This is a genomic window from Mesorhizobium sp. M0276, from assembly GCF_040321755.1.
Classification (GTDB): Bacteria; Pseudomonadota; Alphaproteobacteria; order Rhizobiales; family Rhizobiaceae; genus Mesorhizobium.
In genome coordinates this window covers 1-57,553 of sequence record NZ_JAMYSC010000006.1, presented here as the reverse complement: position 1 = coordinate 57,553, position 57,553 = coordinate 1, and the positions used below count along the sequence as shown (strand labels likewise).

The window sequence follows — 57,553 nt, the reverse complement described above, 5'->3', positions numbered from 1 at the left end:
AAGCCGTCGTCCGGCATGCTTTTGATGAAGAAGGATATGGGCGGTGCCGCCAACGTGCTTGGCCTGGCATCGATGATCATGGCTGCCGGGCTGGATGTGCGGCTGCGCGTGCTCATTCCCGCGGTCGAGAATTCGATTGCCGGCAACGCGTTCCGGCCCGGCGACGTGCTGTCGAGCCGCAAGGGCATGTCAGTCGAGATCGGCAACACGGACGCCGAGGGGCGGCTGGTGCTCGCCGATGCGCTGGCGCTGGCCGACGAGGAGGAGCCGCAGCTTCTGGTCGACATGGCGACGCTGACTGGGGCTGCCCGGGTCGCGCTCGGTCCCGACCTGCCACCATTCTACACCGGCGACGAAACCCTGGCATTCGACCTCGCGGCGGCTTCCGTTGCGGTCGAGGATCCGCTGTGGCGGATGCCATTGTGGCGGCCTTACGATTCAAAACTGGCGTCGAAGATCGCCGACATCAACAATGTCACCACGGACGGTTTTGCCGGCTCGATCACGGCGGCACTGTTCCTGAAGCGCTTTGTCGAAAAGACTGTGGCTTGGGCGCATTTCGACATCTTCGCCTGGAACCCTGCCGATCGCCCGCATGGTCCTGCAGGCGGCGAGGCACAAGGCATCCGAGCTCTGGAGTGGATCATCGCGAAACGTCTTGGCTAACGACGGTCCCGAAAAGTCGGAACCGGCTTTCTGCCAAAATCCTGATTCAGCAGGTTGGAAACTGAAACGGAACCGAAACAATTTGCCGTCATGCTGGCGCGATGTCGATTGCGATGCGCCCGAGCCAGGCCTTGCGACTGTGGCAGCAAGTGATGCTGTCGCAAGTGCGCAACGATGCACCCGATCTGACCATGCGCCAGACCGCGATCCTGTTCACAATCTATCTCGACCCGCCGCCACATACCGTGCGTGGGCTAGCTGCCCGCCTCAACGTCACCAAGCCGGTGATTACGCGCGCGCTTGACACGATGGGCGCATTGAAACTGGTATCGCGCCATCGCGACGAACTCGACAAGCGAAATGTGCTGATCAGACGCACGGTCGAGGGCGCTCTCTTTGTTGAGCGCTTCGGCGATGATATCATCGCCAAGGCCCATGAGTTACCCATCTAATTTCAGAGTTGCCGATTTGACTGCCAGGGATGCCCGCCTTCACGCTTTCCGTTCCGACCTCGCCGATGCACGGCTGAAGGGCGAAGTCGCCGCAGACCGCTTCGTTGCCGGTCGGCCGGCGCGGATCACTGCAGCCGTGGCCGATATCCGCAAGGCGCCGCGGCCGGATGCCGGCGTCAACACGCAAGCCCTGTTCGGCGACGATGTCCTGGTCTTCGAGGTCGCTGAGGGCTGGGCCTGGGTCCAGGCGGAACGTGACGGCTATGTCGGCTATGTCGCCGATACCATGCTGGGCGGGCGGGAACATGCGCCCACGCACATCGTCTCGGCACCACGCACTTTTCTCTATCCTGGACCCGATTTGCGGTTTCCGATCTCAGGACAATTGTCGATGGGATCGACGGTGACAGTGACGGATGCGGCCGAGACACGCGGCACCCACTATGCCGTTCTGCCCTCCGGCGAAGCGTTGATAGCAGGTCATCTGCGGCCTCTCGGTGAAGTGGCCACCGATTACGTTTCGGTGGCTGAGATGTTTCTCGGCACACCCTATTTGTGGGGCGGGGCTTCCGGCTTCGGCATCGATTGTTCGGGCCTGGTGCAACTGGCGATGCGCATGGCCGGCAGGAACGTGCTGCGCGATACCGACATGCAGGCGACGACGCTCGGCGAGCCGCTGGAACCGGGGCCCGCTTTCTCAGGGTTGCGGCGGGGCGACCTGGTGTTTTGGAAGGGCCATGTCGCCGTTATGACCGATGCCGACACCATGATCCACGCCAACGGCAACACCATGCTGGTGTCGCGCGAGGGACTGAAGGATGCCGTCGCCCGCATCGGCTACCTCTATGGCGGCCCGACGGGGTTTCGGCGGCCGTAGCAAAGAACGATCCCCTTTTGTTCCGATTCTTCTTGGCGATTGATTGCCGTCGCGCTAACTCTGGCACGTGACAGAGCAACCGCGCCTTGCCGAACAGAATGCCTCCGTAGTCCTGCCAGAACCATTCATCCGATGGTTTGGCGAGAAAGGTTGGTCGCCGCGCGCCCATCAGATTGAACTTCTGTCGAAGGCCCAGGCCGGACAGTCGGTCCTGCTGATCGCCCCGACTGGCGCCGGCAAGACGCTGGCTGGGTTCCTGCCCTCGCTGACTGAACTTGCGAACCGGCCAAGGCGAAAGCCGGGCCAGGCGCATCGCGGCATCCACACGCTCTATATCTCGCCACTGAAGGCGCTTGCCGTCGATATCGAGCGCAACCTCGGCAAGCCGGTGGAGGAGATCGGGCTGCCCGTCACCATCGAGACGCGCACCGGCGACACCCCCGGGCACAAGCGCCAGCGCCAGAAGCTGGTGCCCCCCGACATCCTGTTGACCACGCCCGAGCAGCTGGCGCTGCTGATTGCAGCCAGTGATGCGAAACGCTTTTTCGAGGACCTGCGCTACGTCGTGCTCGACGAATTGCATTCACTGGTGACGTCGAAACGCGGACATCTGCTGGCGCTCGGGCTGGCGCGGTTGCGCAGCTTTGTCCCTGGCCTGCAGACGATCGGGCTATCGGCGACGGTGGCCGAGCCAGACGAGTTGCGGCGCTGGCTGGTCAGCCAGAATCCACCCAAAGAGTCGACAAGCCCGGGGATGGCCGAATTGATCGTCGTTACGGGCGGTGCGAAGCCGGAGATCTCCATCCTCGATTCGGAAGAGCGCGTGCCGTGGGCGGGGCATTCGGCGCGCTACGCCACGCCGGAGATTTACCACGAGATCAAGCGCCACAAGACGACCCTGTTGTTCGTCAACACCCGCAGCCAGGCGGAGCTGCTGTTCCAGGAATTGTGGCGGGTCAATGAGGATACCTTGCCGATCGGGTTGCATCACGGCTCACTCGACGTTGCCCAGCGCCGGCGCGTCGAGAAGGCGATGGGCGAGAATGCGCTGCGTGCCATCGTCGCCACCTCGACGCTCGATCTCGGCATCGATTGGGGCGATGTCGACCTGGTCGTGCATGTCGGCGCGCCGAAAGGGGCGAGCCGGCTGGCGCAGCGCATCGGCCGTGCCAACCACCGCATGGACGAGCCGTCCAAGGCGATCCTGATCCCGGCCAATCGTTTCGAGGTGCTGGAGTGCCGGGCCGCCCTCGATGCCAATTATCTCGGCGCGCAGGACACGCCGCCGCTGATCGATGGCGGCCTCGATGTGCTGGCCCAGCATGTGCTGGGCTGCGCCTGCGGCGCGCCATTCCGTGCCGATGATCTGTTCGAGGAAGTGCGAACAGCCGCGCCCTATGTCAGCCTCGATCGGTCGACATTCGATCGTGTCGTAGATTTCGTCGCCACCGGCGGCTATGCGCTGAAGAATTATGAGCGCTATGCCCGCATCCGGCTGAACAAGGATGGGTTGTGGCGCGTGTCCAATCCGCGCGTTGCCCAGCAATACAGGCTGAATGTCGGCACCATCATCGAGGTGCCGGCCCTCAACGTGCGTTACATCAAGGCCGGCAGCAAAGGCGCGGCTTCGCGCGGCGGCCGGGTTCTCGGCAAGATCGAGGAAGCCTTCCTCGAAACGCTGACGCATGGCGACACGTTCATGTTTGCCGGCAAGGTGCTGCGCTTCGAAGGCATTCGCGAGAATGAATGCTTCGTGTCGAACGCGCCGGGCAGCGATGCCAAGGTGCCCTATTATGGCGGCGGCAAGTTCCCGCTTTCGACCTATCTCGCCGAACAGGTCCGCATCATGCTGGACGACCCGCAGCGCTGGAAGAAGCTGCCCGAGCAGGTCGCCGACTGGCTGCGGTTCCAGGCCGACAAATCGGTGCTGCCCAAACGCGATGACCTGCTGATCGAGACCTTTCCACGAGGCAATCGCCATTATCTCGTGGCCTACCCGTTCGAGGGCAGGCTAGCGCACCAGACGCTCGGCATGCTGCTCACCCGCCGCCTCGACAGGACGGGAGCCAGGCCGCTCGGCTTTGTCGCCACCGACTATGCACTGGCGATATGGTCACTGGGCGACATGGGCACGATGTTCAAAGCTCGGAAGCCTTCGCTCAGTGCAATTTTCGACCAGGACATGCTTGGCGACGACCTCGAAGCCTGGCTGGCCGACAGCTGGCTTCTCAAGCGCACCTTCCGCAACTGCGCGCTGATTTCGGGATTGATCGAAAAACGCCATCCGGGCCAGGAAAAGAGCGGCCGCCAGGTCACCGTGTCGACTGACCTCATTTACGATGTGCTGCGCAGCCATGAGCCGGACCACATCCTGCTGCAGGCGACACGTGCGGATGCGGCGACCGGTCTGCTCGATGTCAGCAGACTTGCCGACATGCTCTCGCGCATCCAGGGTCGAATCGTGCATAAGGCGCTTGAACAGATTTCGCCGCTTGCCGTGCCGATCATGCTTGAGATCGGCAAGATGCCGGTGAACGGCGAGGCTGATGAAACGCTGCTTATGGATGCGGCGACATTGGTCGAGGAGGCAATGGGGCCGGGGATGGTCGAGGAATGAATTTTTCGCTGGCGCGCACATCGCTGATCGGCGAGGCCGACCTTGTCGGCATCGCCGGCGAGCGCGCCGTCTGCGACCCGCGCGGTGTGCTCTATTTTCCCGAGTTCAGGCTTCTGGCCGTGTCCGACCTGCATCTGGAAAAGGGTTCGTCGCTGGCAAGGCGCGGCACGCTGATTCCGCCTTACGACACCGGTGCAACCTTGCTGAGACTGCAGGCCGTGATCGCTGACTACCAGCCATCCATCGTCATCAGCCTGGGCGACAGCTTCCATGACGGCGGCGGCGCCGAGCGCATGCATGCAAGTTTTCGCGCGCGGCTGGAAGCGTTGATGGCAGGCCGCGACTGGTTCTGGGTCGCTGGCAATCACGATCCGGAAGCACCCGCCGACCTGCCGGGCGAAACGGTGCGTGAACTCGCCATCGGCTCGCTGCTGTTCCGCCATGAGCCGTCGAAGGTACGCGTCGAGGGTGAAATAGCGGGACATCTGCATCCATGCGCCCGCATCGTCCAACGCGGCCGTTCGGTGCGGCGGCGCTGCTTTGCCGGCGATGGCGGCCGCATGATCATGCCGGCCTTCGGCGCCTATACCGGTTCGCTCAACGTGCTCGACCGCGCCTATGCCGGGCTGTTCCGCTTGGACACCCTGATGGCCTATATGCTTGGCGCGGACCGCATCTTCGCGATCTCCCGCTCGATGCTGCGACCGGGCTGAGGTCGCCGCTTAGTCTTGATGGAATTCAAGTTTTCTTCAATGCTGCCTGTATGCGGTCGAGCGCCTCTTCCGCACCATTATGCCCTTGCGCTGCGGAGCGTTTCAGCCATTGGACAGCAAGCTCGATATTCTTCTCGACACCAACGCCTTTCAAGTACATCACGCCCAAGTTGAACTGCGCTTTGCCGTTATTTTGCTGTGCGGCCTTCTCGTACCAATAAAAGGCCAGCTTGTCGTTTTTATCCACGGCCTCGCCGGTCAGGTAGGCGGCGGCCAAGTTTACCTGCGCGTCAACGTTGCCTTGTTCCGCTGCTTTGGTCGACCAAAGAACCCCATCGGCACCGCTTTGGGGTACTCCTTTGCCAAGAAAATACATGTATCCCAGATATTGCTGAGCCTCGGCCAAACCTTGAACAGCGGCACCGCGCCAAAGTTCCACCGCTTTCGCATCGTCTTGCTGAACGCCTTTTCCCCAAGAATACAAAAGACCAAGATTCAACTCGGCCACTGCCATATCCTGATCCGCCGCCTTACCCCACCATTCGGCAGCCTTGGAATAATCCAGAGGTACACCAAGCCCCCTGGAATACAGAAATCCGACATTAAACTGCGCAGTGATATCGCCCTCTAGGGCGAGGGCCGTCCATTCTTTGTACGCTTCTGTATAATTCTTCGCTTCAAAGGCGGCGTCGGCTTCGAGCGCGCCTGCTATTGAATCGTGGGAAGCAAAAACCAAAATACCCGCAACGCAAACCCCTCGTGCGAGATACGACGCTAAATTGAAGGGAGTGAGGATCATCGCCTGTTATGCCAATCCGGAAGATGCCGTTCCAAGAACTACGACACATTCTTCCGAGCCACAACTTACGACAACACTAACTGACATTCAGCAATTGCGATGGCATGTTGGCGTTCCCTACCTGCCGTAGTAGAGCGTGACGGTGTGCTTCGCTTCGGCGAAGAACAGCCAGCGTTCGACCAGCATGCCGGCGAACTGCACGATCACGGCGAGCACCGACATCGCCGCTGCGAAGGGCCAGGGCAGGGCGAAAGTAGCCGCGAGCAGCAGGACGGGTAAGGCAAAGGCCAGACCCTGTGCGATCTGGCGCAGACGCGCGCTGTGTTTGCGTGCGATGCGAAAACCCATTTCCTTGAGCAGGTAGTTTTCCTCGGTATGCGGCCATTCCAGCGACCGTACCGTGCCGCCGGCCAGTCCCGTCGCGGTGTTGGCGGTGGTCGAGATTTCCAGCCGGTCATTGTGGCGCCAGGTCGCCAGCTTCCAGCCCCAGCCGAGCAGGGTCAGCAGCATGGAAGCCACCAGGATCGCTTTCGAGCCGAGAGCAAATCCCTGTAGCAGCGCGTTCAGCAGCATGCTGCCGGTCATCGCCGAGAAGATGAGATAGGCCGGCAGCGTGAACCGGCTGTGCCATTGGGCGATCGGCTTCAGCGACGAATAGATCATGCCCGTGGTGCAGACGGTGACGATCGCGCCGCAGGCGGCCAGCAGTCCAGCAATGGCCACCCAGCCACTGGTGCGGCCAAAAAATACCCAACCGATGCCGAACAGTCCCGCCGGGATGAAGGTGATGACCGAGGCAACACCTTCGCGCGATAGCCATGAACTCCGCCACTGCGAGAATGCCCGCCAGGCGCGTTCGGGTCTGCCGAGGTGGCCGGTCGACGATAACAGGCCGGCCGCGATCAGGCCGAGTGCCAGCCCAAGGCCGATGAAGCCCAGCCAGAAATCGGGAGGGATGATCTGGAATCCTCCGAGCACGCCCAGCAGCGCGAGCAGCCCATAGCCGGCGCCCGTGGCGGTGGTGAAGAAGACGACGGAGAAGGCTGGATGCATGGCTAGTTCGAAAGCATGCGATCAACCCAGCCGAGGAAACCGCCTTCGGCCCGCACCGGTTCGAGGGCCGGCGCGGCCACCGATGCGGCGCGCTTGGTATGGGCGCGCGGCGGCAGGTATTTGTTGGTCGGGCGATAGCCGAGCTCCGGCATCAGATCGACGCCGCCGCGCTCCGCCACCAGTTGCGAGACAGCCGACAGGGGATCACCCAGGTCGCCAAAATGCCGAGCGCTGGTCGGGCAAGCTGCGACGCAGGCCGGCACGCGGTCTTCTTCGGCCAGATTGTCATTGTAGATGCGGTCGACGCACAGCGTGCACTTCTTCATCACCCCGACATCGGTGTCGAATTCGCGCGCCCCATAGGGGCAGGCCCAGCTGCACAATTTACAGCCGATGCACTTGTCCTCGTCGACCAGCACGATGCCGTCCGAGGCCCGCTTGTAGGAGGCGCCGGTCGGGCAGACGGTGACGCAGGCCGGCGTCTCGCAATGCAGGCAGGAGCGCGGGAAGTTGACCGTGCGCCCGCCCATCTCGGTGGTGTGCTCGTAGCTGTGAACACGGTTGAACCAGACGCCGTCGACATGGCCACCATAGGGATCGATGTCGGTCAGCGGCGCCATGTGGCCGCCGGTGTTCCACTCCTTGCAGGCGGTGACGCAGGCCTGGCAGCCGACGCAGGTGTCGAGATCGATGACTAGCCCTAGTTTCTTGCCGCTCTGACTTGGCAGACAGGTCATTCGGCCGCCTCTCTTGCCCTGCGGAACTCAGCGCCGAAGGTCAGCTTGTCGGGCGAGGGTTCGAAATGCGGTGGCTGCTGAAAACGCTCGAACTGCGGCTCGGTGAAGCCGGCTTCCTCGGCGGCGCATTTGACGACGCGCACGCGCAGATCGAACCACGCCGCCTGTCCGGTGACAGGATCGGAGTTCGAATAGCGTTTGCCCTGAGCATCGGCGGAAGTCTGGTCGCCGATGATATGGTTGAGCAGGAAGCCACGATTGGATTCGGCCGCGTCGTCCTTCAGCCCCCAGCTGCCGCGCCGCTTGCCGATGGCGTTCCAGGTCCAGACCGTGCTTTCGTTCACCCCGTCGATCAGCTTGATCTGCCCCTTCACTCTGCCATTGATGCTTTCGATCCACACCCAGTCGTCATCGACAAGGCCTAGATCTGCTGCCGTCCGCTGATGCACGAACAGCCGGTTCTGGCTGGTGATCTGTCTCAGCCACGCATTCTGCGACCCCCACGAGTGGTACATGTGCATGGGCCGCTGCGTCAGCGCGTGCAGCGGATATTTTTCGAGGTCGATGGCTGCTTCCTCGAAGGGCATGTACCAGAAGGGCAGCGGGTCCATGAAGGTCTCGATGCGCTGGCGATCGCCCTCCGGCGGCAAGACGCGGCCATGGCCGCGTGAGGCCAGGCGGAAGCGCTGCATCGGCTCGCAATAGAGCTGAAAGATGATCGGCTCCGCCTTGGGGATGAAGCCCATCTGCACGGCGAAGTCGAGATAGGAGCGATTGGCCATCTTGTAGTAGCGCTGGTCGTCAGCGAAATCGTGATGCCAGAAGCCGCCATTGTCGATGTAGCGCTGCAACTGGTCCGGGTTGGCCTCACCCCTGCCGACCGACGCCCCGTCCTTGCCGCGCCAGCCGGCGAGCGGGCCGATGCCTGATGTGCGCTCATGGTTGACGATGTAGTCGGCGTAGTCGCGGTATTTGGCCGTGCCATCCTCGTCGACGAAACCGGGCAGGTCAAGCCGCGCGCCGAGTTCGATCAGCACCGACTGGAACGGCCGGACATCACGGTCCGGTTCGACGACGGGATGGCGAATAGCGTCGCCCGGGCCATCGGCGTGGCTGATCGGCCGGTCAAGCAGGCTGATGCAGTCATGCCGCTCGAGATAGGTCGTATCCGGCAGCACGAGATCGGCGAACGGCACGGTCTCGGAATAATAGGCGTCGGAATAGATGATGAAGGGGATCTTGTAGTCGCCCGCGTCGTCATGGTCGGTCAGCATGGCGATGGTCTCGACGGTGTTCATCGAGGAATTCCACGCCATGTTGGACATGTACATCATCAGCGTGTCGATCGGGTAAGGGTCACCGGCCCAGGCGTTGCGGATGACGGTGTGCATCAGGCCGTGCGCGGCCAGCGGCGCGTCCCAGGAATAGGCCTTGTCGATGCGAAGAGGTGCGCCGGCCTCGTCGACCAGCAGGTCGTCCGGCCCACAGACGAAACCGAGCGGCATCCCTTCAAGCGGCGTCATCGGCTTGACGGCCTTGCCGGCCGGCTTCGGACCGGGCGGTACGGATCGGGGATAGGGTGGCTTGAAGCGGAAGCCGCCCGGCACATCCACCGTGCCCAGCAGCACCTGAAGCAAATGGAGGGCGCGGCAGGTATGAAAGCCGTTCGAATGGGCCGAGATGCCGCGCATGGCGTGCATCGAGACAGGCCGCCCCTTGATCGTCTCGTGCCGGCGCCCGGCCCAGTCGGTCCAGGCGATCGGCAGCTCGATCGTCTGTTCGAAGGCGACATGCGCGAGTTCGGCGGCGATCCTGCGGATCGTATCGGCGGCAATGCCGCAGCGCTCGGCGACCGCGTCCGGTGCATAACTCTCATCGAGGTAGCGGTCGGCGATCAACTGGAACACCGGAACGCAGTGGCGTCCGTCGATCGTGAAGCTGCCGGTCAGCGCCGGTCTCGCGCTGGCATCGGTGGCGCTGACCGGTGTCTTCGCCATCCTGTCCCAGGCCAGCGGATTGCCCTCGGCATCGCGGACGAACAGCCCGTCATCGGCCGCACCCGGCTCCTGGATGACGAGGACGTGAGCGTTGGTGTAGCGCAGCAAATAATCGAGATCGACGCGGCCCGCCCTGAGCAATTCATGGATAAGCGCGAACACGAACAGTCCGTCGGTGCCGGGCCGGATGCCGATCCAGTCGTCGGCGATCGCATTGTAGCCGGTCCGGCACGGATTGATCGAGACGACTTTGGCGCCGCGCGCCTTGAGCTTGCCGAGACCGATCTTGATCGGGTTGGAATCGTGATCCTCGGCGACCCCGAACAACATGAAGTACTTGGTGTTGTCCCAATCGGGCTCGCCGAATTCCCAGAACGAGCCGCCGATCGTGTAGAGGCCTCCCGCCGCCATGTTGACCGAACAGAAGCCGCCGTGGGCGGCGAAGTTCGGAGTGCCGAACTGGCTTGCCCACCAGCCGGTCAAGGATTGGGATTGGTCGCGGCCGGTGAAGAAGGCCAATTTCTTGGGGTCGGTCCGGCGGATGTTCGACAGCCGCTCCGTCGCGATCGAAAACGCCTCTTCCCACTCGATTTCCCGGAACTCGCCAGAGCCGCGCGGACCGGTGCGCAGCAATGGCTTCCTCAGCCTTGCTGGGCTGTAGTGCTGCATGATGCCGGAGCTACCCTTGCCGCAGATCACGCCGCGATTGACCGGATGGTCCTTGTTGCCGTTGATGTAGCGGACCTTGCCATCCTTGATGTGCACGTCGATGCCGCAGCGGCAGGCGCACATGTAGCAGGTCGTCTTGGCAATGCTGTCGGAAACGTCAGGCGAGGTGTCGACGCCGTCGCCTTCATCCGGTGCGCGCGTGTCGGCAAGCGGGCGTTGCGATGGTGCCGAATTCGCGCCACGCGGCGGTCCCTGCATCATGATCCCAGGGTGTCCGCGCGGCTTGCGGATTTGGCACGTGTCTTCGGTCCGGGGCCTCGCATGTAGTGCTCTTCCGGATGATAGCGATCGCCCGCCAACCGTCGCCTTATGCCGCGGGTCCAATGCGCAAACAGGGATCTGAACCGCCCGATCATTCTGCTCTCTGCGACATCTCGGCGAATTTGTTCTAATCTACCTAGAAAACTTAGAATAAAGACATCGATCTGTCTAATCAGTTGTTCTTGTAAATTCGATCGATATTGGTTCTTAATGCGCCCATGACCCTGGACCAGTTGCGGATTTTCGTCGCCGTCGCCGAGCGCGGCCATATGACCAAGGCGGCGGAACTGCTGGGCATTTCGCAGTCGGCAGCATCGGCCGCCATCCGGGCGCTTGAAGAACAGCACGGCGTCCATCTGTTCAACCGCGTCGGCCGCAACATCGAGCTTGCCCAGACCGGACACCGGTTCCTGCCCGAAGCCAAGGCAGTGCTCGAACGGGCGGCTGCCGCGCGCAATGTACTGGAGCATGTCTCGCAGACGGTCACCGGCAGCCTCTCGATCGCCGCCAGCCAGACCATCGCCAGCTACTGGCTGCCGCGCCGGCTGGCGTCCTTCCATGAAGCCTATCCGGCCGTCAGGCTGAGCGTCACCATCGGCAACACCAGGCAGGTCGAGGCCAATGTCCTTGATGGTGCGGCCGATCTCGGTCTGGTCGAGGGGCGCACCGAGTCCGACATATTGCGCCGCGCCAAGGTCGACGTCGACAGGCTCATGCTGGTGGTTGCCAGCTCGCATCCGGAGATCGCCGAGATTGCGCCCGGCCACCCCGACATCAAGGGCCTGCGCTGGATCATCCGCGAGGGCGGTTCGGGCACGCGCGAAGTGCTGGAGGATCTGGCGCGTCGCGAAGGAATTTCGCTCGCCGATTTACAGATATTCCTGGTGCTGCCGAGCAATGAGGCTATCCGCCAGGCGGTCGAGGCGGGAGCCGGCGCCACAATCATTTCGGAGCTTGTCGTGGTCCGCGCCGTGGCCGAAGGCAGTCTCAGGTCCGTGCCGCTCGAATTGCCGAAGCGCGACTTCGCCATGATCACACATCGCGATCGCCAGGCAAGCCTTGCCCAGATGGCGCTCAAGACGCATCTCGGCGGCAAGGCGGATGCTGCGTCAATCCCGCTGAGTCCGTCGAAATGACCCAGGTTGGACCATCGCAAGCGCCGTCCGCCTCGGCGCTCGACCGTCACTCTGGCAATCCGGCGTCCCGCAGCGCGCTTCCAAGAGTTTCCGCGAGCGCTGGCGCGCAGCGCACGCCAGCAAACTGGCGGCTGTAGCGAAAGCCCGGCTGAAGCTCGCGCACGCGCGCGGCCGCCGCCCGTGCTTCGTCCAGCCGCCCGAGTTTGGCGAGCGCAGCGGCTAGTTGCACATAGGTGATGCTGTGTGCCGGATTGGCTTGAACGGACTTGTATGCCGCACGACAGGCTTCTTCGTAACGCCCGCGCAGCAAATGGCTCATAGCTTGCGCGTCAAACGCGGCCCAAGTCCACGAATCGAACGGGCTTAGCCGCATACCCTTCTCGCTCCATTCTATCGCTCGCTCTGCTTCGCCGCCCCATCCGAGAATGACGCTGCCAAGAATGTAGGTCAGCGCCGATGACGGGCTAATGGCGAGGGCTGCTTCCAATGCTGTGAATGCGGCGGCGCGATCATGCGCGTCCATGCCGATCGAAAACCCTGCCCATGTCAGAGCGAGCGCATCATCTTGCCCATGAACAATGGCCCATCGGGCATGCCGGATCGAAGCGGTACGGTTGACCTCCTGCAGCCCGGCGCGAAGGAACAAACAATGATGACACATCGCGGCATTGCCATGTGCAAGGGCATAGGCGGGCTCGAGTGCGATGGCACGCTCAAGAAGCGCCAGCGCTCTAATAACTTGCGCCGGCATACCTGTGTCAACGTCAGGCTGGGCTTGAAGCACGAGATCGTAGGCATCGAGACTCTCCGGGCGCTTCCGCCTGACGCGTTCAATTTCCGCTTTTCGCATGCTCGGGGCGATCGCGCCCACCGCTGATAGCGCGATCTCGTCCTGAAGCGCGAAAATGTCCTCGGAGCTGCGGTCGTAGCGCTCGGCCCACACATGCGCGCCGGTCGATGCATCGATCATCTGACCGGTCACGCGCACACTGCCGCCGGCCTTGCGCACGCTGCCTTCGATGACATATCGCACGCCAAGCTCGCTGCCGACCTGCTTCACGTCCACGGCGCGGCCCTTGTAGGTGAAGGTCGAATTTCGCGCGATTACGAAAAGCCAGTTTATGCGTGCCAGGCCGGTGATGATGTCGTCGACCATTCCATCAGCGAAATACTCCTGCTGTGGATCTCCGCTCAAGTTCGAAAACGGCAGGACCGCGACGGACGGTTTCTCAGGCAAGGTCAGCGCCAACGCGATGCGGGATGCAGGGACATTCGTCGCAACAGCCGGTCCTACATAGCGATAGCCGCGTCGCGGCAGTGTTTCGATCCAGCTCTCAGCATTCGCTGCGTTGGCCAATACCCGGCGCAAGGCCGCGATCTGGACCGTTAGGTTGTTATCGGCAACCGCCAACTCGCCCCAGCCGGCCTCGACCAACGCGTCCTTGGATACCGGTACGCCCGCGTTTTGGAGCAGCAAGCGCAAAAGCGAGACGGCGCGTTGCCCAAGCATGGTCGGCTCGGCACCGTGGTACAAAATGCCCGCCACCTGATCGAGACGGAACGGGCCAAACTGATAAAGGTCGCCTCCGAGTGCCATCCAACGCTTTTAGCAAATTTTTGGGAACGAATTCACGACTTCCCGGCATCGACGCCCAATGTTGCACAGGTGCTTGCCAGAAGTAAGCGCCCAGTCAAAGGAGGATCCTATGAGTGCCAATGCCGTCATTCGCATGCCCGATGAGAAGAAGGGTATCATGCTGCGTGGTCAACCTATGGTCTTCCTCGTCACCGGCGAAAATACCAAGCACACGAGCATGTTTGACTGGACGATCCCAGCGGGATTCGCCACCGGACGGCATGTTCACCGCGTCCAGGAAGAGACGTTCTACCTGCTCGAGGGCGAGTGTGCGTGGCATGTCGGCGACAAGACGATCCGTGCAACGCCCGGAACCTATCTGTTCATTCCACCGGGAGTACCGCACGACATCACGAATGTCAGTGAGGGGCCCGCGCGCGTGCTGATGACCGTCTCTCCGCCTGGCCACGAGCACTACTTCGAAGAACTTGCCAAACTCGCGGCGCAAGGTGCGCCGGACCCAAAAGCGCTCGCCGATTTGCGAAACCGATACGACACTGACCAGCTCTCGACTTTGACAACGCGCGGGTAAGTCCCTGTCCAGGCCTTCGTCGCGTCACGCCTGCGGCGTTTATGTGCATATGGCCTAGTCCAACGCGGATCGGTAAAGCAGAACCGCTCCAAGAAAGCCTCAGCCGAACTTTCGCTGAGCATCCAGCGCCAGGCCAAGTCCGACCGAGCCGAACATGTCGCCTTCGATGACGGATGCCTGCGGCACCAGCGACAGGATCTCTCGTCTGGCGAGCGGAATCGCGGTCGATCCGCCGGTCAGGAACACCGCGGTGATATCGGATGGCCTGACCTCAGCGTCCCGGATGGTCTGCGCCACCGTTCCTGTGACCCGCTCGATATCCCTGGCGATCGTGGCTTCCAGCCCGCTGCGCGTAATCTCGGCGGCGAACTCCGCGCCCGGCAGCTTCACCGCGACCTCTGCGAACGAGCTGTCGGTGAGCTCGATCTTGGCTTTTTCGACAAGCGCCGCCAGCGCGTGTCCGTAGCGGTGCTCGACGATGTGGATGAAGCGGTCGACCAGGTCGGCGCGCTCAGCCTCGTAGCGGATCTGGCGCAGATGCGTCATCGCCTTGGCGGTGTAGACCAGATTGATGCGCTGCCATGTCGCGAGGTCGATGAAGTAGCTGGCCGGCAGATTGCGCTTGCCGTCCTTGGTCGGCGTCAAATAGCCAAGCTGCGGCATGACATGGGCGATGCTCAGCAGCCGGTCGAAATCCGTGCCGCCGATATGGACGCCCCGGCTGGCCAGGATGTCGTCCTTGCGGTCGAGCGAACGGGAGCGCCGCGGTGAAACGCGCACGACCGAGAAGTCCGACGTGCCGCCGCCCATGTCGATGATCAGCGCCAGCTCTTCCCTCGCCACCTTCTGCTCGTAGTCGAGCGCCGCCGCGATCGGTTCGAACTGGAATGCGATGTGCTTGAAGCCCTGGGCGCGCGCGGCGTTCTCAAGTTCGCTTTGCGCCTTCGCGTCGGCCTCGGCGTCGTCATCGACGAATTGAACCGGCCGGCCAAGCACCACGGTTTCGACGGCATCGCCGGCGTCTGCTTCGAGCTTCTTCTTGAGATGGCCGAGGAACAGGCCGACGATTTCCATGAACCCGATCGAGCGCGCCTTGATACGGGTCTTCTCGTGCGCAAGCGAACTGCCGAGCACGCTCTTCAGCGAGCGCATCAGCCGGCCTTCGATGCTGTCGGTGTAGTTGGCGATGGCGTGGCGGCCAAAACAGGTGCGGTTGTCCTCGAAGTTGAAGAACACGGCACTGGGCAGCGTGACCTGGTCGTCCTCAAGCGTGACGAGGCGCGGCTGCCCGTTCCTGACCACGCCCACGGTGGAATTGGAAGTGCCGAAGTCGATGCCGGCGAAGGCTGGTCGCATGACAAGTTCCTGTATTGGTCGTCGACGAGCCGATAGGCGCCACGAGAAATCGCGCGCTGCCCGGGGAGGGGCTGCTCTGCCGAACCGAATTGTTTGTATCTGCCTGTTGGCTGGGAGCGCGGTCTACCGCATGCTCCCGCAAAGGGAAACCACTTTTCGGGAAAAGTTCTAAAAGCGCGTCGCGTTTGAACGAATTCAGGCGACGCGCCTTAGGTTTTTGATTCGATGCATGTCGTTCTCCCAAAACCGGGGCCACTTTTGGGCGACATGCATTAGTCTCTCCGGAAGATCAGCCTTCCGAGCCAGCCGGTCAGCATGGCTAGCGATATCGCGAAGACGCCGTAGAGGAAGGAATAATTGTGTGCGACACGGAAGATCGACTGTTCAAAACCGGATTTGCGGATTTCGAGCTGGGCCGAGCTCTCCTTGATGAACAGGCCGCTCTTGAACAGGAAGGCGCGCGCCTTGTGGGTGCCGACCGGAACGTTCGGCGCCAGCCTGACGGTGGCGCGGAACAGGTTCTGCGACAGGAATTGCACGCCGCCGACATTCTCGCTGTAGAGGCCGGTCGCCGACTTGCGCTCCCGCAGCGCCGCGGTGAATTCCTCGATCGTCGCCGGGCTGTCGCCGGGATCGGCGGGTTGCATGTAAAGGTTGGAGGCGCCGAGCGACAGCTGCTTATAGCTGTTCGGCTCGGTGATGTCCTGCAGCGGCCGCGTCGTCGCCACCGAATAGGACACCGGCACGTTCTCGAAGGTCTCGGAGTCCAGATTGATCCAGACGCCGAGAACCCGGTCCTTGCGGCGCACGACCACCGGTTTGGGCGGCCCTTCGAGCACGACGATGACATCGTAGCGGCCCTGGCGCGCCACGAGTGGATCGGGATTTTCCAGCGAACCGAAGATGGTCAGGTCGGCGCCGGAAAAGCCGGCGGTGATCGAGACATTGTCGGTGGAGAGCCCGATCTGGATGCCTTCCGTCATCGGGACCTGTGCCTTCGCCGGCACGGCGGCCGCAAGCAGCGACAGGAAAATGGCTGTTGCGAACGCGTTCGGAGCCCTCATCAGTTGAGGCCCGCGGCAGACAGCGAATAGAGGTTGGGCGGGGTGACGAAGAGACCGATGGCCAGTCGTATCGCTACCGCCAGCACCAGCACCGCCAGCAAGGCCCTGAGCTGTTCGCCGCGCAGCCTCTGGCCGGCCTTGGCGCCATATTGCGCACCGGCCACGCCGCCCGCCATCAGCAGGAAGGCCAGCACGACGTCGACCGTCTGGTTGGTGGTGGCGTGGACCAGCGTCGTATAGGCGGAGGTAAAGATGATCTGGAACAGCGATGTGCCGATAACGACATTGGTCGGCACTTTCAGGAGATAGATCAGCGCCGGCACCATGATGAAACCGCCGCCGACGCCCATGATTGACGACAGGAAGCCGATGCCGGCGCCCAGGCCAAGCACCGGGATGACGCTGACGAACAGCTTTGAGGCCCTGAAACGCATCTTCAACGGCAAGCGGTGGATCCAGTTGTGCTGCCCGGATTTCTTCAGCACCGGTGCCGCGCCGCTACGTGTGGCACGCAAGGCATTGACGCTTTCGACCAGCATCAGCCCGCCGACGGTGCCAAGCAGCACGACGTAGAGCAGCGAGATGAACAGGTCGAGCTGGCCGAGGCGGCGCAGGAAGGCGAAGACGTAGATGCCGGCGGTGGAGCCGATGATGCCGCCGGCCAGCAAAACCCCACCGAGCTTGAAGTCGAGCGTCCCCCGCTTCATGTGCGAAAGGACGCCGGAGACGGAGGAGGCGATGACCTGGTTGGCGCCGGTGGCGACCGCGATCGCCGGCGGTATGTTGTAGAAGATCAAGAGGGGCGTGATAAGGAAGCCCCCGCCGACCCCGAACATGCCCGACAGGAAGCCCACCGCCGCACCCATGGCCAGCAGGACGAAGACGTTGACGGAAATTTCCGCGATCGGGAGATAGATGCCCACCCGTCAGTCTCGATCAGTTCTGCCTGTCGGCGAATGCAACCGTTGCGGGCATCTTGGACCGACAAGCCAATTCGTTCTTGCGCCGGAGGTGCTGCGAAGTCAAACCGCGCTACGCCGCCGAAACAAAAAACATCTCAATCAGTTAACAGGCAAATGTGTGGCAAGGGCGTCGTGGAAGCGACGCCTCTGCCGTTATTTGCGCGCCAGCAGCGCCTTGACCAGTTTTTCATCGACCTCGCCGGTCGCCGGCATCTTGTTATCGGTCTGGAAAGCCATGATCGCGATCTTGGTCTTCTGGCCCATCTTGCCGTCGGCGCCACCGGCGTCATAGCCATTCTTGTTGAGAATGCGCTGGATATTCTGGACGGCCTTCGTCATGTCGATGCTGGCGGTCGTCTGCGGTGCGCCGTTCTGCCAGGATTCGGGAACGTCGGCCGAATTGGCTGCCGCGTCCAGCGGCTTGGCCTTCCACAGTTCGACCGCGGCGCGGGCGCGTTCGAGCTGCTCGGGCCGCAGCGCATTGGCGATCTCGTCACGCTTGGCCGCCGCATCCTTGTCGCCGGTCTTGGCGACGAGCGCGAACCATTTGTAGGACTCTTCGAGGTTCTGCTTCATGCCGACGCCCTTGGCGGCGAGGATGCCGAGGTTGAACTGGCTGTCCTTGACGCCGACGTCGGCCGCCGCCTGGAACCAGTGCGCGGCCGATTCATTGTCGGTCACGCCGTCCGCGGCCATGGCGAAGAGCACGGCCAGATTGTGCATGCCGCTGGCATTGCCCTGCTCCGCGGAAAGCTGGTACCAGGTCTTCGCCTTCTTGATGTCGCGCGCGACGCCGATGCCCTTTTCATAGAAGTTGCCGATGCGATACTCGGCCGGCGCAAAGCCGAGCTCCGCCGACTTCTCGTACCATTTGGCCGCTGCCGCCATGTCTTCCTTGACGCCGCGCGCCTCGGCATAACGCGAGCCGATCTCGAACAGCGCCTTGGCATCGCCACTGGCGGCGGCGTCGCGCAAGGCGTCCGGGCCGGCGTCAGCTGGAATGTCGATCGTGGCCGTGATCGCGGCCGGCGAAGCGTCCGTCGGGGGAACCGCGCCCGTGGTGTCCTTGGCTGTCGCCGGCTGGGCCGTCAACGGCTGGGTGCCGATGTCGGCATCGGTTGCGTCCGTGGCGGTTGAAACAGTCGGGGCCGGGGCGGTTGTGGCCGGCGCAGCCGAAGCTGTCGTTTCGAACATCGCCGCGCTGGCATCGACGGGCGCAGGAAGCGGCTCGGCTGCTGGCGCGGCCGTCGACGGATCGGCGCCTGGCGGCGTGGTCATCGTGCTTTGCGCCGCCACGTCGTCCTTGGTTGCCGGTTCGGACGGCTCGGCTGGTCTCACGCCACGATCCGGCGCGCTTTCCACTGCCGTGGGGTGAATATCGGTCTTTGGCTGGCCAGCTGCATCGAATGAGGCGGTTTTCACCGACTGCGAGGCGACGATCGGCGCGACATCGTTGCTTGCCACCTGGGCGGGATCGGCGAAAAAGGCCTTGCCCAGTTGCAAGGCGCCCAGCGCCAGCAAAATCGCGGTTGTCCCCATCAGGATCGGCTTGCGCCGAGCCTTGAGCAGGTCGCCGATCCGCAGCGCCTTCACCGGTCCGGTCATCGTCGACTGGCGTTTCAGCGCATCGGCCTCGGCAGCCGCAGCTTGCGCCGCGCGCCGGGCCGCGGCGATGAAGTCCGATTTCGCGGCATCGGTGTCGCTGGGCTTGGCCGGCTGGCCGCGCTCGTCGCGCACGCGCTTCATGATGGCGTTGAGGTCAGGTGCGCCCGAGCCCGGCTCCAGCGGCCGATTGGCCATTCTCGGATCGAGCGGCTCGTCGAGATCGACGCTCGGTATTGGGGTGCTCGGCGCCGAGCCGGCCAGTGGCGGAATATCCGCTTCCTTCTTGCCCTTGAATGCGCGGGCCAGCCCGCCGAAGATCGATCTGCGGCCCGCTTGTTCGTTCTTTTCGGAACCCGTGTCGGAGCCCAGCGCAGCCATGGCGGCGGCAGCGGCGGCCTCGGCTGGCGTGCGGGTGCCGACACCGTGGCCGCCATGCGTGCCCAGGCCGCCATGCATGCCCAGGCCGCCATGCGTGCCCAGGCCGCTGCGAGCTTCCGGCTCATTGCGCAGGCTGGAGGCGGCGCCATCGAGATCCGCCATGTCCCCAGTCAATGGCAAGGGCTGATCGATATCCATCGACGGCGGCTCGACGGCCATCTTGGGTCGCCGTGCGCCGCGCCAGTTGCTCGGTTCGGCCGAAGCAGCGTCCAGCAATTCGCTCATCGCCTCGACCGGCTCGCTAGGTTCCAGCGAACCAAGCCGGTCGACGATCTTGAGCAACGTGTCGTGGATGGCCTCGAACGTTCGCGAATTGCGCTCGTCGGAGCGCCGCGTCAGCGTTTCAAGCGTCTTCAAATCCTGGGCAAGGCCGGAAACGGCCGTCGTGTTGGCACTCGAACCGGCCAACGATCGCACCGCGTTCTCGGCCGCTTCGCGCGCCGCGCCGAGGATGGAATCACGCGTTCCGGCCAGGGACTTCTCGATTTCGTCGAGACGTGGGCTGATGTCTTCGAATTCCGGCAGCGGCGTGCTGGGCTTGGAAAGATGGGCGGACAGGCCTGCGACCTGCGCCTCCAGGCTGCGGATCAGCGCCGGATCAATGCCGGCGACGTGCGCGGCCGACGCATCCAGCCGGCTTGAAATGTCTTCGAGCCGGCTTTCCAGGCCGCGGATCGCCGCTTCGCCCGCGGGATCGGGAACGCGCGTTTCCATGCGCTTGGCCAGTGCGGTGAAGCGGGCATCGATGGCGTCCATGATGCCGGCGCTGTCGATTTGCGGCATCCGCTGGTCAAGCCTGTCGGCAACCTCGTCAAGCCGGCGTTCGAGATCGCGAAACAGCATGTTGCCCTGTTCGATGGCGTCGCCCTGGCGGCGTTCCATCATGCCCGACAGCACGTCGAAGCGTTGATCCAGGCCGTGGAAGATGTAGTCGGCGTCAGGCATGGTAGGCGCCTGGTCGATCTTGTCGGCGATGAGTGCGATCTGCTTGGCCAGGCGCTCCATAGCCTGCTCGGGCAGATTGGCTCGGCCGGCGAGTTCGTCGACCCGGCTCGACAGAGTGCTTAGCCGGTCCATGACCGCGTTGCCGGGACGATCCTGCGCCACTTCCTCTATCTGCTGGGCAAGCGAGTCGATCCGCTTCTCGATGCGCTCGAAAGCCTCGTGGTCGAATGAATTGGCTTGTGCCGCTACCGTCGAGGCAACGATGGCGCGGGAAATCTCGTCCAGCCGCTCGTCGATCAGGCCAAGCGTGTCGCTGCCGCGGTTGTCCTGCTGGCTGGCGAAATGGTCGACGGCGCCGGCAAGTGCGCGCACCTTCTCCTCCAGCGAACGCAGCGACAGCGATTCTGGCAAGTTGTTGACGGCGTTGCTGATCTGCTCCAGCCGGTCGGTCAGGACAGACAGGCCGGGGTCGTCCGAACGCTTGCGTTGGTCGGCGTCGACACGGTCTTCAAAAGCCGTCCAGCGGCGATCGAAATCGTCCCAGCGGCGGTCGACCCTCTGCACGCTCTCTTCGCGCGCCAGCGTGTCGAGCGCGGCTTTGACCTGCTCGAGTTCGAGCCGCAGCATGTTGACGCTTCTGTCGTCGCTCTTCTCGGCCAGCGTCTGGATGGCACCGGAAAGCCGCTCGAATTCAAGTCCGAGTTCGGCACTGCCCTTGGCCTGGGTACCGGGCTTGGCACCTGACTGGAAAGCCCGCTCGATGTGCTTGCGCAGTGCTTCGAATTCACGCTGCAGCCCTGATGTCATCTGGTGGCGCAATTCCTCGCGCATGCCGCGCAGTTCGCCGGCGATCTTGCCGACCATGGCAACGCCGTCTTCCTGGCCGCGCACGCGATCGATGTCGCGGGCAATGGCCTGGTAGTTCTGCCCGAAAGCGGCGGCTCCCTGCATCTGGGTCTTCGGGCGCGGCGCGGCCTGCGGATCCTCATACCAGCGCTGCTGGCTGGCAGGTCGGGCGGCGGGATAACGCGCGTCGGCGCCATATTGACGGGGATCTGGACGTGCCATCGGGTCCTCGCGCGTCCGCTCCAGCCGCTGCTCCAGCGTCTCCAGCGACTGGTTCAACTGCTCGAGCGTGGTCTGCGGCCTGCGCTGCCTGCCGGCGTTGAGTGTATCGAGATAGGACCGCTTGCTGTTCATAGGTGCGTCCGTCTTTCAGAATGGCTGGCTCGTGGCCAGTTCCCCCAAGTCTCTGTCGGAACGAAGGCGACCGGCGACAATGCCGCGGTGGAAGACGAGCTTCCCAGGTTACCACCCGCGCTCCGAAAAACCGTGAAAAATTCGATACAGGATAAACACGGGTAGCCGACGCGCCCACATTTCACCCAACGTGGTAAACAACGCGTTAACCAAACTTAAGAAGTTGCAAGGATGTTGGATGTCGGCCTGACGGTGCGGCATAAAGTTCGGAGTGTAGAACACCCTTGCGTCACAAGGCGGCAATCGGTATAGAATTGACGTAAACGTAAAAGGCGCGTCGAGCGTGCCGTTTTGCGATTTGTTTGTTGAAACCACGACTGGAAGCAGGCCCCCGCTTCCAGTCAGGCGACGCACGGTCCAGGAGACCGCGACGCCACCAGACGGGGAAAGCCAGTGACCATGAAGCTTATCTCGGCCGGCGAGACCGCGGCCAATACCAATATGTCTGTCGAAGCCGGCGAGGACCTTGTCCGCATCGGCGAGATGGCGAAAAAATACGGAGTGACGCTGCGCACGCTGCGTTTCTACGAAGACAAGGGCCTGCTCAACCCGCAGCGTGACGGTTCGACCCGTCTCTACACGCGCCGCGACAAGGCCCGGCTGAAGCTGATCCTGCTTGGCCGCAAGGTCGGGTTCTCGCTGCGCGACGTCAAGCAGATGATGGATCTTTACGATCCGACTGGTTCAAACACCAAGCAGCTGCGGCTGGCGCTGGACAAGTCGGAAAAGCAGCTTGCCCGTCTGCAGAAGCAACGGGCGCTGATCGATGACGCCATTAGCGAGCTGAGCGCCTCGATGTCGGCGGTGCGCCAGATGCTGGCCGAGCGGTCGGCACCACAGGCGAGCGTCGCTCGCTAAAGCAATTTCGGGAGAAGCGTGATACGGTTCTCCCGGTAAGCGCATAGCGTTTCCCCTTGGGAATTGCGCGACGCCCAAAGTCATCCGCTGACTGTCTGACGATCAAAGCCGCGTGGCAATGCCGCGCGGCTTTTCGTTTTCTCGCCTCCCGACCCACAGGGTTTCGGCTCGCGCGCTGCCGCGCCGCTACGCTCATTGCTGCGATGGGCGGGAAATCTTTTCGCACCGAAAAATTGACGTTTACGCAAACGTCAATTTTTGCTATCCAGCTTTCAACATCGGTCCGCATGCCGCCCCTGGCCGTCATCGGGGCGTTCGGACCGGGTTCGCAGGGTGGAGAAAACGCATGCCGACATACAGGGCTCCGGTCCAGGATACGCTGTTCGTGCTCAACGAGGTGCTGGGCTACCAGCGCTATTCGAACCTTCCCGGATTTTCCGACGCCACGCCCGATGTGCTCGAGGCGATCCTCGCCGAAGGCGCCAAGCTCGCCGAAAACGTCATTCACCCGTTGAACCGTGTCGGTGACATGGAAGGCTGCGTTCGTCATGATGATGGCTCGGTGACGACGCCGAAGGGCTTCAAGGAGGCCTTCGACCAGTATCGCGAGGGTGGCTGGATGGGACTGGCCGCACCGGTCGAGTTCGGCGGCCAGGGTCTGCCCTACGCCGTACACACTGCGGTCTCCGAATACATGGTCTCGGCTAACATGTCGCTGATGATGTATCCGGGCCTGACGCAAGGCGCGATCGCGGCAATCATCACCCACGGCACCGACGAGCAGAAGGCCAAGTGGCTGCCCAGGATGATCGAAGGCATCTGGACCGGCACCATGAACCTGACCGAGCCGCATTGCGGCACCGATCTCGGCCTGCTGCGGACCAAGGCGGTGCCGAATGGCGATGGCACCTACAAGATTTCAGGTCAGAAGATTTTTATTTCGGCCGGCGAACACGACATGTCGGACAACATCGTCCATCTGGTGCTGGCCCGCATCGAGGGCGCGCCGGAAGGCGTCAAAGGCATCTCGCTGTTCATCGTGCCTAAACTCAAGCTCGATGCATCGGGCAATCCAGGCGACAGGAACACTGTCTCCTGCGGCTCGATCGAGGAAAAGATGGGCATCCACGGAAATTCGACCTGCGTCATGAACTATGACGAGGCGCAAGGCACGCTGCTCGGCGAGGCCAATGGAGGCCTGAAGGCGATGTTCACGATGATGAACGAGGCACGCCTTGGCGTTGGCCTGCAGGGACTGTCGCTGTCGGAGATCGCCTATCAGAACGCCGTTGCCTACGCCAAGGACCGCCTGCAGGGGCGCTCGCTGTCGGGGCCGAAAACACCCGACAAAAAGGCCGACCCGATCATCGTCCACCCCGATATCCGCCGCAGCCTGATGACCATGAAGGCGTTCAACGAAGCCGGCCGCGCGCTGGCGCTGTGGACGGCGATCAAGTCGGATGTCGCCCACCGCGCCGGTGACGACAAGGACCGTCAGGCGGCCGACGACTACACCGGCCTGATGACGCCGGTGGTCAAGGGCGTGCTTACCGACAAGGGTTTCGACCATGCGGTCATGGCGCAGCAGGTGTTCGGCGGTCACGGCTATATCGAAGAGCATGGCATGAGCCAGTTCGTGCGCGATGCCCGCATCGCCATGATCTATGAAGGCGCCAACGGCATCCAGGCCCTCGACCTTGTCGGCCGCAAGCTCGGATTGAACGGCGGCCGGGCGGTGCAGGCCTTCTTCAAGGAGGTCGGCGAATTCTGCGAGGAATACCGCGCCGACGATAAGATGGCGCCGTTCACCAAGGCACTGAAGAAGGGCCTCAGCGACCTGCAGGCCGCTACCATGTGGCTGGTGCAGAACGGTATGGCCAGGCCCGACAATGCGGGCGCCGCCTCGACCGACTATATGCATCTCTTCGGCCTTGTGGCGCTGGGCTACATGTGGGCGCGGATGGCCAAGGCGGCACTTGGCAAGACGGACGCCAATGGCGCTCAGTCGTTCTACCACAACAAGGTCGTGACGGGGCGCTTCTTCATGGAGCGGATCATGCCGGAGACATCAGCGCATCTCGCCCGCATTTCGAGCGGCGCCGACACGTTGATGGCACTGCCGGCGGAAGCGTTCTAAAAGATGGTTCCCCTCCCTTGAGGGGAGGGTGGCCCGAAGGGCCGGGTGGGGTCCTGCGTGAAGCGCGCCGACCTCAACTCTGAAGATGCGCTCTGGGAGGAGTATCGTACCAGCATGACCAACCCAGTCGAAATCCTTGGCCTTCCCAAGCCCGCCTGGGCAGTGGACGAGGTCGGCATGCTCTACGACATGGCGCACCGCTTCATGTCGGAAGAGATCGCGCCGCGCTACGACGAGTTCGAGAAGAATGAGATGGTCGATCGCGAAAGCTGGCTGAAGGCCGGTGCGGCCGGCCTGCTTTGCGCCTCGATGCCGGAGGAATATGGCGGCTCGGGCGGTACCTTCGCGCATGAGAGTGCCATCATCGAGGCCATCGGCCATGTCGGTGTCGATGGCTTCGGCATCGGCCTGCACAACTCGATCGTTGCCCCCTACATCCTCCATTACGGCTCCGAAGAGCAGAAGAAGAATTGGCTGCCGAAGCTGGCGACCGGCGAGTTGATCGGCGCCATCGCCATGACCGAGCCCGGCGCCGGCTCCGACCTGCAGGGCGTCAAGACGCGAGCGCAGAAGGATGGCAACCAGTACAAGATCAACGGTTCAAAGACCTTCATCACCAACGGCCAGCTTGCAAACTTCATCATAGTCGTCACCAAGACCGATCCGGAGAAGGGCGCCAAGGGCACCTCGCTGATCGTCGTCGAGACCGACGAAGTCGAGGGTTTCCAGCGTGGCCGCAACCTCGACAAGATCGGCCTGAAAGCCAACGACACCTCGGAGCTGTTCTTCAACGACATGCGCGTGCCGACCTCAAACCTGCTCGGCCACGAGGAAGGGCAGGGCTTCGTCCAACTGATGCAGCAATTGCCGCAGGAGCGCCTGCAGATCGGCACCGGGGCAATTGCCATGATCGAGCGGGCGCTGGCACTGACCATCGACTACGTCAAGGAGCGCAAGGCGTTCGGCAAGGCGATCATCGATTTCCAGAACACCCAGTTCAAGCTGGCCGAGCTCAAGACCGAGGCCACCATCGGCCGTGTCTTCTACAATGATTGCGTCAGCCGCCACATCAATGGCGGCCTCGATCCTGTGACCGCATCGATGGCCAAGTACTGGCTCAGCGACCTGCAGGGAAAAGTCGTCGACGAATGCCTTCAATTGCATGGCGGCTATGGCTACATGAATGAATATCCGATCGCCCGCATGTTCCGCGACGCCCGCGTCCAGCGCATCTACGGCGGCACCAACGAGATCATGAAATTGCTGATTGGACGCTCGCTCTAATGCATGTCGCCCAAAAGTGGTTCCGGTTTTGGGAGATCGACATGCATCAATCTAAAACCGTCGGATAAACCAAGGAGCAAGAGATGGCCGAAGCTTATGTCTATGACGCCGTGCGCACGCCGCGCGGCAAGGGCAAGAAGGACGGATCGCTGCACGAAGTGCCGGCGGTTCGGCTTGCCGCCAAGACGCTCGAGGCGCTGCGCGACCGCAATGGGCTGGACACCGGCACTGTCGACGACATCATCTTCGGCTGTGTCGATCCGGTCGGCGAGGCGGGCTCGGTGATTCCGCGTGCCGCCGCCTTCGAGGCCGGCTACGACACCAAGGCGCCTGGCATGCAGATATCGCGCTTCTGCGCTTCGGGGCTGGACGCCATCAATTTCGGTGCCGCCAAGATCGCGCAGGGCGCCGACGAGATCGTCATCGCCGGTGGCGTCGAATCGATGTCGCGCGTCGGCATGGGCGCCTCCGGCGGCGCCTGGTTCATGGATCCCTCGGTCGGCCTGCCCGGCTGGTTCGTGCCGCAAGGCATCTCCGCCGACCTGATCGCCACCAAATACGGCTTCAGCAGAGACGACGTCGACGCCTATGCGGTCGAGAGCCAGAAGCGCGCCGCAAAATCCTGGGCCGACGGCCGCTTCAAGAAGTCCGTCATTCCGATCAAGGACCAGAACGGCCTCACCATCCTGGACCATGACGAGCATATGCGCCCGTCGACCGACATGCAGTCGCTGGCCTCGCTCAACCCGTCCTTCATCATGCCTGGCGAAATGGGCGGCTTCGATGCCGTCGCCGTGCAGAAGCATCCTGAGGTGGAAGAGGTCAACCACGTCCACCACGCCGGCAATTCGTCCGGCATCGTCGACGGCGCGGCGGCCGTGCTGCTCGGTTCGAAGAAGGCCGGCAAGGCGATGGGTATCAAGCCGCGCGCCCGCATCCGCACCTTCGCCAACATCGGCTCCGAACCGGTACTGATGCTGACCGGTCCGGTCGACGTCACCGAGAAGCTGTTGAAGCGCGCCAAGATGAAGCTGTCCGACATCGACCTGTTCGAACTCAACGAGGCCTTCGCCTCGGTGGTTTTGCGTTACATGCAGGCTTTCGACATTCCGCATGACAGGATCAACGTCAATGGCGGCGCCATTGCCATGGGCCATCCGCTCGGCGCCACCGGTGCGATGATCTTGGGCACGGTGCTGGACGAACTCGAGCGTCGTGATTTGAATACCGCCCTGGTGACGCTGTGTATCGGTGCCGGCATGGGCACCGCAACGATCATCGAACGCGTCTGACGGGAGAGAAACGATGAGCTATACAAATTTCACCCTCGACGTCGACGCCGACGGCATTGCGCTTGTCACCTGGGACATGCCGGGCCGATCGATGAATGTCTTCACCGAAGAAGCCATGCGGGAACTGAACGCCATCGTCGATCACGTGACGGGTGACGCCGCCATCAAGGGCGCGGTGATCACCTCCGGCAACGATACCTTCTCCGGCGGCGCCGACATCACACTGCTGCAGAAGATGCTGACCACGTTCGCCGCTGAAAAGGATAAGGACGCCGAAAAGGCCACCAAGGCGCTGTTCGACAATGCCGGCATGATGACCGGCCTGTTCCGCAAGCTGGAAACTTGCGGCAAGCCATGGGTGTCGGCGATCAACGGCACCTGCATGGGCGGTGCCTTCGAGATGTCGCTGGCCTGCCACGGACGCGTTGCCGCCGACAGCGACAAGGTCAAGATGGCGCTTCCCGAGGTGAAAATCGGCATCTTCCCGGGCGCCGGCGGCACCCAGCGCGTGCCGCGCCTGACCGATCAGCAGCAGGCGCTGCAGATGCTGACCTCCGGCCAGACGCTGTCGCCGCAGAAGGCCAAGTCGATGGGCCTGATCCATGAGATTGCCGAGCCCGCCAAGCTGGTCGAAACGGCCAAGGCGATGATCAGGAATGGCTTGAAGCCGGTGGCGCCATGGGACGAGAAGGGCTTCAAACTGCCCGGTGGCCAGATCTATTCGCCCGCCGGCTTCAATCTGTGGCCGCCGGCCATCGCCATCCTGCGTCGCGAGACATATGGCAACTATCCGGCTGCTGCCGCGATCCTCAAATGCGTCTATGAAGGCCTGCTGGTGCCGTTCGACACCGCCTTGCGTATCGAGCAGCGCTATTTCACCGAGATCATGCAGACCAGGGAAGCGGCGGCGATGATTCGCTCGCTGTTCGTCTCGCTGCAGGAACTGAACAAGGGCGCCCGCCGCCCGGCCGGCGTACCGGAAACCAAGTTCAAGAAGATCGGCATTCTCGGCGCCGGTTTCATGGGCGCCGGCATCGCCTACGTCACCGCCAAGGCCGGCATCCCGGTGGTGCTGCTCGATCGTGACATGGAGTCGGCCGCCAAGGGCAAGGCACATTCCGACAGCCTGATCTCGGATCAACTGAAGAAGGGCCGCGCCAAGCCCGAGGAGAAGGACAAGTTGCTGTCGCTGATCACGCCGACAGCCGACTATGCAGACCTTGCCGGCTGCGACCTGGTGGTCGAGGCGGTCTTCGAGGACTCGGGTGTCAAGAAGAGCGCCACCGAACAGGCGGAGGCCGTGTTGAAGCCATCGGCGATCTTCGCGTCGAACACCTCCACCATCCCGATCTCGGCGCTGGCCAAGAATTCGGCGCGGCCAAAGAATTTCATCGGCATCCACTTCTTCTCCCCTGTCGACAAGATGATGCTGGTCGAGATCATTTTGGGCAAGAAGACCGGTGACAAGGCGCTGGCCACGGCGATCGATTTCGTCCGTGCCATCAAGAAGACGCCGATCGTCGTCAACGACACGCGCGGCTTCTATGTCAACCGCTGCGTGCTGCGCTACATGTCGGAAGCCTACAAGATGCTGATCGAAGGCGTTCCGGCGCCGATGATAGAGAATGCCGCGAAGGCCGCCGGCATGCCGGTCGGACCCCTGGCGCTGACCGACGAGACGGCCATCGACCTTGCCCAGAAGATCATGAAGCAGACCATCCGGGATCTCGGCGACAAGGCGGTCGATCCGAAGCAGATGGCGCTGATCAACACCATGGTCGACGATCACGGCCGCTTCGGCCGCAAGAACGGCAAAGGTTTTTACGATTATCCCGCCAAGCCGGCCAAGAAGAAGCTGTGGCCGGGACTGAAGGAGCTCTATCCGCAGTTGGCGCCGGAGAAGGTCGACTATGAGGAACTGCAGCAGCGACTGCTGGTCACCATAGCGCTGGAAGCGGCCCGGGTGATGGAAGAGGGTATCGTCACCGACCCGCGCGAGGCTGATGTCGGCTCGATCCTGGCCTTCGGTTTCGCGCCCTACACCGGCGGCGCGCTGTCATATATCGACGGCATCGGCGCCAAGGCATTCGTCAAGATCGCCAAGGGCTTGCAGAAGAAATACGGCGCCGAGTTCAAGGCGCCCAAGCTGCTGCTCGACATGGCCGAGAAGGGCGAAAGCTTCTACGAGCGCTTCGATCCTTATACGAAGGGCGAGACCAGAAAGGCGGCGTGAGGCAGCCTTGCACTGTGGACAAGAGGATGGCTCCGGGTTAGAAGCGAAAAAGGTATTTTTTCCTGTTTGAAGGAGAGCAAGAATGCTCTCGCATGACCGTGTCTGGGCCGCCATAGATGCTCTTGCCGAGCGCTATTCGCTTTCGGCCTCGGGTTTGGCCAAGCGCGCGGGGCTCGATTCCACTGCGTTCAACAAGTCGAAGCGTCTGTCGTCGGACGGCCGGCCGCGCTGGCCTTCGACCGAATCGCTGGCCAAGATCATCGAGGCGACGGGCGCTTCGCTCGATGAATTCACCGGCCTGATCGAAGGCCGAGCCGCGACCAGCCATGCCGCCGCCCTTGCCCGCACACGCTCCGTGCCGTTGCTCGGTTTTGCCCAGGCGGGCGCCGGCGGCTACTTCGACGATGCCGGTTTTCCGGCCGGGCAGGGCTGGGATCTGGTCGAACTGCCGGCGCAATCCACCGAGAACTCCTATGCGCTGCAGGTGCAGGGCGATTCCATGCTGCCGCTCTACCGCAATGGCGATGTCCTCATCGTCGAACCGGGCGCCATCACCCGCAAGGGCGATCGCGTCGTCGTCAAGACCACCGCCGGCGAGGTCATGGCCAAGGTGCTGGAGCGCCAGACCGTCAAGTCGATTGCGCTGGTCTCGCTCAATCCCGATCATCCCGACCGCGATATTCCCATGCGCGATGTCGAATGGGTGGCGCGGATCGTATGGGCAAGCCAGTAGGTCGGCTGGTGCGTCTCCTTCATGTTGCCCTTTCGGTTCTGATGGTCCCGGTGATGGCGACCATGGTCGTCACGGGCGGCCGCACGCTGAAAGGAAGCGACAGCGTTGTCGTGCTGGACCAGCTTGATGCGGGCGCCGACACGATTTCGCAGCAAGGCGCCGAGACGGTGCCCGACGAGCCGGCCACTTCGGCCATTTCAGATCCACAGCCGCCGAAGCTTGCGCCGCATTCGAGGGCGATCGATCCCGAGCTCGTTGCACCGCCTCAGCGTGCCGCCGAGGAACTGGAACGGGTCGAGCCGCGCGAGCCGCTGAGCAAGCTGGCCCTGGCCGTGCCGCCCAAACCGAAAATGCCCGACGACTGGAACGGCACAAAGCTGTTCCAGCCGGTCGCGCCGGCCGCCGGCCGGATCGAAGCGAAGGGTTACTCGATCGCGGTTTCCGGCATCGACATCGTCAGTCAGGACGAGGTTTGCAGTGATGACGGCAAATCCTGGCCATGCGGCGTCCGGGCGCGGACGGCGTTCCGTGCCTTCCTGCGCGGCCGTGCGGTGGTTTGCAGCGTACCGCCCGACGGTGGTCGCGACCTGATCGCCGCCGAATGCCGGATCGGCAAGCAGGATGTCGGTCGATGGCTGGTCGAAAACGGCTGGGCGCGCGCCGCCAACGGTGGACCCTATGTCGAGGCCGGCGACAAGGCACGCACGGCGAAGAAGGGCATTTTCGGATCGGCTCCCGATCTGTCCGGCATGCCGGCAATGCCGGCCGCGCCAAGCCCGGCGCCTCAGGCGCCGAGTTCGATCCTGGAAGAGGTGGACGGCGTTCTCAAGCCAGCTGACCAGCCAGCGCCCGCTCAATAAGCGCCCGCGTTTCGGCAATGCCATAGAGTGCTGCGAACGATCCGAAGCGCGGACCGCGCTCCTGGCCGATCAGCACCTGGTAGATCATCTGGAAAAAGGCACCAGAGACGCCGGGGCCGCCTTCCGGGCTTTGCTTGGAATGATCCTGATAGCGTTCGATCCTGCGTGCGACGTTGAGCGATGCGTTCTGGATCGCTTCGCCATTGGCGTCATCCGGCAGCGCGCCGAGCGCCGCGTCGAGAGCTTGCAATGCCTCGCGCTCGACTTCGTCGGCCGGACGGAAGGTTTTCGTCGGCTTCACGAAGTCGTCGAAATAGCGGATCGCGTGGCCGACCAGCTGGTCGAGCTCGGGATGCGTCTCCGGCGTCACGCCTTGCGTGTGGCGTAAAATGAAGCCCCACAGCACATCCTTGTTCTGCGCGTTGGAGGCGCTGACCAGGTTGAGCAGCAGCGAGAACGGCACCGGCATGTCGATGGCGGGCGGGTTGCCGTCATGCATATGCCAGACAGGGTTACCCAGCCGCTCCTTCCAGTCCTGCCGTGGATACGCGGCAAGGAAGGTGTAGTACTCGTCCACGGCGCGCGGGATGACATCGAAATACAGTTTCTTGGCCTGCCGCGGCCGCTGGTACATGTAGAGCCCGAGGCTTTCGGTCGGCGCATAGGTCAGCCAATCGTCGATGGTCAGCCCGTTGCCCTTCGACTTCGAGATCTTCTGGCCGTTCTCGTCGAGGAACAGTTCGTAGACGAAGTGCTCCGGAGCCCGTCCGCCCAGTATGTTGCAGATGCGGTCGTACACCACCGCATTGGTCTGGTGGTCCTTGCCGAACATCTCGAAATCGACGCCAAGCGCTGCCCAGCGCATGCCGAAATCCGGCTTCCACTGCAGCTTCACGCGGCCGCCGGTGATCGAAAGCGTGGTCTCGGTGCCTTCGTCGTCAAAGGTTATGGTGCCGGCCTTGGCGTCGACATGCTTCATCTGCACGTAAAGCACGCGGCCGCTCTTCGGTGAAATCGGCAGGAACGGGCTGTAGGTCGCCTGGCGCTCAGGGCCGAGCGTCGGCAGCATCACCGCCATGATCTGGTCATAGCGTTCGGCAGCGCGCAGCAGCATCGCGTCGAAACGCCCGGACTTGTAATATTGCGTCGCGCTGGCGAACTCGTAGTCGAAGCCGAACGTGTCGAGGAAGCGGCAAAGCATCGCGTTGTTGTGGTCGGCGAAGCTGGCATAGTCGCCGCCGAACGGATTGGGAACCGACGACAGCGGCTTGTGCAGATGCGGCTCGAGTGCGGCGCGGTCCGGCACGCTGTCGGGTATCTTGCGCATGCCGTCCATATCGTCTGAAAAGCACAGCAACTTGGTCGCAACCTTATCCTGCGTCAGGACACGGAAGGCATGGCGCACCATCGACGTCCGCGCCACCTCGCCGAATGTGCCGATATGCGGCAGGCCGGACGGTCCGTAGCCTGTCTCAAACAGGATCGTTTGGGGAAAGTCGGCGTCTTTGTAGCGTTCGATTATCTTTTTGGCTTCCTCGAACGGCCACGCCTTGCTCTCGGTCGCGGCCGCCAGCACCTCGGGATTGAGATCGATGATGTTTGATCCCGCCATGTCACTTTATCCAAATTGTCCACCGGCCCAAGTCATTTAAGGCGGGGGCCGGAGCAGGGGTTGTTCAATCCGGTCTCTAGGCGTGCATTGCCGGAGCGTCAACGCGTGCGGCGCTTTTTCCTTGCGATGCAGATTGTGCATTCCTACGTTCGAGTCCCGGTTGAAGGAGAAAAAATTGCCGACGCCGCATGAAGCCCTGATCTACCTGATGGTCATCACCTCGGCCTCCGATCGTGACATGACCGATGTCGAACTGGCCAGGATCGGCGACGTTGTCCGCTCCTGGCCGGTATTCGAGGATTTCAATCACGACCGGCTGGTCAGTGTCGCCCAGGCCTGCCAGAAGCGCCTGCACGAAAAGGATGGGCTGGAAGGCGTTCTGGCAGAAGTCGCCGAGGCCCTGCCCGAGCGCTTGCGCGACACTGCCTATGCCGCCGCCTTCGAGGTGGCCGCCGTCGATCTTGAAATGCGCATGGAGGAAGTGCGGGTGTTGCAGCTGATCCGGCGTGAGCTCGATCTCGACACGCTGACGGTGGCTGCGATCGGCCGCGCCGCCAAGGCGCGGCTGCGTACGCTCACCTGAATATCAGCAGCGTCCTAGCAAAATCTGACGGGGACCGGATCAGAAAAAACTGACCGGGAAATAGCGCAAATAAAATTCGGCGAACGTGCCTTTCATCGAAATCTCCTGCAGCGCGTAGTCGAGCGCGGCGGCCAGTGCCGGATCGTCAGCCCGGGTGGCGATGGCCATGCCCGAGCCCAGATATTCGGGCGCCAGGTAGGGACCGCCGGCAAAGCGGCAGCAGCTCGCCGCATCCGAGCCGCCCAGCCAGAAGGCCAGGCGCATGCCGTCGCCGAAGGCGGCGTCGAGCTTGCCGGTCTTGAGGTCGGCATAGAGGTCTTCCGGCCTGTCGAAGGGGACGATCTGAACGGTGTTGAAATAGTCGCGCAGCATGCGCTCATGCGCTGAGCCGGCGACCACGCCGACACGCTTGTCGCGCAATTTGGCAAAGATAGGTTCGGCCAGCGCCTTGCTCTTCGGCATGATGAATCGCGCCGGAAACTGTAGATAGGAGCGCGAGAAGGCATAGGTCGCGCGCGATTCCGGCGTTGCGGCGATGCCGGCGATGATCGCCTCGCCTTCACCCTTCTGCAGTGCGCCTTCCAGCTCGGCCCAGGGCAAGGCCTGGATCTGGCATTTCTCGACAATGCCAAGCTCGGCGCAGATGGCGCGTGCCAGATCGATATGGAACCCGGACAGCTTTCCCGAGCCATCGAGGAAATTGAAGGGCGGGAAATCCGTGGTCGTCAGGAATCTCAGCCGGGGCAGCGCCGAAAGGTCTGGCTTGGGCAGTCGCTCCTTGGCATCCCATAGAACCGGAACTTGAGGCGCCGCGGCGCGCGCGCCAACGGCGAACGACAGCAATCCGATCATCATCGCAAGGGCGAAGGACCTCCACTGGAACGCCAAGATAAAACTCCGCCACGGTCGTGCTCGCACCGGTTTTCGTATGAAAATGGGACAGGCACAATGGTTTTTGATTTTGAACACGCCGATTTCAGGATATGAATTAGCCGGTTTGCAAATCAGCTTTGGCCGCCTTGGTGGGAAGATCAGGGTCGAAGCCACAGAATAAGCATGCGGTTGCAATCCGTGGTCGGTGGCAAAGTGTAAATCAGGCACGCATCATCGGCTGCAATGCATGAGGCAACATGGGGTTGATGTTGCGATGAGTCAGTTCGATCGCACGCTGGAATTCATAGACCAACTGCAGCACGCCGCAACGGCGGCAGCAGTCTGCGAAACGCTGCTGGGTATAACGTCGGATTTCGGTCTCACCGCACTGATGGCGGGAACCGTCCCGCAGCCGGGCACGCCGGCCGGCCAGCAAAAGCAGCATGTGCTTCTCTGCGATTGGCCTGGCGAGTGGCTGGAGCGCTACGTCGCGCGCAACTATGTCGATCACGACCCGGTCGTCAGCCATATGAAACAGTTGCAGGCGCCCTTCCAGTGGCGCGACGCCTCGCAGAGCATTCAGATAAACAAGAGCAGCGGCGAGGTGATGGGCGATGCCGGTGCCTTCAAACTGCGCGATGGACTGGCCTTCCCGCTGATCACGCTCGACGGCCAGATCGTCATGGTGTCGCTGGGCGGCGAGGCCGTGGAATTGTCCGCTGCCGAGTTTGGCCAGGTGTCGCTGGTGTCGACCTACGCGGTTGGCCGCGCCATGCAACTCCACACCATGGCGAGCAAGACCGTCGATCATATCGTGCTGACGCCGCGCGAGCGCGAATGCCTGCAATGGGCCGCCGTCGGCAAGTCCGAATGGGAGATTTCGCAAATCCTCGGCATCTCCGAGCACACCTCGGAGAAACACCTTCTTAACGCCAAAAGCAAACTCGGTGCCGTCAACCGGGTCCAGGCCGTCGCGGAAGCGATAAGGCGCGGCTATATTAGCTAGGTCGGCCGTGCCGGCCTGGAAATTCTTGCCTACGCGATCACGCAATTTTCTCATCGAAGCACGGCCGTATCTTCCTCTGAACACAGGAGACGGCGGAAATGCTTTTTTCTCTTACAACCCAGGAATTGATGGAACGTCCCGAGCTTTGGGAGGCTGTTCATCGGCTGCGCTACAAGATATTCGTCGAAGAGATGGGGTGGGATGATCTTAGGCGCCCCGACGGACTCGAACGCGACCAGTTCGATCATGACGAGGCCGTCCATCAGATCGTCGTCAGAGGTAACGAAGTCGCAGGCTATCAAAGGATGTTGCCGACCACGCGGCCACATCTGTTGACCGAGGTTTTGACCGACCTTTCCGAGGGAACGCCGCCATCGGGCCCAAACATCTGGGAATTGACCCGCTATGCGGTGGCTCCCGGTTTCCGCGATGGCCGCCGCGGCGTTTCAACCGTCGGCACCGAATTGATCGCCGGCTTCGTCGAGTGGGGGCTGAAGCGCGGCGTCGACAAGGTGATCATCGAGTTCGAGCCGATGTGGGTGCTGCGTGCATTGCAACTGCATTTCCTGGCAACCCCGCTGGGCTATCAGCGCACCTATGGCAACCAGCAGGTCGTAGCCACCTTGCTGACCTTCAACGCGCACACGCTCGACGTGGTGCGTTCGCGCCGCAATCATTTTGCTCCGGTGCTGACCAGGGGATACCCCGACATGCTCGGGCAAAGGCGTGCGTCATGAGATCGGAGACAATCATGAGCACACATCCGCAACCTGAACTTCGCAACCACACGCTGGTGGTCACCGTGTCATCGAGTGACAGCCGGCCGGTGCTGGACAGGAGAGCCTATGAGAGCCTGGCAAAGACTTTCCATGAAGCCGCCGACAATGAGGAGGTGCGCGTCGTCGTACTGCGTGGCCTGGCAGGCTGCTTCTGTCTCGGCGGCGACTTCTCCGAATTCCTCGACGCCAGCAAACACCAGAAACTGATCGCCGCCGTCACCGATCTGTTCCGCACGCTGGCGACATTTCCAAAGCCCATCCTTGCCTGCGTCGACGGCGATGCCGTCGGGGTCGGCTGCACCATCCTGTTCCATTGCGACATGGTGATCGCGTCTGATGAAAGCACGTTCCGGGTGCCATTCGTCGATTTTGGCCTGGTGCCGGATGCGGCGACCAGCATTCTGGCGCCGCAGAAGCTTGGCTACGCCGGTGCTTTCCGCTTCTTCTGCCTCGGCGATACGCTTCGCGCCGCAGATGCCAGGGCGCTCGGCCTCGTCGCGGAGATCGTGCCGGGCGGCAGCGTCGAGGAAGCGGCGCTCGGCCGGGCAAGGCAGCTTGTCAAGAAGCCGGTCGCCGCCCTGCTGCAGACGCGCGGCCTGCTGAAGGGGAACACGCAGCTACTATGCGACCGTATCGACCAGGAGATTTCGCTTTTCCAGCAGGCGCTGCAGGACGACGCCACGCTGCGGCGATTGCAGCGCATCGCCCGGCTGGCGGCTTAGTGCATGTCGCTCAAAAGTGCCCCAGGTTTTGAGACAACGACGTGCATGGAAACAAAGATCTAAAGCGCGGCGCATGAATCCGCTTCGACGCGATGCGCTTTAAGAGAAACGAGCGAAAATCGCCGCGCGGCCTTGGCTGCGCGGCGCAAGGGCATCAGTCCTGTTTGCCCAGGAACGACGGCCCTTCGCCGATGATCTTCTTGTCCTCCTTGCCGATCACGTCGAGGTCGCGCCCGTCATAGGGCAGCGACATCAGAATGCGCCGCATGACCGCCAGCCGCGCGCGCCGCTTGTCATTGGCCCGCACGATGATCCATGGCGCGAACTCCTTGTGGGTGCGCTCGAACATGGTGTCGCGCACCTCGGTGTAATCGTCCCACTTGGTAATGCCGGCAACGTCGATCGGCGAAAACTTCCAGCTCTTCAGTGGGCTGAAGCGGCGATCGTGGAAGCGCTCGAGCTGCGTTTCCCGGCCGATGTTGAGCCAGAACTTGAAGAAGTGAATCCCCTCGTTGGAGATCATTCGCTCGAAATGCGGCGTCTCGTCGAGAAACTGCTCGTGCTGCTGCGGCGTGCAGAAACCCATCACCGGCTCGACGCCGGCGCGGTTGTACCAGGATCGATCGAAGGTGACGAATTCGCCAGATGTCGGGAAATGATCGACATAGCGCTGGAAGTACCATTGCCCCATCTCGGTCGGGGTAGGCTTGGTCAGCGCCACGTTGCGTGCCGTGCGCGGGTTGAGGTACTGGCGCACCACGAAGATCGTGCCGCCCTTGCCTGCGGCGTCGCGGCCCTCGAACAGCGCCATCACCCGTTTGCCGGTCGACTGCAGCCACGCCTGCGCCTTGACCAGCTCGATCTGCAACTTCTCGAGCGTCTCGTCATACTCCTCGCTCTTCATCTTCCTGTCGTAGGGATAGCCGCCGGCGGTCAGCTTGTTGTCCTCGACCCAGTCGGGAAGCGTGGGGTTTTCGATGTCGAACTCCCGTTCCTTACCATCGACCCTGATCTTCAGCGGCCCCGAAGTCGGTGCAGCTGAAACTTCCTTGGCTTTTTTCATCGAGACGAACCCTTTCCAGCTTCCGGACTCATGCTATTGGGAGTGCTGCAGCGCCGCGCCCGCCTTGGACGGGCAAAGGACGCTGTAGCACTTTTGATTTGCGCATGATCCTTTCAGAAAATCGATCTCCGATTTTGGGTCATGCGCTGGACCGGTCCAGCGGAAGGTTCCGTCGCCCTACAATCGGGGGCGAAGGCATGGGGTGCGGGCGCGCGAGAGATGGCTGACCTGGACGCAGAGCAGAGAAGCATCGCGCAAACCGTAGCCACCCGGCTGTGGAACAGCCGCTGGCTGCTTGCGGCCGGTGTCGTTGCGGTTGTCGCTGTTTATGCCTTGGCCGCGATTTCAGCCTATGTCGTCCTCGCGGCACTGCTGATGCTGCTTGCTGCGGCAATGCTGCCGGCCGCCGGCACGCGCCGGTCCACCGAGAGCGGCTCCGCCATCGAGGCCACCGGCTTGCAGCGGCTCTCCGGTGAATATCTGGCGGCCGCCGTCGCCGATCCGCTGATCATCTTCGACCGGACCGCCACCATCGTCCATGCCAATGCCGCCGCCTTCGCCGCCTTCGGCGGGATCGCGCCGGGCATGTCGCTGTCGTTGAAGTTCCGGGCGCCGGAAATGCAGGCTCTGCTGGATGGCGTGCTATCGGGTGATGTCGCCTCCGATGTCGTCGACTACAACGAGAAGCTGCCGGTCGAACGGGCTTACCGGGTGAGCGCATCCTCGGTCGGTCACGCCACTGATCTCTATGTGCTGGTGTTCAAAGACCAGAGCGAAACGCGCAGGATAGACCGCATGCGCGCCGACTTCATCGCCAACGCCAGCCACGAACTGCGCACGCCGCTCGCCTCCATCGCCGGCTTCATCGAAACGCTGCGCGGGCCGGCCCGCAACGACCCGGCGGCGCGCGATCAGTTCCTGCAGATCATGCAGAGCCAGACCGGTCGCATGGCGCGTCTGATCGACGACTTGTTGTCGTTGTCGCGGCTCGAAATGAAGCCTTATCTGAAGCCTGGAACCGAGGTCGATCTGCGCGAGACAGTCGACAGCGTCATCGATTCACTCGGACCGCTGGCCAAGGAAAACGGCGTTGCCATCGAGCGGGATTATGCCGATGGGCCGCTGGATGTACCCGGCGATCGCGACGAGCTCTTCCAGGTTTTCGAGAACCTCCTGGAAAACGCCTGCAAATACGGGCAGTCGGGCGGGCGCGTCACGGTGTCGATCGCGCACAGCGATGCCGGCTTGGAGCCCGGCATCGACGTGACCATCAGGGATTTTGGCCCCGGCATTCCCGAGGAGCACATTCCGCGCATCACCGAACGCTTCTATCGCGTCGATGTCGAGACCAGCCGGACCCAGAAGGGCACCGGCCTCGGCCTATCGATCGTCAAGCATATCCTGACGCGCCACAACGCCAGGCTTTCGATCAAGTCCGAGGTCGGCAAGGGCGCCGCCTTCACGGTTCATTTGCCGACGCATTGATATCGCCCTAGTTTTCGAGGGGACGGTTTCTTTTTTCTGTCATCCGGCTAGCGTATCAGCGGGGATTCGAGGAAACGACTCAAAAAGCACCCCGTGGGAAGGCATATTGCCATGCAGTCCGTGCACATCGTCAGCGCCTATGACGACGAGCTGAAATATCTGTCGAAGCGCATCGCTGCGATGGGCGGCCATGCCGAGCGCATGGTCGAGCAAGCGATCGCCGCGTTGGTCAATGCCGATCCTAGCCTGGCCGAGAAGGTTATCCGCGACGATGCCGTGCTGGATGAAGGGCAACGCGAAATCGACGATAAGGCGATCATCATCATTGCCAGGCGTCAGCCGATGGCGACGGATTTGCGCGAGATCGTCGGGACCATTCGCATCTCCGCCGACCTCGAACGGGTTGGCGACCTCGCCAAGAACGTCGCCAAGCGGGTGGTCGCCGTCACCGACGGACGCCAGCCGACCAGCCTGTTCCGCGGCCTTGAGGCCCTGGCCAACCTTGCGCTGGCCCAGCTCAAGGAAGTGCTCGATGTCTACGCATCGCGGTCCGTGGAGAAAATTGGCTTCGTTCGCGACCGCGACGACCAGATCGACGCTATGTACACGTCGCTGTTTCGTGAGTTGCTCACCTACATGATGGAAGACCCGCGCAACATCACGCCCTGCACGCATCTGCTGTTCTGCGCCAAGAACATCGAGCGTATCGGTGATCACGCCACCAACATCGCCGAGACCATCTACTATACCGTCACAGGCGAGCAGTTGCCGGCTGAGCGGCCCAAGGGCGACAAGACCGACAAGATAGGCCTTTCCGAGACGCTGCCGGGGAAGTGAACGGCCGCCTCTCGAACCGGCGCACGAATTAAGCTAAGCTTTCCGGGCTTTGCCTCTATCCTCGTCCGCGGATTTGCTTCGGGAGGTCGTGATGGAAAACGTTCGGAACCTGATCCCGGAGGCTGCGTCGGCTTCCGGCATTATCGCTTGCGGCGTCTACACGGCCGGACGCCGCATTGCCGACATTCCTATCGAGGAAGCCGGCGAATGGGCAAAGAAATCCGGTCATGTCGTCTGGATTGGCCTGCTCGAGCCCGACCGCAACCTGCTGCTGCGCGTCCAGGCGCAATTTCACCTGCATGAGCTGGCGATCGAGGATGCCGAGCACCCGCACCAGCGGCCGAAGATCGAGCAATATGGCGATGCCTTGTTCATCGTCGCCCGCACCGCGCAGCTGATCGACGGTCGGGTCACCTTCGGCGAGACCCATTTGTTCGTCGGCAGCGGCTATATTGTCAGCGTCAGGCACGGCCCCTCGACGTCCTATGCCGCCGTTCGTCAGCACTGGGAAAGCTGCCCGCATTCGCTGGCCAAGGGGGAGGATTTCGTCCTCTACGCCATTCTCGATTTCATCGTCGACAATTACATGCCGGTGCTCGAGCAGATCGAGGACGAGGTCGAAGTGATCGAGGACAGGGTTCTGCTGAAGCCGATGACCGGTCCCGACATCGAGCGGCTCTATATGCTGCGCCGCGACCTTTTGCGCCTTCGCAATGCAGCGCTGCCGCTGGTCGAAGTCTGCCGTCGGCTGACCAGTGCCGAGCTGCCGCAAATTCATACAGCCATGCACCCGCTGTTTCGCGACGTCACCGATCACATTCGCACTGTTCAGGAGAAGATCGACAGCCTGCGCGAGGTGCTGGCGTTCGCCTTCGAAGCCAGCCTGCTGGTCGGCCAGAGCCAGGAAACGGCGATCTCCAAGAAGCTCGCCTCCTGGGCAGCCATCCTGGCGGTGCCGACGGCATTCGCCGGCATCTACGGCATGAATTTCAGCGATATGCCGGAACTGAAGATGGAATACGGCTACCCGATGGTGCTGGCCACGATCGCGCTGATCTGCACGTTCCTCTACTGGCGATTTCGCAAGAATGGGTGGCTGTGAAAGAGAGCGAATAGAGAGCGAATTATAGCGAGTAGCGAATAGGGAGTAGGAAAAAACGGCTTGCTTCCTGTCACAGAAGCCAGCCGTTTCTATTCGCTATTCGCTATTCGCTATTCGCTATTCGCTATTCGCTATTCGCTATTCGCTATTCGCTATTCGCTATTCGCTATTCGCTCAGCGGCTCCGCCGCCGCTCCGATGCCGGCTGGAACGCCACGCGGGCGTGATACTTGCAGTAGGGACCGGTTTCGGCGGCCTCGTTGCCGCAGAAATGGAAGTCCTCCGAAAGCGGATCACCGTTCGGCCATTTGCAGGTCCGCTCGGTCAGCTCGACGAGTTGTAGATGCCGCGAGATCGGCAACACGACATTCTCGACCGGGCGGATGTAGTGGCGCGCCACTGGTTCGGCGTCGAACTGCGTCTGCAGGGCCGTCGCGCCGATCGACGTCGTGACGTGACGCACGGCAGTTGCTGCGCGCGACACCGATTTCTGAACGGTCGCCCCTTGCGTCGCCTTCTTTTGGCGTGCCGGGGTGGCGGTCGAACGGCCGCGGCCCGACAGCTTCAGCCGGTGCACCTTGCCGATGACCGCGTTGCGGCTGACCCCTCCAAGCTGCGCGGCAATCTGGCTTGCGCTCAGACCCTCCGACCACAATTTCCTGAGAAGTTCTACCCGCTCGTCAGTCCAGTTCATGAGACCGCGCTCCTGCTAAGCGTGCGGCAATCGGAATCCACTCCCGACCCGGCAACATTTACCGGGGCAGACACCACATATATCTGGTGATTAGGTCCGCCGCACGAAATCTAGTTATTTCTCAACTACAATTACCTTATGCGCTGACTCGGTGACAAGAGTCCCAAGTGCAACACGAATCGGTTTTTTCGGTTTTCCCCAACTTGCCCGGTCGCTTATGAGCTGGCGTCTCGTCGGAGGGCTTGCCGCGCGCCACTACGCGACGTTTTCGTTGACTTCATGGCCGAAAAACACGATAAGCCGCACAAGCCGCCGCTTTGGCGGCTTTTTTGATTTTCCGGTACCGGAGACGCATATAATGAGCGGTTCGGCGCTTTACGAGACCTTTGCTCGAGCACCCTTGGCCTTCGACCATGGGGAAGGCACTTGGCTGGTTACCGACAAGGGCGAGCGATATCTCGATTTCGCGGGCGGCATCGCCGTCAATTCGCTGGGCCACAGCCACCCGCATCTGGTCGCCGCACTCACCGCACAAGCAGCCAAGCTGTGGCATGTCTCCAACCTCTACGAGATTCCGGGGCAGAGCCGGCTGGGCGAGCGGCTGGTCGACGCCACCTTCGCCGACAAGGTGTTCTTCACCAATTCCGGCGCCGAGGCGCTCGAATGCGCGATCAAGACGGCGCGACGCTACCATTTCGTCAACGGACATCCCGAGCGCTTTCGCGTCATCACCTTCGAAGGCGCCTTCCACGGCCGCACCCTGGCGACCATCGCGGCGGGCGGTCAATACAAGTACCTCGAGGGTTTCGGACCCAAGGTCGAAGGCTTCGACCAGGTCGGCTTCGATGACATCGACGCCGCCGAAAAGGCGATCACGCCAGAGACGGCGGCGATCCTGATCGAACCGGTGCAGGGCGAGGGCGGCATCAGGCAGGTGCCGACGCAATCGCTGAAGCGGCTGCGGCAATTGGGCGAGCAGCACGGCCTGCTCTTGATCTTCGACGAGGTCCAGTGCGGCATTGGCCGTACCGGCAAGCTGTTCGCGCATGAATGGGCCGGTGTCACCCCCGATATCATGGCGATCGCCAAGGGCATTGGCGGTGGCTTCCCGATGGGCGCCTGCCTTGCAACCGACGAAGCGGCCGTCGGCATGACCGCAGGCGTGCATGGCACCACGTTCGGCGGCAATCCACTGGCCATGGCGGTAGGCAACGCCGTGCTCGACGTGGTGCTGGAAGAGGGCTTCCTCGAGGACGTCCAGCGAAAGGCGCTGCTGATGAAGCAGGGGCTCGCGTCGGTCGCCGACGAGTTTCCCGAGGTCATCGAGGACATCAGGGGTGCCGGGTTGATGCTTGGCCTCAAATGCGCCATGCCCAACACCAAGGTGAACATGGCATTGCGTGACCAGCACCTACTGGCGGTTCCGGCCGGTGACAACGTCATTCGCCTGTTGCCGCCGCTAACCGTCACCGACGCCGAGATTCACGACGCGCTCAACCGCATCCGCGCCGGCGCCAAGGGCCTGGCGGGGGCGGTCGCCGCCGCCGCCGCGAAGTAATCCCGGAACCATTGCTGATGTCAGTTCGCCATTTCACCGATCTTTCCGCTGTCTCCGAAGGCGATCTGCGCCTGATGCTGGACGATGCGGTGGTGCGAAAGGCCCGCCTCAAGGCTGGCGAGCGCACCAAGCCGCTCGAAGGCAAGGTGCTGGCGATGATCTTCGACAAGCCGTCGACGCGCACGCGTGTGTCCTTCGACGTCGGCATGCGCCAGCTTGGCGGCGAGACCATCATGCTGACGGGCACCGAGATGCAGCTCGGCCGTTCCGAGACCATCGCCGACACGGCCAAGGTGTTGTCGCGCTATGTCGACGCGATCATGATCCGCACCACGTCGCATGAGCGGCTGCTGGAGCTGACCGAGAACGCCACCGTTCCGGTGATCAACGGACTGACCGACGACACCCATCCCTGCCAGCTGATGGCCGATATCATGACCTTCGAGGAACATCGCGGTCCGGTCGCCGGCAAGACCATCGCCTGGACCGGCGACGGCAACAATGTGCTGCATTCGCTGCTCGAGGCCTCTGCGCGCTTCCGCTTCAACCTCAACGTCGCCGTCCCCGAGGGCAGTGAACCGGCACAAAAGCATATCGACTGGTCGCAGGCGCATGGCGGCAAGCTGCACTTCACCCGCTCGCCCGAGGAAGCCGTCGACCAGGCCGACTGCATCGTCACCGATTGCTGGGTGTCGATGGGTCAGGAGCATCGCGCCCGCGGCCACAACGTGTTCTCGCCCTACCAGGTCAATGCCAAGCTGATGGCCAGGGCCAAGCCGGACGCGCTGTTCATGCACTGCTTGCCGGCGCATCGCGGCGAGGAGGTGACCGACGAGGTCATCGACGGGCCGCACTCGGTGGTCTTCGACGAGGCGGAGAACCGGCTCCATGCCCAGAAGGCCGTGCTCGCCTGGTGCCTCGGCGCTTGATCTCTGGGAGCTTGATCTCCGGGCGCGTGATGCCTATTTGCGCCGCATCACGCAAATCAAGCGCGTCTCGACGCATGCTCCCGAGAGGGCGGCATGGCCGCGCCCTGGAGCTTTGTTATGTTGGAAACCTATCGAGTGACTGAACATCACCCCAAACTCGGCGAATTCGGCTACGCCGGCGACGATCATGTCGTGCCCTTCGAAGTCGGCCCGCTCGACGTGCGCGGCCGCACCGTCCAACTCGGGCCGATGCTCGATGCCATCCTCAGTCGCCACGATTATCCCGAGCCGGTCGCCCGGCTGCTGGCGGAGGCGTGCGTGCTGACGGTGCTGCTCGGCACCTCGCTCAAATTCGAGGGCAAGTTCATCCTGCAGACGCGCACCGACGGGCCTGTCGACATGCTGGTCGCGGATTTTTCCACGCCCTCGGCGCTGCGCGCCTATGCGCGTTTTGATGCCGACCGGCTGGAGGCGCTGGTCGCGGCGGGCGAAACGTCCCAGCAGACCCTGCTCGGCACGGGCGTGCTGGCGCTGACCATCGATCAGGGCGCCCACACGCAGCGCTATCAGGGTATCGTCCAACTCGACGGCGAGACGCTGGAAGATGCGGCGCGTACCTATTTCCGTCAGTCGGAGCAGATTCCGACCGATCTCAGGCTGTCGGTGGCCAAGCTCTTGACGCCCGGCCCGGGCGGCACCCGTGAGCAGTGGCGCGCCGGTGGCATCCTGGCGCAGTTCCTGCCGCAGTCGCCCGACCGCATGCGCGTGCCGGATCTGCCGGGCGGCGATGGCGATCCGCGCGAGGAGATCCACGATCCGGCCGACAATTCCTGGCAGGAGTTGCTGGCGCTGCTCGGCACCACCGAGCCGACCGAACTGATCGATCCGACGATCGGTGCCGAGCGGCTGCTCTACAGGTTGTTCCACGAGCATGGCGTGCGCGTTTTCGGCAGCGTTCCGGTCGCCGACCAGTGCTCGTGCTCCCGGGACAAGATCCGCGGCATCCTCGAAGGCTTTTCCGCCCAGGAGATCAAGGACAGCACCGAGGACGGCGGCATCCACGTCGCCTGCGAGTTCTGCTCGAAGCAATATGACTTCGACCCGGCGGAGTTTGCGGCGGCCCAGTAGAACACGCCTTGCCGGCCGCCTCGCGGCCGGTGAGGCAAATTAATTCACCGTCCGCCGCGTCCCCGGCAGGTCGAGTGAAAATGCGGGGATGGCGATGTCGAACGTCTCGCCCCGCTTGTTGCGCATCGTGTAGTGCCCGACCATGATGCCGGACGGTGTCGAGAGCGGGCAACCGGACGTGTATTGGTAGCTGTCGCCGGGATTGAGTTCGGGCTGGTCGCCGACGACGCCAGCGCCGCGTACCTCTTCGACCCGGCCAGTGCCATCGGTGATGTGCCAATAGCGCGACAACAGCTGGACGGAATCGTCCGACTGATTGTCGATGGTTATCTGATAGCCCCAGACATAGCGGTTCTCGGACGGATCCGAGCGATCCTCCATATAGAACGGCCTGACCTGCACTTCGATGTTGCGCGTGACGGCGCTGTACATAAGCGGCTCCAATACAATCCGGTAACTTTCGGCGCTCCGTGATGGCCGGTCAACGGTGCGCGTCCTATCGTCGCGGTCTGCAGGGCAGGTGCCGGCAAAGAATGTCATTTAAGTGACACGTGACGATGGTCAATGATGGTGTGTGCCGATCAATGCTGCGCGACTCGGGCGCTCCGTCGAACTGTTGAGATCTGTCGTCATGCCCCTAGATTGTTCTGGTGGGCGGCTTTCCTGGAGTTACCGGATCTCGATGGAACTCACTCTCGTAGTCGCCACGCTTTCAATTGCTCTCATCCTCTCAAATCTCGCCAGCATCGTGCTTGCGGCTTCGCGTCTGAAACGGCGCCGCGCTATGGCGCCGCCGGCCGGCAAGCCGCGGCCGGTGTCGATCGTCGTGCCGTCGCGTGGCGTTGAGCCGTTCACGCTCGAGACGCTGGAGCGCGCCTTCTCGCTCAACTGGCCGCGTTACGAGCTGATCTTCTGTGTTGCCCATGCCGACGATCCAGTGGTCAGGCTGATAAACAGGGCGATTGCCCGGTTTCCCAAGGTGCCGGCCCGGCTGCTGGTCGGCGACGACCGTATCAGCGCCAATCCGAAGCTCAACAATTGCGTCAAGGGCTGGGAAGCGGCGCGGCACGACTGGGTTGTCCTGGCCGATTCCAACGTGCTGATGCCGAGAGACTACGTCCAGCACCTGATGGCTGCATGGCGACCCAATACCGGCCTTGTCTGCTCGACGCCAATCGGCTCGCGACCGGCCGGCTTCTGGGCTGAAGTCGAATGCGCTTTCCTCAACACGCTGCAGGCGCGCTGGCAATATGCGGGCGAGGCGCTTGGCCTTGGCTTTGCCCAAGGCAAGAGCATGCTCTGGAACAAGCCGATCCTCGATGCCAATGGCGGCATTCGCGCGCTGGCCGCCGAGATCGCCGAGGACGCCGCCGCGACCAAGCTGGTCAATGGCCTCGGCCTGCGCGTCAATCTCGTCGCCGCGCCTTTCGAGCAGCCGCTCGGCCGGCGCACATTTGGCGAGATCTGGTCGCGCCAGGCCCGTTGGGCGCGCCTGCGCCGCGTCACCTTTCCGCTGTTCTTCGCGCCTGAAATCCTGACTGGCGCGGTGGTGCCGCTGGTGCTGGCGCTGATTGCGGCGGCAAGCGCCGGCATCAGCCCCTGGGCAACCGCCATTGCCGTGCTGGCCGCCTTCTATCTTCCCGAGTGCGTCCTCGCCCGGTCGAAGGGCTGGTACCTGTCGCCACGCCTGGTCGCAGCTATGGTAACGCGCGACCTGATCCTGCCGGCGATGTGGGCGCGCGGCTGGCTCGGCGGTGCCGTCGAGTGGCGCGGCAACGCGATGACCATCGGCACCAAGGCGGCCAAGCTGGAAGAGACGCCATCCGGCGCCTGAAAGGTAAAGGCTTGCTATTTGGCCTTCAGCGCCTGCGCGATATCCTCAAGCAGATCTTCGGTGTCTTCCAGGCCAACCGACAGTCTGAGCGTGCCCGGTCCGATGCCGAGTTCGGCGCGCGCCTCATCGCTCAGGTTCTTGTGAGTTGTCGTCGCCGGATGGGTGATCAGGCTCTTGGCATCGCCGAGATTGTTGGAGATCAGCACGATGTCGAGCGCGTTCTGCAAGGCGAAGGCCGCCTGCTTGCCGCCTTTGACATCCAGGCAGATCAGCGTCGAGCCGCCCGACATCTGCTTCTTTACGACATCAGCCTGCGGGTGGTCGGCGCGGCCGGGATAGATGACGCGGGCGATTTCCGGCCGCTCGGCCAGGAAATCCGCGATCTTGCCGGCGCTTTCCGTCTGCTGGCGCACGCGCAGCGGCAGCGTCTCCAGCCCCTTCAGCAGCGTCCAGGCGTTGAAGGGCGACAGGCTGGGCCCGGTGTGGCGGAAATAATCATGCAGGTTCTCGTCGATCCACTTCTTGTCCGACAGGATGACGCCGCCGAGACAGCGCCCCTGGCCGTCAATGTGCTTGGTCGCCGAATAGACGACGATGTGGGCGCCGAGTTGCAAGGGCTTCTGTTGCAAGGGTGTGGCAAAGACGTTGTCGACGACCAGCCTGGCGCCGATGGAATTGGCGAGCGAGGCAACCGCGGCGATATCGACCACTTCCAGCGTCGGGTTGGTCGGGCTCTCCAGAAAGAACAGCTTGGTGTTCGGCTTGACCGCCTTTTCCCAATTGGCGACGTCGGTGCCGTCGACCAGCGTCGCCTCGATGCCGTATCTTGGCGCCAGCGTCTCGACCACCCACCGGCAGGAGCCGAACAGTGCACGGGCCGCCACGATATGGTCGCCGGCCTTGGCGCTGCACAGAAGCGCTGCCGTTACCGCAGCCATACCGGAGGCGGTGGCGCGGGCGTCCTCGGCACCCTCGAGCGCGCACATGCGCCTTTCGAACATGTCGACGGTCGGATTGGCGTAGCGCGAATAGATGAAGCCCGGCTCCTCACCCTTGAAACGGGCTTCGGCGGCCTGCGCCGTTTCGTAGACGTAGCCCTGGGTGAGGTAAATCGCTTCCGACGTTTCGCCGAAACCGGAACGCAGCGTTCCGCTGTGAACGAGTGCCGTTTGAGGCTTCCAGTTGCGCTTGTTGGTGCTCATCGCTCTTCTTCCAGACACAAAAAAACCGGCCGCGAAAGTCGCAACCGGTCCATACGGCCTTGCGGCCCGACGGTCCTTTAGCGACTTGTTTAACGTGGCTGCAAGCCGACCGGCCAAATCACCACGGGATAACGACCCTTTAGACCCGCGCCACGCTTGCGTCAATTGCCGGCTTGATTAAGAGGTTTGTACCAGCGGCGTTGCAGCGGAGTCAGCTTTGCGGCAAACAGGCATTCTTCCCGATCAGGACATTTCGGCGCTCTTCCAGTCCGGCGCGCTGAAGTCGGCGCGTGCGCTCGATGCCGACCAGATCCAGCCGGCCAGTCTTGATCTCCGGCTCGGCGACAAGGCCTGGCGGGTGCGTGCCTCCTTCCTGCCGGGTCCCAACCACAAGGTTTCGGAAAAGCTCGACCGGCTGCAGCTGCACGAGATCGACCTGGCCGAGGGCGCGGTGCTGGAGACAGGCTGCGTCTATATCGTGCCCTTGCTTGAAAGCCTGGCATTGCCGGCGAACATTTCGGCTTCGGCCAATCCCAAGAGTTCGACCGGGCGGCTCGACATCTTCACCCGCGTCATGACCGATCGCGGCCACGAGTTCGACAAGATCGCCGCAGGCTATCACGGGCCGCTCTATCTGGAGGTCAGCCCGCGCACCTTCCCGATCGTCGCGCGCACCGGTTCGCGCCTGTCGCAGATACGCTTCCGCACCGGCAATGCGCTGCTGTCGGAAGCCGAACTGCACCAGTTGCATCGCGCGCAGATCTTGGTTGCCACCGAGCCGCCCAACATCTCCGGCGGCGGCATCGCGCTGTCGATCGACCTCAACGGTGATCAAAGCGGTCTGGTCGGCTACCGCGGCAAGCATCACACCGGTCTCGTCGATGTCGACAAGCGCGCTGCGCAGGAAGTCGTCGACTTCTGGGAGCCGATCCACAAGAGCGGCGCTGGCGAACTGGTGCTCGACCCCGATGAATTCTACATTCTTGTGAGCCAGGAAGCGGTGCATGTGCCACCGCTCTACGCCGCCGAGATGACGCCCTTCGATCCGCTGGTCGGCGAATTCCGCGTCCACTACGCCGGCTTCTTCGATCCGGGCTTCGGCCATTCGGCGTCCGGTGGCACCGGCAGCCGGGCGGTGCTGGAAGTGCGCAGCCACGAAGTGCCGTTCATCCTCGACCATGGCCAGATCGTCGGCCGGCTGGTCTACGAGCACATGCTGAAGCGGCCGCAGGCGCTCTATGGCACCGATCTCGGCTCCAACTACCAGGCGCAGGGTTTGAAGCTGTCCAAGCATTTCCGCCCCGCGCGCTGAGCCGATTACCCGCAGGCAAAATACTTGCCTGGGCTGCCTCGCCATGCTTGGCTGCCTTTCTGGTCGTCAAGCTGGCGGCGTTCAAGGGGAACCAAGAAAATGCAGATTTCGAAATGGATCATATCGGCAGCAGGCGCTGCCATGCTGGTGATGGCGGCTGGCTCTCTGTCGGTGCAGGCAGCTGAGAAAATCAAGATCGGCACCGAGGGCGCCTATCCGCCATTCAACACCATCACCTCGGATGGCAAAGTCGAAGGCTTCGATATCGACATCGCCAACGCGCTGTGTGCGCAGATGAAGGTCGAGTGCGAAATCGTCACCCAGGACTGGGATGGCATCATTCCAGCCCTGCAAGCGAAGAAGTTCGACGCCATTATCGCCTCGATGAGCATCACCGAGGAGCGCAAGAAGCAGGTCTCCTTCACCAACAAATACTACACGACACCGCTCGCCCTGGTGGCGCCGAAGGACAGCGACCTCACCTCGACCGAACCGGCGGCCCTTGCAGGCAAGACAGTCGGCGCCCAGGCCTCGACCACGCAGGCCGACTATGCCCAGAATACCTATGGCAAAGCGGGCGCCGAGGCCAAACTCTACCCGACCCAGGAAGAAGCGATCACCGACCTGACCAACGGCCGGCTTGACGCCGTGATCTCGGACAAGTTCGTGCTGATGGACTGGCTGAAGAAGGCAAGCGAGGGCTGCTGCAAGCTGGTCGGCGACGTCAAGGGCACGGAGACACAAGCCGGCATTGCCGTCCGCCTGGAAGACACGGCACTGCGCGACAAGCTCAATGCTGCCATCGACGCGATTGTCGCCGATGGCACCTACAAGAAGATCCAGGCCAAGTATTTCGACTTCGATATCTATTGAAGCAGCAATCTCCCCACTTGAGGGGGAGATGGCCGGCAGGCCAGAGGGGGTCGGCTCGACCGGATGCAACCTTCTTGCGACAGATGGAGGTTGGCGCTTTACGCGAGGCACCCCCCTCTGTCGCCTTTGGCGACATCTCCCCACGAGGGGGAGATCACCCTTTCAAAGCGCCTTTACCGCCACCTTCACCGGCTGTTCGATCTCGAGCGGATTGCGCAGCGGCAGGCCGAAATCACTGGCCTCGATCTCGAACACGTCGCCTGGCTCGGTCTTGATGCCGTCGGCGAAGGACAGTGTCGCCGTGCCGAACATGTGCACATGCACGTCGCCTGGTTGGCGGAAGGCGGCATATTTGAAGTGGTGATGTTCGAGATTGGCGATGGTGTGGGACATGTTCGCTTCGCCGGACAGGAACGGCTTTTCCCACAGCACCTCGGTGTCGCGCACGATGCGCGAGGTGCCGCGGATGTCAGACGGCAGGTCGCCGATCAGGATCTCAGGGCCGAACGAAGCGTTGCGCAGCTTGGAATGGGCGAGAAAGAGATAGTTCACGCGCTCGGTGACGTGGTCGGAAAACTCGTTCGACAGCGTGAAGCCAACGCGGAAGGGCGCGCCGTCATCGCCGATGACGTAGATGCCGGCCACCTCAGGCTCTTCGCCGGCGTCGTTGGCGAAGGCCGGTGACAGGAGCGCCGCGCCTGGCGCCACCGCCATCGTGCCGTTGCCCTTGTAGAACCATTCCGGCTGCACGCCGATCTGGCCTTTCGCGGGCTTGCCGCCGTCCAGCCCCATGCGGAACATCTTCATGGAATCGGTCAGCTGCTCCTCGCCGTCGGCGCTGAGCTTCTTGTGCATGGAATCGCGCGTCGCGGCCGAACCCAGATGCGTAAGCCCGGTGCCGGTCAGGTGCAGATGCGCCGGGTCTGGATGGTTGATCGGCGACAGCAGCCGGCCCTTCTTATAGGCGGCCTCGAGGTCGACCGTCTCGCCAAGCCCCTTGCGCTCGATCAGCGCGACGAGGCCGACGCCGGTGCGGGCGGCCTCCATCGCCAGCGAGTACACGCTGCGGGCGCCATTGATGATCCGGGTCTTGCCGCCGTTGCGGGCAACGACACGGATGGTCTCGGCGTCATCGAGAATCTGGGAGATCAGCATGATGGATCCTCTCTCATTTGTCTTGGCCCGGCTGCCATTTGGCAAACCTTAACCTGCGCGGCGCGGACCTCGCCGCGCCACGGGTTGAACTCTTCGTCCGGATTGCGCTCGCGGGCCTGGTCCTTGAGGGACTTCTTTCCGCCGGCAGGTTTACCGGCAGCGCCGCGATCGTATGCCTCCTGCTTGCCTCGCCTAAAACCTGTTCAAGCCTTGTTCTTGTTGTAGACGTCGAAGATCACGGCGCCGAGCAGCACCAGGCCTTTGACCACCTGCTGCCAGTCGACATTGACGCCCATGATCGACATGCCGTTGTTCATCACGCCCATGATGAAACCGCCGACAACCGCGCCGATGACCTGACCGACACCGCCCATCGCCGAGGCGCCGCCGATGAACACGGCCGCAATCACGTCGAGCTCGCTGCCGAGGCCGGCCGCCGGCACAGCTTGTCCCAGCCGCGCCGCTATGATCAGGCCGCCAAGCGCAGACAGCACGCCCATATTGACGAACACCATAAGCGTGAGCCGCTCTGTCTTGATACCCGACAGCTGCGCCGCCTTGGCGTTGCCGCCCATTGCATAGATGCGGCGGCCGATGGTCATGCGCTTGGTGACGAAGACGAACAGCGAGATCAGCACGCCCATGACGAGCAGCACCACCGGCAGGCCCCTGTAGCTGGCGAACTGGTAGACCAGGAACAGTGCCAGCGCGCTGCCAACCAGCGTCTTGATGACGAACAGGGGAAAGGGCTCGGCCTCATAGCCATGGCGTTCGCGTTTGCGTCGTGTGCTCAGCCCGAAATAGGCGTAGGCCAGCACAGCGATCAGGCCCAGCACGATCGTCGTCATGTGCAGCGTCAGTCCGCTGCCTATGATGGTCTTGCCGGCCGCGTTCACCGTCGGCGGGATAAGCGTCAGTGGCCCGATGACATCCGGGATAAAGCCGGAGCTGAGGGCCTTGAAGCCGTCGGGAAGCGGTCCCACCGAGGATCCGCCGCCCAGCAGCGCCTGGCAGATGCCGCGGAAGATCAGCATGCCGGCCAGCGTGACGATAAAGCTCGGTATTCGGTGATAGGCGATCCAGTAGCCTTGCGCCGCGCCGATCGCGCCACCCACGATGAGGCAGATGATCGACACCACCAGCGGATTGCTCAATGGGCCGAGCGGCCAGATGACCATCATCATCGCCGCCAGTGCGCCGATGAAGCCGGCGACGGAGCCGACGCTGAGATCGATGTGGCCGGAGACGATCACCAGCAGCATGCCCAGCGCCATCACGATGATGAACGAGTTCTGCTGCACCAGATTGCTGAGGTTCACAGGCTTGAACAGCGTTCCGGAGGTGGTGAACTGGAAGAACACCATGATGGCGATCAGCGCCAGTATCAGGCCATATTCGCGCAGGTTCGACGTCAGCGCCGAGACGGCGATACGGGGGCGCTGCTGCACGTCTTCGGCAACGCTGCTCTGCGGGGCGGGGGCGCTTTCTGTACTCATGCTGCTTTTCCTTCTCCCCGAACGATGGCGCGCATTATTTTTTCTTGGCTGGCGTCAACCGCGGGCATTTCGCCGACGATGCGGCCTTCGTTCATGACGTAGATGCGGTCGGTGATGCCGAGCAGTTCTGGCATTTCCGACGAGATGACCACGATCGCCTTACCTTCGGCGGCGAGGCGGGCGATGATCGTGTAGATTTCATATTTGGCGCCGACATCGATGCCGCGCGTCGGCTCGTCGAGAATCAGCACGTCCGGGTCGGCGAACAGCCATTTCGACAGGACCACCTTCTGCTGGTTGCCGCCGGACAGATTGCCGGTCATCTGATAGACGCTGGAAGCGCGGATATTGGTCTTCCCGCGATAGTCGTTGGCGACGGAGAGCTCGCCCAGGTCATCGATCACGCCATGGCGCGACACGCCGCCGAGATTGGCCAGAGTGATGTTGTGCTTGATATGGTCGATGAGGTTGAGACCGTAGGTCTTGCGGTCCTCGGTGACGTAGGCAATGCCGTGTTCGACTGCCCTGCTCACCGAGGAAACATCGATCGGCTTGCCCTTGAGCAGCACTTCGCCGGTGATATGGCGGCCATAGGAGCGGCCGAACAAGCTCATCGCGAATTCAGTGCGGCCGGCGCCCATCAATCCGGCAATGCCTACCACTTCGCCCTTGCGCACATTGATGTCGATGCCCTTGATCACCTGCCGGTCGGCGTGGAGCGGATGATAGACCGACCAGTTTTTCACTTCGAACACGACCTCGCCGATGTCAGGCTCGCGCGGCGGATAGCGGTCGTCGAGCGAGCGGCCGACCATCGAGGTGATGATGCGGTCTTCCGAGATGTCCTTCTTGGCCAGCGTCTCGATGGTACGCCCGTCGCGGATGACGGTGACCTTGTCGGCCACCCGGTTCACCTCGTTGAGCTTGTGCGAGATCAGGATCGAGGTCATGCCTTGCCGTTTGAATTCGAGCAGAAGGTCAAGCAGCGCCTGGCTATCCTTTTCGCTGAGCGATGCCGTCGGCTCGTCGAGGATCAGCAGCTTGACTTCCTTGCTCAGCGCCTTGGCGATCTCGACCAGCTGCTGCTTGCCGACACCGATATTGGTGATCAGCGTCTTGGGGTCCTCCTTGAGGCCCACTTTCTTCAACAGGGCGCTGGTGCGCGCCTCGTTGGCATTCCAGTCGATGACGCCGTATCTGGCGTGCTCGTTGCCGAGGAAAATGTTTTCGGCGATCGACAGCATCGGCACCAGGGCAAGCTCCTGGTGGATGATGACGATGCCCTTGTGTTCACTGTCGTGGATGCCTTTGAAGTGGCATTCCTGGGCGTTGAAGATGATCTGGCCGTCATAGGTGCCTGTGGGATAGACGCCCGACAGCACCTTCATCAGCGTCGACTTGCCGGCGCCGTTCTCGCCGACCACGGCGTGGATTTCGCCTTCCTCGACGCTGAGGTTGACATTCGACAACGCCTTCACGCCGGGGAACGTCTTGGTGATGTCGCGCATCTCCAAAATCGTCGAGACCATGGGGACTACCGCTCCTTGAGAGGTCGGCAAACACTGCCGGCGAGGTCGGTGAACAATACCGGGCTCGCTGGTTAACGAAAAGGGGCCCTACGTTGCGCAGGACCCCTGACTTTGTAACCGGGGTTACTTCAGTTCGTCGGCCTTGATGTAGCCGGAGTCGACGACCAGTGCCTGGTAGTTCGACTTGTCGACGTCATGTGGCGTCAAGAGGATCGAGGGGACGACCTTGACGTCGTTGTTGTAGGTCTTTTCATCAAGCCCGTCCGGCTTGCCGCCCGAGAGCACCTTGTCGACGAGCTGGACGGTCGCCTTGGCCAGTTCACGGGTGTCCTTGAACACGGTCGAGTACTGCTCGCCCGAGATGATCAGCTTGACCGAGGCGGTCTCGGCATCCTGGCCGGTCACAACAGGCCAGGGCTGTGCGTCCGTGCCGTAGCCGACGGCGCGCAACGAGGCGGTGATGCCGCGCGACAGGCCGTCATAGGGCGACAGAACGCCATCGACGCGGCTGCCATCCGAATAGTTGGCCGACAGCAGATTGTCCATGCGCGCCTGGGCAGTGGCGGCGAGCCAGCGCAGCGTGCCGACCTTGTCCATGCCGGTCTGGCCGGACTTGATCTTGATCGAACCGTCGTCGATCAGCGGCTGCAGGACGGATATCGCACCGTTGTAGAAGAAGAAGGCATTGTTATCGTCCGGCGAGCCGCCGAACAGTTCGACGTTCCACGGCTTGGTGTTCGGGAAACGCTCCTTGAGGCCCTTGACCAGCGAATTCGCCTGGATGACGCCGACGCCGAAATTGTCGAAGGTGGTGTAGTAGTCGACATTGCCGGTCTTCTTGATCAGGCGGTCGTAAGCAACGACGACGACGCCCGCATCAGCGGCCTTCTGCAGCGCATCCGACAGGGTGGTGCCGTCGATCGAGGCGATGATCAGCGCCTTCGGCCCCTTGGTGATCTCGTTTTCCAACTGGCTGAGCTGGTTGGGGATATCGTCCTGTGCGTACTGCAGGTCGACAGTGTAGCCGAGAGCCTCGAGCTGGGACTTGACGGCGTCGCCGTCATTGATCCAGCGCTGCGAGGTCTTGGTCGGCATCAGCACGCCGACAAGACCTTTATCGGCTGCATGCGCCGAGTAGGTCATGGCAGCGATGCCAAGGGCCGCGACGGCGGCCAGTGTCTTGATGATTTTCACTATAACTCTCCCTGGTTGATGGACGCGGCACCCCGGGGGTCGCGGGCCGCGCAATCGTGCAGAAGTGCCAAAGCACTGCTGCCGTCATATGGATCTCCGGTATCCTCCCATGGCCCCGAGGCGCTGATTTCAATCGATACGATTTTTCTCGTCATCGACCGTCACGTCTCGGAACGCGCGAAGGGTGTGATCCTTTGCCATAACTGTCAAATGCGATCTTTGATGGTTGCTATATCACATTTGGTATGCACTAAGAGGCGAGATCGACCGGCGCGTTCTCCGGCGACGGTAAGGGCAAGTAGGGGAAACGCAATGCCTGCGCTGCGGAATTCTGGTTCAGGTTCAAACCGTTACAAAGAAAAACCGGGCGATGGCGAAACCCTTCTGCGCAGCGGTCTCAGTCTACGTCACATGCGAATGATCGTCGCGCTCGACGACCATGGCCGGGTCAGCGCGGCGGCCCAGGTGATGAACATTTCGCAGCCGGCGGCCTCGCGCATGATCGGCGAGATGGAGGCGGTGCTGGAGGTCAAGTTGTGCGAGAGACTGCCGCGCGGCATAACTTTGACGCCCTACGGCAAAGCTTTGGCCAGGCGCGCGCGGTCGATCCTGCTGGAGATGCGCGAGGTGGATCGTGAGATTTCCGAGCTCAAGGCGGGCAAAGGAGGGGCGGTGTTCCTAGGTGCCGTTACGGCGCCGGCGATCGAACTGGCGGTGCCGGCAATCCGCGAAATCCGCCGCATCTATCCGCGCATCGAGATCACCATGCAGGTCGAAACCTCCAACGTGCTGGCGCGCGAGCTGATCGCCACGCGCCATGATTTCATCATCGCGCGCATCCCCGATGATCTCAACCCGCGGCTGTTCGAGTCGCGCGTCATCGGCGTCGAGAAGGCTTGCCTGATCGTGCGCCGCGGCCATCCGCTCACCAAGGGCGAGCCGGTGCGGCTGGAAGACACCGCCGCCTATGATTGGGTTTTCCAGTCGGGCGGCTCGCCCTTGCGCCAAGCGATGGAGAGCAATTTCCTCAACCGCAACATCGCCTTGCCGGATCGCATCCTCAACACCAGCTCGCTGCTCTTGACCCTGGTCATGGTTGCGCAGTCCGATGCCATTGCGCCGGTATCGATCCAGGTGGCGAAGTTCATCCAGAATCCCGACGGGCTGGCCGGCGCCATCGATGTCGTCCAGACGGAATTCGACATTGAGGTCAGGCCCTACAGTCTGATCACTGTGAGGAACCGCGCGCTGTCGCCAGCCGCCAAGATGCTGCATGATTTCATTCTGAGAGAGGTGGGATGACAGCAGCTGGAGCGGGTAGCGGGAATCGAACCCGCGCGTTCAGCTTGGGAAGCT

Annotated in this window: 47 protein-coding genes and 1 riboswitch (1 of these 48 cut by a window edge); of the genes, 28 read left to right on the top strand and 19 right to left on the bottom strand. The window is 62.6% G+C overall.

What is annotated here, in order from left to right; all coding sequences use genetic code 11:
• From NKJ01_RS06860 to pdeM, 5 genes are all read left to right on the top strand, one after another.
• Positions 1-666: the 3' end of a leucyl aminopeptidase family protein gene (locus NKJ01_RS06860; RefSeq protein WP_352727006.1), read on the top strand. The gene continues 699 nt to the left of window position 1, outside the view; the window shows 666 of its 1,365 coding nt (coding positions 700-1,365); its start codon lies off the left edge, out of view; it ends in the stop codon at positions 664-666.
• 101 nt (positions 667-767) lie between these two features.
• Complete coding sequence (locus NKJ01_RS06855) at positions 768-1,118, top strand: MarR family winged helix-turn-helix transcriptional regulator (RefSeq protein WP_023758079.1); 351 nt, start codon at positions 768-770, stop codon at positions 1,116-1,118.
• On the top strand, positions 1,102-1,995 hold the full coding sequence (locus NKJ01_RS06850; RefSeq protein WP_352727005.1) for a C40 family peptidase: 894 nt from the start codon (positions 1,102-1,104) through the stop codon (positions 1,993-1,995). Before NKJ01_RS06855 ends, NKJ01_RS06850 begins: the two co-directional genes overlap by 17 nt.
• 67 nt (positions 1,996-2,062) lie before the next feature.
• The gene (locus tag NKJ01_RS06845) at positions 2,063-4,612 is read left to right on the top strand and encodes a ligase-associated DNA damage response DEXH box helicase (RefSeq protein ID WP_352727003.1); all 2,550 of its coding nucleotides are present in this window, start codon (positions 2,063-2,065) and stop codon (positions 4,610-4,612) included.
• Complete coding sequence (gene pdeM, locus NKJ01_RS06840) at positions 4,609-5,325, top strand: ligase-associated DNA damage response endonuclease PdeM (protein ID WP_352727001.1); 717 nt, start codon at positions 4,609-4,611, stop codon at positions 5,323-5,325. Before NKJ01_RS06845 ends, pdeM begins: the two co-directional genes overlap by 4 nt.
• 25 nt (positions 5,326-5,350) lie before the next feature.
• Here pdeM and NKJ01_RS06835 read toward each other — a convergent pair whose 3' ends face one another.
• The 4 genes from NKJ01_RS06835 to NKJ01_RS06820 form a co-directional block, all read right to left on the bottom strand.
• Positions 5,351-6,124 carry a tetratricopeptide repeat protein gene (locus tag NKJ01_RS06835; protein ID WP_352726999.1) on the bottom strand — a complete coding sequence of 258 codons (774 nt, stop codon included), beginning with the start codon at positions 6,122-6,124 and terminating at the stop codon, positions 5,351-5,353.
• A 117-nt stretch (positions 6,125-6,241) separates the two neighbouring features.
• Positions 6,242-7,177 (bottom strand): dimethyl sulfoxide reductase anchor subunit family protein, encoded by a 936-nt coding sequence (locus tag NKJ01_RS06830; RefSeq protein WP_352726997.1) that lies wholly within the window; start codon positions 7,175-7,177, stop codon positions 6,242-6,244.
• A 2-nt stretch (positions 7,178-7,179) separates the two neighbouring features.
• Entirely contained in the window at positions 7,180-7,914 is a 735-nt protein-coding gene (locus tag NKJ01_RS06825; RefSeq protein WP_352601373.1) for a 4Fe-4S dicluster domain-containing protein, read from the bottom strand.
• Entirely contained in the window at positions 7,911-10,841 is a 2,931-nt protein-coding gene (locus NKJ01_RS06820) for a molybdopterin oxidoreductase family protein (RefSeq protein WP_352726995.1), read from the bottom strand. The genes NKJ01_RS06825 and NKJ01_RS06820 overlap by 4 nt, the downstream gene beginning before the upstream one ends.
• Positions 10,842-11,119: 278 nt before the next feature.
• On the opposite strand from NKJ01_RS06820, the gene NKJ01_RS06815 reads away from it, so the two are divergent.
• Positions 11,120-12,037 (top strand): LysR substrate-binding domain-containing protein, encoded by a 918-nt coding sequence (locus NKJ01_RS06815; RefSeq protein ID WP_352726993.1) that lies wholly within the window; start codon positions 11,120-11,122, stop codon positions 12,035-12,037.
• 46 nt (positions 12,038-12,083) lie between these two features.
• Here the strand turns inward: NKJ01_RS06815 and NKJ01_RS06810 are convergent, their stop codons facing one another.
• Entirely contained in the window at positions 12,084-13,634 is a 1,551-nt protein-coding gene (locus tag NKJ01_RS06810) for a winged helix-turn-helix domain-containing tetratricopeptide repeat protein (protein ID WP_352601367.1), read from the bottom strand.
• Between the two features lie 109 nt (positions 13,635-13,743).
• Here NKJ01_RS06810 and NKJ01_RS06805 point away from each other — a divergent pair, with 109 nt between their 5' ends.
• Entirely contained in the window at positions 13,744-14,205 is a 462-nt protein-coding gene (locus NKJ01_RS06805) for a cupin domain-containing protein (RefSeq protein WP_023758070.1), read from the top strand.
• Positions 14,206-14,304: 99 nt separating this feature from the next.
• Here the strand turns inward: NKJ01_RS06805 and NKJ01_RS06800 are convergent, their stop codons facing one another.
• The 4 genes from NKJ01_RS06800 to NKJ01_RS06785 all read right to left on the bottom strand — a co-directional run bounded on the left by NKJ01_RS06800 (position 14,305) and on the right by NKJ01_RS06785 (position 21,775).
• Complete coding sequence (locus NKJ01_RS06800; protein WP_352726990.1) at positions 14,305-15,561, bottom strand: Hsp70 family protein; 1,257 nt, start codon at positions 15,559-15,561, stop codon at positions 14,305-14,307.
• A gap of 272 nt (positions 15,562-15,833) precedes the next feature.
• Positions 15,834-16,625 carry a TIGR02186 family protein gene (locus tag NKJ01_RS06795; RefSeq protein ID WP_023758068.1) on the bottom strand — a complete coding sequence of 264 codons (792 nt, stop codon included), beginning with the start codon at positions 16,623-16,625 and terminating at the stop codon, positions 15,834-15,836.
• Positions 16,625-17,548, bottom strand: coding sequence for a sulfite exporter TauE/SafE family protein (locus NKJ01_RS06790; protein WP_023758067.1), 924 nt, complete (start codon positions 17,546-17,548; stop codon positions 16,625-16,627). Before NKJ01_RS06790 ends, NKJ01_RS06795 begins: the two co-directional genes overlap by 1 nt.
• 192 nt (positions 17,549-17,740) lie before the next feature.
• Positions 17,741-21,775 (bottom strand): peptidoglycan-binding protein, encoded by a 4,035-nt coding sequence (locus NKJ01_RS06785; protein WP_352726988.1) that lies wholly within the window; start codon positions 21,773-21,775, stop codon positions 17,741-17,743.
• A gap of 459 nt (positions 21,776-22,234) precedes the next feature.
• On the opposite strand from NKJ01_RS06785, the gene NKJ01_RS06780 reads away from it, so the two are divergent.
• The 7 genes from NKJ01_RS06780 (at position 22,235) to NKJ01_RS06750 (ending at position 31,232) form a co-directional block, all read left to right on the top strand.
• Entirely contained in the window at positions 22,235-22,693 is a 459-nt protein-coding gene (locus tag NKJ01_RS06780; RefSeq protein ID WP_352601517.1) for a MerR family transcriptional regulator, read from the top strand.
• Between the two features lie 346 nt (positions 22,694-23,039).
• Positions 23,040-24,830, top strand: a complete 1,791-nt coding sequence (locus tag NKJ01_RS06775; protein ID WP_352726986.1) for an acyl-CoA dehydrogenase — start codon at positions 23,040-23,042, stop codon at positions 24,828-24,830.
• A gap of 114 nt (positions 24,831-24,944) precedes the next feature.
• Positions 24,945-26,114, top strand: coding sequence for an acyl-CoA dehydrogenase family protein (locus NKJ01_RS06770; RefSeq protein ID WP_352726984.1), 1,170 nt, complete (start codon positions 24,945-24,947; stop codon positions 26,112-26,114).
• A gap of 83 nt (positions 26,115-26,197) precedes the next feature.
• The gene (locus NKJ01_RS06765; RefSeq protein ID WP_023758062.1) at positions 26,198-27,406 is read left to right on the top strand and encodes an acetyl-CoA C-acetyltransferase; all 1,209 of its coding nucleotides are present in this window, start codon (positions 26,198-26,200) and stop codon (positions 27,404-27,406) included.
• A 13-nt stretch (positions 27,407-27,419) separates the two neighbouring features.
• Positions 27,420-29,639 (top strand): 3-hydroxyacyl-CoA dehydrogenase NAD-binding domain-containing protein, encoded by a 2,220-nt coding sequence (locus NKJ01_RS06760; RefSeq protein WP_352726982.1) that lies wholly within the window; start codon positions 27,420-27,422, stop codon positions 29,637-29,639.
• A gap of 82 nt (positions 29,640-29,721) precedes the next feature.
• Entirely contained in the window at positions 29,722-30,372 is a 651-nt protein-coding gene (locus NKJ01_RS06755) for a S24 family peptidase (RefSeq protein ID WP_023758060.1), read from the top strand.
• A gap of 8 nt (positions 30,373-30,380) precedes the next feature.
• Positions 30,381-31,232 carry a thermonuclease family protein gene (locus NKJ01_RS06750; RefSeq protein WP_352727139.1) on the top strand — a complete coding sequence of 284 codons (852 nt, stop codon included), beginning with the start codon at positions 30,381-30,383 and terminating at the stop codon, positions 31,230-31,232.
• Here NKJ01_RS06750 and NKJ01_RS06745 read toward each other — a convergent pair.
• Entirely contained in the window at positions 31,198-32,844 is a 1,647-nt protein-coding gene (locus NKJ01_RS06745) for a lysine--tRNA ligase (protein WP_352726980.1), read from the bottom strand. The genes NKJ01_RS06750 and NKJ01_RS06745 overlap by 35 nt on opposite strands.
• A gap of 175 nt (positions 32,845-33,019) precedes the next feature.
• Between NKJ01_RS06745 and NKJ01_RS06740 the strand changes: the two genes are divergently transcribed.
• Positions 33,020-33,427, top strand: coding sequence for a tellurite resistance TerB family protein (locus NKJ01_RS06740; RefSeq protein ID WP_023758057.1), 408 nt, complete (start codon positions 33,020-33,022; stop codon positions 33,425-33,427).
• A gap of 39 nt (positions 33,428-33,466) precedes the next feature.
• Here the strand turns inward: NKJ01_RS06740 and NKJ01_RS06735 are convergent, their stop codons facing one another.
• Positions 33,467-34,279, bottom strand: a complete 813-nt coding sequence (locus NKJ01_RS06735; protein ID WP_502905861.1) for an ABC transporter substrate-binding protein — start codon at positions 34,277-34,279, stop codon at positions 33,467-33,469.
• Between the two features lie 295 nt (positions 34,280-34,574).
• Between NKJ01_RS06735 and NKJ01_RS06730 the strand changes: the two genes are divergently transcribed.
• From NKJ01_RS06730 to NKJ01_RS06720, 3 genes are all read left to right on the top strand, one after another.
• A complete protein-coding gene (locus NKJ01_RS06730) occupies positions 34,575-35,306 on the top strand; it encodes a helix-turn-helix transcriptional regulator (RefSeq protein ID WP_352726976.1) in 732 nt (243 codons plus the stop codon).
• A 98-nt stretch (positions 35,307-35,404) separates the two neighbouring features.
• Positions 35,405-36,043 (top strand): acyl-homoserine-lactone synthase, encoded by a 639-nt coding sequence (locus NKJ01_RS06725; protein ID WP_352601343.1) that lies wholly within the window; start codon positions 35,405-35,407, stop codon positions 36,041-36,043.
• 14 nt (positions 36,044-36,057) lie between these two features.
• Positions 36,058-36,807 (top strand): enoyl-CoA hydratase-related protein, encoded by a 750-nt coding sequence (locus tag NKJ01_RS06720; protein WP_352726974.1) that lies wholly within the window; start codon positions 36,058-36,060, stop codon positions 36,805-36,807.
• A gap of 154 nt (positions 36,808-36,961) precedes the next feature.
• Here the strand turns inward: NKJ01_RS06720 and ppk2 are convergent, their stop codons facing one another.
• On the bottom strand, positions 36,962-37,870 hold the full coding sequence (gene ppk2 / locus NKJ01_RS06715) for a polyphosphate kinase 2 (protein WP_352726972.1): 909 nt from the start codon (positions 37,868-37,870) through the stop codon (positions 36,962-36,964).
• Positions 37,871-38,089: 219 nt separating this feature from the next.
• On the opposite strand from ppk2, the gene NKJ01_RS06710 reads away from it, so the two are divergent.
• The 3 genes from NKJ01_RS06710 to NKJ01_RS06700 all read left to right on the top strand — a co-directional run bounded on the left by NKJ01_RS06710 (position 38,090) and on the right by NKJ01_RS06700 (position 41,294).
• Complete coding sequence (locus tag NKJ01_RS06710; RefSeq protein ID WP_352726970.1) at positions 38,090-39,355, top strand: ATP-binding protein; 1,266 nt, start codon at positions 38,090-38,092, stop codon at positions 39,353-39,355.
• 111 nt (positions 39,356-39,466) lie between these two features.
• The gene (gene phoU / locus NKJ01_RS06705) at positions 39,467-40,192 is read left to right on the top strand and encodes a phosphate signaling complex protein PhoU (RefSeq protein ID WP_023758050.1); all 726 of its coding nucleotides are present in this window, start codon (positions 39,467-39,469) and stop codon (positions 40,190-40,192) included.
• Positions 40,193-40,283: 91 nt separating this feature from the next.
• The gene (locus NKJ01_RS06700) at positions 40,284-41,294 is read left to right on the top strand and encodes a magnesium and cobalt transport protein CorA (protein ID WP_023758049.1); all 1,011 of its coding nucleotides are present in this window, start codon (positions 40,284-40,286) and stop codon (positions 41,292-41,294) included.
• 174 nt (positions 41,295-41,468) lie between these two features.
• Here the strand turns inward: NKJ01_RS06700 and NKJ01_RS06695 are convergent, their stop codons facing one another.
• Positions 41,469-41,987: a GcrA family cell cycle regulator gene (locus NKJ01_RS06695; RefSeq protein WP_023758048.1), complete on the bottom strand. Its 519-nt coding sequence runs from the start codon at positions 41,985-41,987 to the stop codon at positions 41,469-41,471.
• Positions 41,988-42,345: 358 nt separating this feature from the next.
• Between NKJ01_RS06695 and NKJ01_RS06690 the strand changes: the two genes are divergently transcribed.
• From NKJ01_RS06690 to NKJ01_RS06680, 3 genes are all read left to right on the top strand, one after another.
• Complete coding sequence (locus NKJ01_RS06690) at positions 42,346-43,545, top strand: aspartate aminotransferase family protein (RefSeq protein ID WP_352726968.1); 1,200 nt, start codon at positions 42,346-42,348, stop codon at positions 43,543-43,545.
• A 17-nt stretch (positions 43,546-43,562) separates the two neighbouring features.
• Positions 43,563-44,474, top strand: a complete 912-nt coding sequence (argF, locus tag NKJ01_RS06685) for an ornithine carbamoyltransferase (RefSeq protein WP_031259776.1) — start codon at positions 43,563-43,565, stop codon at positions 44,472-44,474.
• Positions 44,475-44,567: 93 nt separating this feature from the next.
• Positions 44,568-45,602 (top strand): Hsp33 family molecular chaperone, encoded by a 1,035-nt coding sequence (locus tag NKJ01_RS06680; RefSeq protein ID WP_352726966.1) that lies wholly within the window; start codon positions 44,568-44,570, stop codon positions 45,600-45,602.
• 39 nt (positions 45,603-45,641) lie between these two features.
• On the opposite strand, the gene apaG is transcribed toward NKJ01_RS06680, so the two are convergent.
• Positions 45,642-46,034, bottom strand: a complete 393-nt coding sequence (gene apaG / locus NKJ01_RS06675; RefSeq protein ID WP_352726964.1) for a Co2+/Mg2+ efflux facilitator ApaG/CorD — start codon at positions 46,032-46,034, stop codon at positions 45,642-45,644.
• Between the two features lie 250 nt (positions 46,035-46,284).
• Here apaG and NKJ01_RS06670 point away from each other — a divergent pair, with 250 nt between their 5' ends.
• Positions 46,285-47,436 (top strand): ceramide glucosyltransferase, encoded by a 1,152-nt coding sequence (locus NKJ01_RS06670; RefSeq protein ID WP_352726962.1) that lies wholly within the window; start codon positions 46,285-46,287, stop codon positions 47,434-47,436.
• Positions 47,437-47,450: 14 nt separating this feature from the next.
• On the opposite strand, the gene NKJ01_RS06665 is transcribed toward NKJ01_RS06670, so the two are convergent.
• The gene (locus tag NKJ01_RS06665; protein ID WP_352726960.1) at positions 47,451-48,638 is read right to left on the bottom strand and encodes an O-succinylhomoserine sulfhydrylase; all 1,188 of its coding nucleotides are present in this window, start codon (positions 48,636-48,638) and stop codon (positions 47,451-47,453) included.
• Between the two features lie 57 nt (positions 48,639-48,695).
• Positions 48,696-48,773, bottom strand: a riboswitch (SAM riboswitch).
• 82 nt (positions 48,774-48,855) lie between these two features.
• Here NKJ01_RS06665 and NKJ01_RS06660 point away from each other — a divergent pair.
• Positions 48,856-49,950, top strand: a complete 1,095-nt coding sequence (locus NKJ01_RS06660) for a 2'-deoxycytidine 5'-triphosphate deaminase (RefSeq protein WP_352726958.1) — start codon at positions 48,856-48,858, stop codon at positions 49,948-49,950.
• A 99-nt stretch (positions 49,951-50,049) separates the two neighbouring features.
• Positions 50,050-50,823 carry an ABC transporter substrate-binding protein gene (locus tag NKJ01_RS06655; protein WP_352601326.1) on the top strand — a complete coding sequence of 258 codons (774 nt, stop codon included), beginning with the start codon at positions 50,050-50,052 and terminating at the stop codon, positions 50,821-50,823.
• 162 nt (positions 50,824-50,985) lie between these two features.
• Here the strand turns inward: NKJ01_RS06655 and araD1 are convergent, their stop codons facing one another.
• The 4 genes from araD1 to chvE form a co-directional block, all read right to left on the bottom strand.
• Positions 50,986-51,978, bottom strand: a complete 993-nt coding sequence (gene araD1, locus NKJ01_RS06650; protein WP_352726956.1) for an AraD1 family protein — start codon at positions 51,976-51,978, stop codon at positions 50,986-50,988.
• A 203-nt stretch (positions 51,979-52,181) separates the two neighbouring features.
• On the bottom strand, positions 52,182-53,474 hold the full coding sequence (gene mmsB / locus NKJ01_RS06645) for a multiple monosaccharide ABC transporter permease (RefSeq protein ID WP_352726954.1): 1,293 nt from the start codon (positions 53,472-53,474) through the stop codon (positions 52,182-52,184).
• Positions 53,471-55,003 carry a multiple monosaccharide ABC transporter ATP-binding protein gene (gene mmsA, locus NKJ01_RS06640; RefSeq protein ID WP_352726952.1) on the bottom strand — a complete coding sequence of 511 codons (1,533 nt, stop codon included), beginning with the start codon at positions 55,001-55,003 and terminating at the stop codon, positions 53,471-53,473. The genes mmsB and mmsA overlap by 4 nt, the downstream gene beginning before the upstream one ends.
• Before the next feature lie 123 nt (positions 55,004-55,126).
• Positions 55,127-56,197: a multiple monosaccharide ABC transporter substrate-binding protein gene (gene chvE / locus NKJ01_RS06635; protein WP_352601320.1), complete on the bottom strand. Its 1,071-nt coding sequence runs from the start codon at positions 56,195-56,197 to the stop codon at positions 55,127-55,129.
• Positions 56,198-56,509: 312 nt separating this feature from the next.
• On the opposite strand from chvE, the gene NKJ01_RS06630 reads away from it, so the two are divergent.
• On the top strand, positions 56,510-57,499 hold the full coding sequence (locus NKJ01_RS06630; protein ID WP_352601318.1) for a LysR family transcriptional regulator: 990 nt from the start codon (positions 56,510-56,512) through the stop codon (positions 57,497-57,499).
• Positions 57,500-57,553: the final 54 nt, after the last annotated feature.

Excerpts from the sequence above, each read along its gene's own strand:
- NKJ01_RS06835 (WP_352726999.1), bottom strand. The coding sequence starts at position 6,124 with ATGATCCTCACTCCCTTCAATTTAGCGTCGTATCTCGCACGAGGGGTT.
- NKJ01_RS06770 (WP_352726984.1), top strand. The coding sequence starts at position 24,945 with ATGACCAACCCAGTCGAAATCCTTGGCCTTCCCAAGCCCGCCTGGGCA.
- NKJ01_RS06785 (WP_352726988.1), bottom strand. The coding sequence starts at position 21,775 with ATGAACAGCAAGCGGTCCTATCTCGATACACTCAACGCCGGCAGGCAG.
- NKJ01_RS06655 (WP_352601326.1), top strand. The coding sequence starts at position 50,050 with ATGCAGATTTCGAAATGGATCATATCGGCAGCAGGCGCTGCCATGCTG.
- NKJ01_RS06820 (WP_352726995.1), bottom strand. The coding sequence starts at position 10,841 with ATGATGCAGGGACCGCCGCGTGGCGCGAATTCGGCACCATCGCAACGC.
- NKJ01_RS06680 (WP_352726966.1), top strand. The coding sequence starts at position 44,568 with ATGGCCGCGCCCTGGAGCTTTGTTATGTTGGAAACCTATCGAGTGACT.
- NKJ01_RS06755 (WP_023758060.1), top strand. The coding sequence starts at position 29,722 with ATGCTCTCGCATGACCGTGTCTGGGCCGCCATAGATGCTCTTGCCGAG.
- NKJ01_RS06855 (WP_023758079.1), top strand. The coding sequence starts at position 768 with ATGTCGATTGCGATGCGCCCGAGCCAGGCCTTGCGACTGTGGCAGCAA.
- NKJ01_RS06830 (WP_352726997.1), bottom strand. The coding sequence starts at position 7,177 with ATGCATCCAGCCTTCTCCGTCGTCTTCTTCACCACCGCCACGGGCGCC.
- ppk2 (WP_352726972.1), bottom strand. The coding sequence starts at position 37,870 with ATGAAAAAAGCCAAGGAAGTTTCAGCTGCACCGACTTCGGGGCCGCTG.
- NKJ01_RS06710 (WP_352726970.1), top strand. The coding sequence starts at position 38,090 with ATGGCTGACCTGGACGCAGAGCAGAGAAGCATCGCGCAAACCGTAGCC.
- NKJ01_RS06825 (WP_352601373.1), bottom strand. The coding sequence starts at position 7,914 with ATGACCTGTCTGCCAAGTCAGAGCGGCAAGAAACTAGGGCTAGTCATC.
- araD1 (WP_352726956.1), bottom strand. The coding sequence starts at position 51,978 with ATGCTGATCTCCCAGATTCTCGATGACGCCGAGACCATCCGTGTCGTT.
- apaG (WP_352726964.1), bottom strand. The coding sequence starts at position 46,034 with ATGTACAGCGCCGTCACGCGCAACATCGAAGTGCAGGTCAGGCCGTTC.
- NKJ01_RS06815 (WP_352726993.1), top strand. The coding sequence starts at position 11,120 with ATGACCCTGGACCAGTTGCGGATTTTCGTCGCCGTCGCCGAGCGCGGC.
- argF (WP_031259776.1), top strand. The coding sequence starts at position 43,563 with ATGTCAGTTCGCCATTTCACCGATCTTTCCGCTGTCTCCGAAGGCGAT.
- NKJ01_RS06725 (WP_352601343.1), top strand. The coding sequence starts at position 35,405 with ATGCTTTTTTCTCTTACAACCCAGGAATTGATGGAACGTCCCGAGCTT.
- NKJ01_RS06670 (WP_352726962.1), top strand. The coding sequence starts at position 46,285 with ATGGAACTCACTCTCGTAGTCGCCACGCTTTCAATTGCTCTCATCCTC.
- NKJ01_RS06760 (WP_352726982.1), top strand. The coding sequence starts at position 27,420 with ATGAGCTATACAAATTTCACCCTCGACGTCGACGCCGACGGCATTGCG.
- NKJ01_RS06700 (WP_023758049.1), top strand. The coding sequence starts at position 40,284 with ATGGAAAACGTTCGGAACCTGATCCCGGAGGCTGCGTCGGCTTCCGGC.
- phoU (WP_023758050.1), top strand. The coding sequence starts at position 39,467 with ATGCAGTCCGTGCACATCGTCAGCGCCTATGACGACGAGCTGAAATAT.
- NKJ01_RS06630 (WP_352601318.1), top strand. The coding sequence starts at position 56,510 with ATGCCTGCGCTGCGGAATTCTGGTTCAGGTTCAAACCGTTACAAAGAA.
- mmsB (WP_352726954.1), bottom strand. The coding sequence starts at position 53,474 with ATGAGTACAGAAAGCGCCCCCGCCCCGCAGAGCAGCGTTGCCGAAGAC.
- pdeM (WP_352727001.1), top strand. The coding sequence starts at position 4,609 with ATGAATTTTTCGCTGGCGCGCACATCGCTGATCGGCGAGGCCGACCTT.
- NKJ01_RS06800 (WP_352726990.1), bottom strand. The coding sequence starts at position 15,561 with ATGCGACCAGCCTTCGCCGGCATCGACTTCGGCACTTCCAATTCCACC.
- NKJ01_RS06795 (WP_023758068.1), bottom strand. The coding sequence starts at position 16,625 with ATGAGGGCTCCGAACGCGTTCGCAACAGCCATTTTCCTGTCGCTGCTT.
- mmsA (WP_352726952.1), bottom strand. The coding sequence starts at position 55,003 with ATGGTCTCGACGATTTTGGAGATGCGCGACATCACCAAGACGTTCCCC.
- NKJ01_RS06810 (WP_352601367.1), bottom strand. The coding sequence starts at position 13,634 with ATGGCACTCGGAGGCGACCTTTATCAGTTTGGCCCGTTCCGTCTCGAT.
- NKJ01_RS06695 (WP_023758048.1), bottom strand. The coding sequence starts at position 41,987 with ATGAACTGGACTGACGAGCGGGTAGAACTTCTCAGGAAATTGTGGTCG.
- NKJ01_RS06745 (WP_352726980.1), bottom strand. The coding sequence starts at position 32,844 with ATGGCGGGATCAAACATCATCGATCTCAATCCCGAGGTGCTGGCGGCC.
- NKJ01_RS06775 (WP_352726986.1), top strand. The coding sequence starts at position 23,040 with ATGCCGACATACAGGGCTCCGGTCCAGGATACGCTGTTCGTGCTCAAC.
- NKJ01_RS06735 (WP_502905861.1), bottom strand. The coding sequence starts at position 34,279 with ATGATCGGATTGCTGTCGTTCGCCGTTGGCGCGCGCGCCGCGGCGCCT.
- NKJ01_RS06765 (WP_023758062.1), top strand. The coding sequence starts at position 26,198 with ATGGCCGAAGCTTATGTCTATGACGCCGTGCGCACGCCGCGCGGCAAG.
- NKJ01_RS06730 (WP_352726976.1), top strand. The coding sequence starts at position 34,575 with ATGAGTCAGTTCGATCGCACGCTGGAATTCATAGACCAACTGCAGCAC.
- NKJ01_RS06665 (WP_352726960.1), bottom strand. The coding sequence starts at position 48,638 with ATGAGCACCAACAAGCGCAACTGGAAGCCTCAAACGGCACTCGTTCAC.
- NKJ01_RS06720 (WP_352726974.1), top strand. The coding sequence starts at position 36,058 with ATGAGCACACATCCGCAACCTGAACTTCGCAACCACACGCTGGTGGTC.
- NKJ01_RS06780 (WP_352601517.1), top strand. The coding sequence starts at position 22,235 with ATGAAGCTTATCTCGGCCGGCGAGACCGCGGCCAATACCAATATGTCT.
- NKJ01_RS06850 (WP_352727005.1), top strand. The coding sequence starts at position 1,102 with ATGAGTTACCCATCTAATTTCAGAGTTGCCGATTTGACTGCCAGGGAT.
- NKJ01_RS06805 (WP_023758070.1), top strand. The coding sequence starts at position 13,744 with ATGAGTGCCAATGCCGTCATTCGCATGCCCGATGAGAAGAAGGGTATC.
- NKJ01_RS06690 (WP_352726968.1), top strand. The coding sequence starts at position 42,346 with ATGAGCGGTTCGGCGCTTTACGAGACCTTTGCTCGAGCACCCTTGGCC.